The sequence below is a fragment of the Methanoplanus endosymbiosus genome (assembly GCF_024662215.1).
GTDB classification, from domain to species: Archaea; Halobacteriota; Methanomicrobia; order Methanomicrobiales; family Methanomicrobiaceae; genus Methanoplanus; species Methanoplanus endosymbiosus.
Genome location: NZ_CP096115.1, coordinates 2,876,012 through 2,933,682 on the forward strand (window position 1 = coordinate 2,876,012; position 57,671 = coordinate 2,933,682).

49 protein-coding genes and 1 tRNA gene (2 of these 50 running past the window's edge) are annotated in these 57,671 nt (G+C 42.2%); 22 read left to right on the plus strand and 28 right to left on the minus strand.

The features are described 5' to 3' along the window. The 5 genes from L6E24_RS13475 to L6E24_RS13495 form a co-directional block, all read left to right on the plus strand. Positions 1–736, plus strand: the 3' portion of a protein-coding gene (locus L6E24_RS13475; RefSeq protein ID WP_257742468.1) for a hypothetical protein. 65 nt of this gene lie to the left of the window's left edge; 736 of the gene's 801 nt are visible here — the last part of the coding sequence; the start codon falls outside the window, past its left edge; the stop codon is at positions 734–736. A 370-nt stretch (positions 737–1,106) separates the two neighbouring features. Continuing rightward, positions 1,107–6,980 (plus strand): CARDB domain-containing protein, encoded by a 5,874-nt coding sequence (locus L6E24_RS13480; RefSeq protein ID WP_257742469.1) that lies wholly within the window; start codon positions 1,107–1,109, stop codon positions 6,978–6,980. A 3-nt stretch (positions 6,981–6,983) separates the two neighbouring features. Beyond that, a complete protein-coding gene (locus L6E24_RS13485) occupies positions 6,984–7,787 on the plus strand; it encodes a hypothetical protein (protein ID WP_257742470.1) in 804 nt (267 codons plus the stop codon). Between the two features lie 144 nt (positions 7,788–7,931). Continuing rightward, the gene (locus tag L6E24_RS13490; protein ID WP_257742471.1) at positions 7,932–12,080 is read left to right on the plus strand and encodes a PKD domain-containing protein; all 4,149 of its coding nucleotides are present in this window, start codon (positions 7,932–7,934) and stop codon (positions 12,078–12,080) included. 166 nt (positions 12,081–12,246) lie between these two features. Next, positions 12,247–13,512 carry a hypothetical protein gene (locus tag L6E24_RS13495; RefSeq protein WP_257742472.1) on the plus strand — a complete coding sequence of 422 codons (1,266 nt, stop codon included), beginning with the start codon at positions 12,247–12,249 and terminating at the stop codon, positions 13,510–13,512. Positions 13,513–13,931: 419 nt separating this feature from the next. Here the strand turns inward: L6E24_RS13495 and L6E24_RS13500 are convergent, their stop codons facing one another. Both L6E24_RS13500 and ftsA read right to left on the minus strand, forming a co-directional pair. Next, positions 13,932–15,578: a hypothetical protein gene (locus tag L6E24_RS13500; protein ID WP_257742473.1), complete on the minus strand. Its 1,647-nt coding sequence runs from the start codon at positions 15,576–15,578 to the stop codon at positions 13,932–13,934. Positions 15,579–16,028: 450 nt separating this feature from the next. Continuing rightward, complete coding sequence (gene ftsA / locus L6E24_RS13505) at positions 16,029–17,375, minus strand: coenzyme F390 synthetase (protein ID WP_257742474.1); 1,347 nt, start codon at positions 17,373–17,375, stop codon at positions 16,029–16,031. 191 nt (positions 17,376–17,566) lie between these two features. Between ftsA and L6E24_RS13510 the strand changes: the two genes are divergently transcribed. The 4 genes from L6E24_RS13510 (at position 17,567) to L6E24_RS13525 (ending at position 20,540) form a co-directional block, all read left to right on the plus strand. Further along, positions 17,567–17,848: a glutaredoxin family protein gene (locus tag L6E24_RS13510; protein ID WP_257742475.1), complete on the plus strand. Its 282-nt coding sequence runs from the start codon at positions 17,567–17,569 to the stop codon at positions 17,846–17,848. Continuing rightward, positions 17,845–18,378, plus strand: coding sequence for a ferredoxin-thioredoxin reductase catalytic domain-containing protein (locus L6E24_RS13515; protein ID WP_257742476.1), 534 nt, complete (start codon positions 17,845–17,847; stop codon positions 18,376–18,378). Before L6E24_RS13510 ends, L6E24_RS13515 begins: the two co-directional genes overlap by 4 nt. 125 nt (positions 18,379–18,503) lie before the next feature. Beyond that, the gene (locus L6E24_RS13520; protein WP_257742477.1) at positions 18,504–19,124 is read left to right on the plus strand and encodes a 2'-5' RNA ligase family protein; all 621 of its coding nucleotides are present in this window, start codon (positions 18,504–18,506) and stop codon (positions 19,122–19,124) included. Between the two features lie 93 nt (positions 19,125–19,217). Beyond that, positions 19,218–20,540, plus strand: coding sequence for an NCS2 family permease (locus L6E24_RS13525; RefSeq protein ID WP_257742478.1), 1,323 nt, complete (start codon positions 19,218–19,220; stop codon positions 20,538–20,540). A 57-nt stretch (positions 20,541–20,597) separates the two neighbouring features. Here the strand turns inward: L6E24_RS13525 and L6E24_RS13530 are convergent, their stop codons facing one another. Next, a complete protein-coding gene (locus L6E24_RS13530; RefSeq protein ID WP_257742479.1) occupies positions 20,598–21,059 on the minus strand; it encodes a HEPN domain-containing protein in 462 nt (153 codons plus the stop codon). Position 21,060: 1 nt separating this feature from the next. After that, positions 21,061–21,642 carry a nucleotidyltransferase domain-containing protein gene (locus L6E24_RS13535; RefSeq protein WP_257742480.1) on the minus strand — a complete coding sequence of 194 codons (582 nt, stop codon included), beginning with the start codon at positions 21,640–21,642 and terminating at the stop codon, positions 21,061–21,063. A 285-nt stretch (positions 21,643–21,927) separates the two neighbouring features. On the opposite strand from L6E24_RS13535, the gene L6E24_RS13540 reads away from it, so the two are divergent. Next, the gene (locus L6E24_RS13540) at positions 21,928–23,118 is read left to right on the plus strand and encodes an argininosuccinate synthase (protein ID WP_257742481.1); all 1,191 of its coding nucleotides are present in this window, start codon (positions 21,928–21,930) and stop codon (positions 23,116–23,118) included. A gap of 270 nt (positions 23,119–23,388) precedes the next feature. Here the strand turns inward: L6E24_RS13540 and L6E24_RS13545 are convergent, their stop codons facing one another. Continuing rightward, a complete protein-coding gene (locus L6E24_RS13545) occupies positions 23,389–23,805 on the minus strand; it encodes a pyridoxamine 5'-phosphate oxidase family protein (protein ID WP_257742482.1) in 417 nt (138 codons plus the stop codon). 319 nt (positions 23,806–24,124) lie between these two features. Between L6E24_RS13545 and L6E24_RS13550 the strand changes: the two genes are divergently transcribed. From L6E24_RS13550 to L6E24_RS13560, 3 genes are all read left to right on the plus strand, one after another. Beyond that, positions 24,125–25,618, plus strand: coding sequence for a methanogenesis marker 14 protein (locus L6E24_RS13550; protein WP_257742483.1), 1,494 nt, complete (start codon positions 24,125–24,127; stop codon positions 25,616–25,618). A 9-nt stretch (positions 25,619–25,627) separates the two neighbouring features. Then, positions 25,628–25,867 (plus strand): hypothetical protein, encoded by a 240-nt coding sequence (locus tag L6E24_RS13555; RefSeq protein ID WP_257742484.1) that lies wholly within the window; start codon positions 25,628–25,630, stop codon positions 25,865–25,867. A 125-nt stretch (positions 25,868–25,992) separates the two neighbouring features. After that, positions 25,993–26,271 (plus strand): hypothetical protein, encoded by a 279-nt coding sequence (locus tag L6E24_RS13560; RefSeq protein ID WP_257742485.1) that lies wholly within the window; start codon positions 25,993–25,995, stop codon positions 26,269–26,271. A 102-nt stretch (positions 26,272–26,373) separates the two neighbouring features. On the opposite strand, the gene purD is transcribed toward L6E24_RS13560, so the two are convergent. The 3 genes from purD to L6E24_RS13575 are packed head-to-tail and all read right to left on the minus strand — an operon-like array spanning position 26,374 to position 28,699. Continuing rightward, complete coding sequence (gene purD / locus L6E24_RS13565; protein ID WP_257742486.1) at positions 26,374–27,669, minus strand: phosphoribosylamine--glycine ligase; 1,296 nt, start codon at positions 27,667–27,669, stop codon at positions 26,374–26,376. A gap of 32 nt (positions 27,670–27,701) precedes the next feature. Beyond that, positions 27,702–28,214, minus strand: coding sequence for an orotate phosphoribosyltransferase (gene pyrE / locus L6E24_RS13570; RefSeq protein WP_257742487.1), 513 nt, complete (start codon positions 28,212–28,214; stop codon positions 27,702–27,704). Beyond that, on the minus strand, positions 28,208–28,699 hold the full coding sequence (locus L6E24_RS13575) for a CDP-2,3-bis-(O-geranylgeranyl)-sn-glycerol synthase (protein WP_257742488.1): 492 nt from the start codon (positions 28,697–28,699) through the stop codon (positions 28,208–28,210). Before L6E24_RS13575 ends, pyrE begins: the two co-directional genes overlap by 7 nt. A gap of 254 nt (positions 28,700–28,953) precedes the next feature. Between L6E24_RS13575 and tes the strand changes: the two genes are divergently transcribed. Both tes and L6E24_RS13585 read left to right on the plus strand, forming a co-directional pair. Continuing rightward, on the plus strand, positions 28,954–30,444 hold the full coding sequence (gene tes / locus L6E24_RS13580) for a tetraether lipid synthase Tes (protein ID WP_257742489.1): 1,491 nt from the start codon (positions 28,954–28,956) through the stop codon (positions 30,442–30,444). Positions 30,445–30,461: 17 nt separating this feature from the next. Further along, positions 30,462–31,259: an ATP-grasp domain-containing protein gene (locus L6E24_RS13585; protein WP_257742490.1), complete on the plus strand. Its 798-nt coding sequence runs from the start codon at positions 30,462–30,464 to the stop codon at positions 31,257–31,259. A 222-nt stretch (positions 31,260–31,481) separates the two neighbouring features. On the opposite strand, the gene L6E24_RS13590 is transcribed toward L6E24_RS13585, so the two are convergent. The 11 genes from L6E24_RS13590 to L6E24_RS13640 form a co-directional block, all read right to left on the minus strand. After that, on the minus strand, positions 31,482–31,934 hold the full coding sequence (locus tag L6E24_RS13590) for a chemotaxis protein CheW (protein WP_257742491.1): 453 nt from the start codon (positions 31,932–31,934) through the stop codon (positions 31,482–31,484). 21 nt (positions 31,935–31,955) lie between these two features. Then, on the minus strand, positions 31,956–34,973 hold the full coding sequence (locus tag L6E24_RS13595; RefSeq protein WP_257742492.1) for a methyl-accepting chemotaxis protein: 3,018 nt from the start codon (positions 34,971–34,973) through the stop codon (positions 31,956–31,958). Between the two features lie 737 nt (positions 34,974–35,710). After that, a complete protein-coding gene (locus L6E24_RS13600; protein WP_257742493.1) occupies positions 35,711–36,016 on the minus strand; it encodes a UPF0058 family protein in 306 nt (101 codons plus the stop codon). 243 nt (positions 36,017–36,259) lie between these two features. Next, a complete protein-coding gene (dnaG, locus tag L6E24_RS13605; RefSeq protein WP_257742494.1) occupies positions 36,260–37,468 on the minus strand; it encodes a DNA primase DnaG in 1,209 nt (402 codons plus the stop codon). Between the two features lie 258 nt (positions 37,469–37,726). Beyond that, the gene (locus L6E24_RS13610) at positions 37,727–38,044 is read right to left on the minus strand and encodes a DUF167 domain-containing protein (RefSeq protein WP_257742495.1); all 318 of its coding nucleotides are present in this window, start codon (positions 38,042–38,044) and stop codon (positions 37,727–37,729) included. Between the two features lie 409 nt (positions 38,045–38,453). Next, entirely contained in the window at positions 38,454–39,797 is a 1,344-nt protein-coding gene (gene pyrC, locus L6E24_RS13615; protein ID WP_257742496.1) for a dihydroorotase, read from the minus strand. Between the two features lie 91 nt (positions 39,798–39,888). Beyond that, positions 39,889–40,887, minus strand: coding sequence for a hydrogenase expression/formation protein HypE (hypE, locus tag L6E24_RS13620; protein ID WP_257742497.1), 999 nt, complete (start codon positions 40,885–40,887; stop codon positions 39,889–39,891). Next, entirely contained in the window at positions 40,884–41,225 is a 342-nt protein-coding gene (locus L6E24_RS13625) for a hydrogenase maturation nickel metallochaperone HypA/HybF (protein ID WP_257742498.1), read from the minus strand. Before L6E24_RS13625 ends, hypE begins: the two co-directional genes overlap by 4 nt. Further along, the gene (locus L6E24_RS13630; RefSeq protein WP_257742499.1) at positions 41,225–41,449 is read right to left on the minus strand and encodes a HypC/HybG/HupF family hydrogenase formation chaperone; all 225 of its coding nucleotides are present in this window, start codon (positions 41,447–41,449) and stop codon (positions 41,225–41,227) included. Before L6E24_RS13630 ends, L6E24_RS13625 begins: the two co-directional genes overlap by 1 nt. A gap of 173 nt (positions 41,450–41,622) precedes the next feature. Further along, a tRNA-Ser gene (locus tag L6E24_RS13635) sits at positions 41,623–41,706 on the minus strand. 45 nt (positions 41,707–41,751) lie between these two features. Then, the gene (locus L6E24_RS13640) at positions 41,752–42,858 is read right to left on the minus strand and encodes a hypothetical protein (RefSeq protein ID WP_257742500.1); all 1,107 of its coding nucleotides are present in this window, start codon (positions 42,856–42,858) and stop codon (positions 41,752–41,754) included. Positions 42,859–42,887: 29 nt separating this feature from the next. Here L6E24_RS13640 and L6E24_RS13645 point away from each other — a divergent pair, with 29 nt between their 5' ends. Next, the gene (locus L6E24_RS13645) at positions 42,888–43,874 is read left to right on the plus strand and encodes an archaeosine biosynthesis radical SAM protein RaSEA (protein WP_257742501.1); all 987 of its coding nucleotides are present in this window, start codon (positions 42,888–42,890) and stop codon (positions 43,872–43,874) included. 264 nt (positions 43,875–44,138) lie between these two features. Here L6E24_RS13645 and L6E24_RS13650 read toward each other — a convergent pair whose 3' ends face one another. From L6E24_RS13650 to L6E24_RS13660, 3 genes are all read right to left on the minus strand, one after another. After that, complete coding sequence (locus L6E24_RS13650; protein ID WP_257742502.1) at positions 44,139–45,368, minus strand: ornithine cyclodeaminase, nickel-pincer nucleotide-dependent; 1,230 nt, start codon at positions 45,366–45,368, stop codon at positions 44,139–44,141. A 96-nt stretch (positions 45,369–45,464) separates the two neighbouring features. Beyond that, a complete protein-coding gene (locus tag L6E24_RS13655; protein ID WP_257742503.1) occupies positions 45,465–46,076 on the minus strand; it encodes an NTP transferase domain-containing protein in 612 nt (203 codons plus the stop codon). Then, positions 46,064–47,065, minus strand: a complete 1,002-nt coding sequence (locus L6E24_RS13660) for a pyridoxal phosphate-dependent aminotransferase (protein ID WP_257742504.1) — start codon at positions 47,063–47,065, stop codon at positions 46,064–46,066. Before L6E24_RS13660 ends, L6E24_RS13655 begins: the two co-directional genes overlap by 13 nt. 205 nt (positions 47,066–47,270) lie before the next feature. Between L6E24_RS13660 and L6E24_RS13665 the strand changes: the two genes are divergently transcribed. From L6E24_RS13665 to L6E24_RS13680, 4 genes are all read left to right on the plus strand, one after another. Next, positions 47,271–47,450: a ribbon-helix-helix domain-containing protein gene (locus tag L6E24_RS13665; RefSeq protein WP_257744043.1), complete on the plus strand. Its 180-nt coding sequence runs from the start codon at positions 47,271–47,273 to the stop codon at positions 47,448–47,450. A gap of 102 nt (positions 47,451–47,552) precedes the next feature. Beyond that, positions 47,553–48,749: a cell division protein FtsZ gene (gene ftsZ, locus L6E24_RS13670; protein WP_257742505.1), complete on the plus strand. Its 1,197-nt coding sequence runs from the start codon at positions 47,553–47,555 to the stop codon at positions 48,747–48,749. Positions 48,750–49,362: 613 nt separating this feature from the next. Continuing rightward, positions 49,363–50,226, plus strand: a complete 864-nt coding sequence (locus tag L6E24_RS13675) for a coiled-coil protein (RefSeq protein WP_257742506.1) — start codon at positions 49,363–49,365, stop codon at positions 50,224–50,226. A gap of 219 nt (positions 50,227–50,445) precedes the next feature. Continuing rightward, positions 50,446–51,300 carry an RNA-guided endonuclease TnpB family protein gene (locus tag L6E24_RS13680; protein WP_257742507.1) on the plus strand — a complete coding sequence of 285 codons (855 nt, stop codon included), beginning with the start codon at positions 50,446–50,448 and terminating at the stop codon, positions 51,298–51,300. On the opposite strand, the gene L6E24_RS13685 is transcribed toward L6E24_RS13680, so the two are convergent. Then, entirely contained in the window at positions 51,295–52,905 is a 1,611-nt protein-coding gene (locus tag L6E24_RS13685; protein ID WP_257741957.1) for an IS1634 family transposase, read from the minus strand. The genes L6E24_RS13680 and L6E24_RS13685 overlap by 6 nt on opposite strands. A gap of 134 nt (positions 52,906–53,039) precedes the next feature. Here L6E24_RS13685 and L6E24_RS13690 point away from each other — a divergent pair, with 134 nt between their 5' ends. Both L6E24_RS13690 and L6E24_RS13695 read left to right on the plus strand, forming a co-directional pair. Next, positions 53,040–53,333: an RNA-guided endonuclease TnpB family protein gene (locus tag L6E24_RS13690; RefSeq protein WP_257742508.1), complete on the plus strand. Its 294-nt coding sequence runs from the start codon at positions 53,040–53,042 to the stop codon at positions 53,331–53,333. 368 nt (positions 53,334–53,701) lie between these two features. Continuing rightward, positions 53,702–54,820 carry a DUF373 family protein gene (locus tag L6E24_RS13695; RefSeq protein ID WP_257744044.1) on the plus strand — a complete coding sequence of 373 codons (1,119 nt, stop codon included), beginning with the start codon at positions 53,702–53,704 and terminating at the stop codon, positions 54,818–54,820. Between the two features lie 292 nt (positions 54,821–55,112). Here L6E24_RS13695 and L6E24_RS13700 read toward each other — a convergent pair whose 3' ends face one another. The 5 genes from L6E24_RS13700 to dapB all read right to left on the minus strand — a co-directional run. Then, positions 55,113–55,577, minus strand: coding sequence for a hypothetical protein (locus L6E24_RS13700; protein ID WP_257742509.1), 465 nt, complete (start codon positions 55,575–55,577; stop codon positions 55,113–55,115). A gap of 60 nt (positions 55,578–55,637) precedes the next feature. Continuing rightward, positions 55,638–55,910, minus strand: coding sequence for a DNA-binding protein Alba (gene albA / locus L6E24_RS13705; RefSeq protein ID WP_257742510.1), 273 nt, complete (start codon positions 55,908–55,910; stop codon positions 55,638–55,640). A 22-nt stretch (positions 55,911–55,932) separates the two neighbouring features. Beyond that, positions 55,933–56,949, minus strand: coding sequence for an aspartate-semialdehyde dehydrogenase (asd, locus tag L6E24_RS13710; protein WP_257742511.1), 1,017 nt, complete (start codon positions 56,947–56,949; stop codon positions 55,933–55,935). A gap of 49 nt (positions 56,950–56,998) precedes the next feature. Further along, a complete protein-coding gene (locus L6E24_RS13715; RefSeq protein WP_257742512.1) occupies positions 56,999–57,172 on the minus strand; it encodes a ferredoxin family protein in 174 nt (57 codons plus the stop codon). Between the two features lie 380 nt (positions 57,173–57,552). Further along, a protein-coding gene (gene dapB / locus L6E24_RS13720; RefSeq protein ID WP_257742513.1) for a 4-hydroxy-tetrahydrodipicolinate reductase crosses the window boundary here: on the minus strand, positions 57,553–57,671 show its end. It continues 649 nt past the right edge of the window; only the last 119 of its 768 coding nucleotides appear in the window; the start codon falls outside the window, past its right edge; the stop codon is at positions 57,553–57,555.

The following is a 57,671-nucleotide window of genomic DNA, read 5'->3' on the forward strand; positions in this document are numbered from 1 at the left end:
TGCCGGAAGTGTGATCTCGGTTCCGGCTGAAGGTCCGGATGAGGATGGCGCATTATTAGTGACAGTTTCGGGCGTTTCGGGTGTGTCCGGAGTCTCGTTTCTGCTTGAATACAATGCAGATAATCTTGCTGTTGAGAGTGCATCTATAGGCGGTGGATTTGCCGGGGCCAGTCTCACCAAAAATATTGATAATTCTGCCGGAAAAACAAAATTTGTGATTATAACAACGAGTGCTATAAATGCTGAGGAAGCTTCTGAGCTTGTAAATGTCAAATTCAGTGTCATTGATCCGGCTGACACCGCAGTTATTATCACTGATCCGGAATGGTCTGACAGTGTCGATTTCCTGCCGCATGACTTTGATTCTGTGATAGATGGTTCACCGGAACCTGCTGCAACGGCAACAGCTGCGCCGACTTCTTCCTCTTCGTCCTCTTCAGGTGGGTATATCAGTTATACTGCTGCTGCGACAACGGCAGCTACAGATGCTCCTACAGCTGTAAAAACTTCAGCGCCCGAATCTACTGTGGCTGTTTCTGAAGAGCCTACAGTTGCTGCGCCCGATGTAACTTCTGATGAGCCGGCAGAAGAGGCTGTTACTCCGGATGTAACCGAAACTGATAATGCAGGTACTGAAGCGGAATCCACAGGGCCTGCCTCAACGCCTGGTTTTGGCGTTATTGCAGCTCTTCTGTCAGTTGTTTTTGTTGCTGTGGTAATTTCCAAAAGGAAATAATTAAAATACTACCCTTTTTTTGAATTGTTGTTCTCCGGATCTCCGGGCATTTTAATATTATTATCTATGCTGTTTTTTATCTGAAAGAATTAATTATTTATAACATTAATATGAATTATTCACGTATAACTAATTTACAGAAAAGCTGTAAATTCCTGGGTTGGGGAGTTTACTTTTGCTGCGCAGATCTGCCCGGCAAACGCTGTAAATCCAAGTGGAGGTCTGGCGGCTTAAGCATAATGCGGTATGCTGTGTTATGTCTGAATTAGGTTTCCTTAAACGGTTAATTAAGTCCCGGTGGGCATAACCGGAGGATTTGACTGGTTAGAAGAAAATGAGTGTTATGTTTTAAAAATGAGGTGAAAAGTTTATGAAAAAAATTACGGTATCGCTATTGCTGCTGGTATGTTTATTCATGCTTGTGGCAGGAGTAAGCGCCTATTCAGAAATAGGTGTTAATAGTGCTGTTATTCCGTCTGGAAGTACAGAGGTTGTCTCTGTCTATGTTTCCGGGCTGAATGAAGCCGAAGGTCTGAATTTCAACCTGACGTTTGACAAAGCACTGTTTAGAGTTGACAATGTTTCGGCCAATAGTGCCATTCCGGGTTCAGAAGTGTATGCAAACATTAACAATGAATCCGGGTTTGTAAATGTTGCTGTTACTAATGGTGATGGCATTACGGTTGAAGATTATATCCATACCTCTGTAGTTGACATTTATTTCACTGCAATAGGTGACAGTGGAGAGACTACTGAAGTTAAGTTTGATAATTCATCAATTGAATATAGTAAGGAATTTGATCCTGTAAGCTTTGATCAGGTTACTGATGGTCGGGTTGATATCAGGGACAAAAGAACTATTATTGCGCCTTCAGGAACTCTGGGTTCTGGTTTAACTGGCTCTTTCCCACTCTCGGTTGCTAATATCACAGGTGCAAATTATATTTATGTATCTTTGGTTTATGATGGCAGGTATGTTTCAATTACAGATTTCATCCCGGCTCAGTCTGGTATTATTATTGAAGATGCTCGTGCTGGAAATGGAGTATATTCTTTTGAAGAACTGAATGGAAATGAATTAAATAATATTCCTGAGGAATTTTTAGAGATTGAACAGCATGATTTCTATGAAAACTGGGCTAGATTCAGTGTGAGAATTCCAGGTGGTTTAGGAGATGCTGTTTCGGAGGACATTGTAAATATAGAGTTTACACCTACTGAAATGGCAGGGGCTGCTAATATTAGTTATCATTATGGAACATATTATGAAGATGCAGGGGGTTACAAAGAATTTGATGTTTATGTGCCTGGACAGATAACAACAGCAGGTGGTGGTAAATCACTTGGTGGTGATGCAAAAGCACCTTCCGGAAATCTGGAGGTTGGCTCTGTAAAAGTATTCCCGCTTCAGATTAGAGATTTCGGTAGTAATTCCGGTTGCTACGTAACTACGGAATGGAATTCTTCCGTGTTAAGTGCAGAGTCCGTTGTCCTGAACGCTACTGCATCGGATGCAGGAGTTACAATTGATTATTATTCTTTAAGTGCAGGAAGATATTATGCAGATGTTGGTAATCTCTCTGGTCTGGATACCAGTTCCTGGACTTCGCTTTTGGATTATAGGCTAAAATCAACAGCAAGCTCAGGAGAAACTCCGTTTAATATAACATATGGAGATAGCTGGTTTGAACCAAGAGATAATGTAACAATAAGTGGTTATTTCAGTTCTGTTGAAAATGGTGTTATTACGCTCAAACCGTCTGAAAAACCGGATCTTGTAGGTCATTTAATTGATCCTCCAAAGTATATTAAGAAGTTTGCAAATGATTCTGTAAGAGTTGTCCAGACTATGGTCATTGAGAACATTGGAAATAGTCCTGTTACAACTGATTTTCAGATTAATGCGACACTTAAAGACAGAACAGAGGTACTGGATATTACTATGGATATAGATCCGGGTAAGAACGTTACTATATATGCAGATGCAATTACTGATCCAAATTATCTTGGAAAAACAGAAGCTAAAAAGGTAGTCGGAAAAGATTATATCCAGCTGACGATTAAATCTAATGCCACTCTTTCGCTTAGCGATTATACTATTGGTCTTGGAGTAGATATCAATAATGATATAGGAGAGGTTAATGAGGATAATAATTACAATAAAACTGTTGCCTACATAACCCGTCCTGATCTTGTCCCTATTGCAGAGATGGAGTTTGTAAAAGGAATCAGTGACAGTAATACAACAATCATTGATGAAGTATCTGTGTTGCCCGGTACCTATAAGCTGACATATGGAGTGAACAACACTGGTAATGTCTATGCAATTCCGACAAAACTGAATTTCACATTTAACGGTGTTTCAAGTATCATTGATATTCCACGTCTTGAACCGGGTGAAAACTGGACTACTGTCAAAAACAATATTGATATTGGTCGTGCTAAAACCAGTTATCGTGTGGAGGTCAATTCTGACAGAGAAGAAGCTGAAACAGATTATGAAAATAATGTGAAATCGGATACATATGGTTCATACTCTCCGGTAACTGTTGTACTGCCTCAGATTACAGATGGTGATACTGAGTCTTCAAGGGATGTCTCTGTTTCGTTTACCAATCTGACAGATGGTGTTCCAATTACATCATTTGAAGTAATACTGACGTATGATTCACCAGTTTGTATTAATTCATCACCGGCAATACCAATGTCCGGTGTGACAGTTATATCACAATATGGCAGGTTCATCATCACAGGAAGCGGAGTGAATATTGTTGATGATACTCCGGTTGCGACAATTCCGATGATTGCAAGGTCAGATGCCGGAGGAATTTCTGTTCTTGGCTCTATGAAATCATCATATGTGATGACAACCGGAAGCAAGTATGTAGAACTTGAGATATATGAGGGTTTCTTTAAGCAGGTGAATGAGACGGATGCGTCAGTATCACTGTTTAGCTCTCCAAGAGGTCCTCTGGGACAGAATCAGACTGTATCTGTTACAGTTAAGAACCAGAGGTCAAACCCGGTTACACTGGATGCAAACCTGACGGCAAACGATGACAAGATCTGGGAGATGTCAGGAATAAGTCTTGACAGTCATGCAACCCGGACATTCAGGATTGATACCTGGAAGCCGGCAGCACAGGGTACATATGCATTAAATGCTACAATTTCCGGTGATGATAAAACAGATGCGAATGAGGCATCCCGTGACGTGTTTATTGATGGTTATAATCTTGAGATTACAGATCAGAACAGGAAAAACTGGGACTGGTATTACAAGTACAATCAATCTGTTCTTATAAATGAAATGTTCAGAGTTGGTACATATTTCACTGCTAATCAGGCAGCAGTAGTTAATGGTACGCTAAGTATATTCTACTCTGACGGTACTCCGGTTGACCTGAGTGATAATTCGGTATTTGAGCTGCATAGATACTATCCTCAGAATATCCAGAAATATGGATATAATGGTGGCTGGAACTATATCCAGTGGTATTATATTACACCAAAGGAACTTGGTAATTTCAATTACACTATCTCTCTTGAAGCAAGGGGTAAGGAAACGTTCGTAAACGGAAGTATAGAAGTGAGAGAGCCGAATCTTGATATCAAAGTTCTGAATACGACTGTTGTAACAGATACAACGACTGATCAGTATCTTGATTTTGAGATATTTAAGAGGGAGAGATCAGATAATCAGGATGTCACTATCTATCTTGGTGCCGGTGCTGAAGGAAGGACACTGCAGGGACTGGATTCAATAATCGGTTATCCGCATGGATGTCCTGAGCAGGTCATGAGTCCTGCATTTATTGCCCTTCGTGTGAAACAGTACTATGATTCCAAAGGAGCTTTAACGGATGATATAAACGAAACTGTTCAGATTACAATGCGGAGGGCTCTTGACATGATGAATCCTCCGGATGGATATAATGCACAGCAGATCGGTGATATCGGAGATGGTTCCGGTGGATGGGCCTGGGGTAATGGACGTTGGTCAACACCGTCTATGTTCTATACACTCTATCCGAATTATGTCATTACGGAATTGCTGGAAGACGATGATCCTGATTTCTGGAATGTTAAGGATAACATGGATCAGATTGATCTTAATCAGAGTGCAAACTGGCTTATAGAGAAACAGAATAGTGAGGGTTACTGGACAGGTTATGGATATATATGTGATAAGCTTGAGTGGACTGGTGACATCTCTGAAAATCTGGCAAAAGAGTATAAGTATCTCGATGACGGTATGAAGATCAAAGTCAGGAGTTCACTTGACAAAGCTCAGATATGGATGCTTAATTACACATATACTTCAGATGAAGATACTAAGCCGCTTTCATGTATAATTATGGGTCTTACGTCAATCCGTGACCTTGGCATTGGTAATTCAACTGACATAAACAGTACTGTTGATGAGATTGTGACTATTATAAAAGATCAGAGACAGCGAGATTCTAATGGAGATTCCTATTGGGGCCGTAGCTGGGGATGGTATTCATATGAACCAACAGCAAATGCCATACTTGCTCTATACGAAGCAGGCGAGGACGTAAACGGTGAATATATAGCCGGAGGAGTAAGACATCTTGTCGGAAACCGTGCCGGAAGGTCGTACTGTGGTGGCTGGGGAAGTACACGCTCCAGTGCTGCGGTTGTAAACACCCTGACTCAGGTTGTTCCTGATGCTGCGATTGACTTTACAGTTGATGTTGAACTTTTCAATCCTGACGAAGATTCAGTATGGAAAGGAGAGGATCTTAAGTTTGATAATAGTCAATACAGTATAACTCATCTACTTACTTCATCAGAAATAGATACTCTGTATGCATTTAGTGACGGTGATTCAGATGGTACAGGAAGAATTATAATATCCAATAAGGTTGATTCAGATCCTGACAATCAGGCGAAACTGAGTGTTTCCATTGACAGTTTCGAGCAGGTTCCTGAGAGTGTTACATATGATACCGGAATTCCGGAGGAGTTCATAGACCCAATTGCAACAGACTTTGCTCTTAATGTGAGCGCTCAGAATGAGGGTTACACTCTTGTAGAGGGAGATTCAAGGGACGTTAAATTTACTATTGAAAATGATAGGGTTGGTTCTGTCAATCAGACAACAATGATAATTGAGATTTCAATTAACAATGATGTCAACTTCACCGGAAGTGCGATGGGTCAGGATGCAGCGTATTATGTGAATGGTAGCAGCAGAGTAAACATAACCCACATGTTCAACGAAACCACGAAGAAACTGTATATCTATCCAGGTTCTGATGACGAGGCAGTACCGAGTGTCCTTGCAGGAAAATCAAAGTCTTACTATGTGCCTCTTAAGTTTGGAACATCAGGTAATGTCTCTGTAGAATCACGTGCTTATCCGATGTACAACGATACCTGGATGGCTCTTGGTTCCGGAAATACCTATGTGAAAGGATATGGTAACATTACTCTTGCAGCGGTAGATAGTGACAACATTCCTGTTCCTGCAAATTACTACATAGATGATGTGGCAAGTGGAAGCGGAACTTCGATTGACAAAGAAATGGTTGAGGGGTTATATTCAGTTGGAATTAATAATGGCTCAACATGGGTGAACACTACTATTAATGTGAAACCATCTGAATCAGTGACATATACAGCTCACTTTGCAAGTGATACTACAGTTCCGTTTATTGCGCAGGCAGAAGGAGCAGTAGATGAGATGCAGATGATGCCTCCGGAGGTTGATGATACAACGTCCAATACGAGTGTAAATCACTGGAATGCCGGAAGAGCGGCAATGAAGAGCTTCAACTCGACTATTGCCAGCAGTGGAGGTACAGCTACAATTTCAGTTGAAATGCCAACTTTGACACGTGCTATTGGAACTGTTAATCTGAATGACAGCGTCAATGTAATGGTTTACAATGGCACAGACTGGAATGGACCATATAGTGGAAATGAAATCGGAGGAATGTATAGCCTTGATGGTGTGGATACATCTAAGATAGATCAGATATTGTTTACCTTCAATGGAAGAAAACTTGGAGATGTAGATAATAGTGGTGGGGTCAGTATTTCTGATGCTCAGAGAATAGCTCAATATATGGTTGATGTTATCAAAATTTTGCCGGAGGATGATAAATTCTATGGTGATGTTGATAACAGTGGTGGAATAAGTATTTCTGATGCTCAAAATATTGCTCAATACATGGTTGATCTGCGGAATGAGGATTATTTATTAAAGCAGGAATAAGATATGGATAAAAAATATATATATTTATTATTTCTTATTGCCTTTTTTGTAGGTCCGGTAGCCGGGAGTTCTGTTGAAATTAGCAGTGATAATGGTAATTATTATCTGAGTTTTCAGTCTGAGGGAAATAATAATGTTGCAGCTTATACTATTCAGCTGAACTTTACGGAGGATACTAAAATTGTCAGTCTTGAACCACTATCACCATATGCTGGTGCTATAAATATCCAGAATGATGATGGATATGCAATAATTGCAGCGTATTCCATTGGTACTCCAGCATCTAATAATCTGGCATCTTTGGAATATGTGGGTTCAGATAATATTGAAATAATTATTCGAGAATTATTTGACAATAATGGGAAGAGTATTGAGGTTACAAACCCTTCGGTTGAAATTAAGTATACTGTAACACCAACGCCAGTTCCTTATCCTTCTTCATCAGGATATGTTGCTCCGGGGAGTAAGGAAATAGTAGCATCAAATCCTTCAACAAATCAGGAGTATTATGATGATTATAATCAGGAAAGTCAATTTGCTGATGAAAAGGCATTAACATCTGTTCCAACGGAAACTCCGATGGATGAAGAAATAAGGGATGATAATCAGAATGAAAATGTTGATGTCAGCAACTCTGAATTAATTGATTTGGAAGTTATCACTGGGGATGGTGTTCCGGATAATGGTTCTGAGATTTCAGTAAATCAGGAACAAAGTGAAGGAAAAGCGAAAAATGAAAGTCCAATTGATATTATCTTAATGTTGGTTGGCTTAATAATATCACTTATCATTATAAAGGAAAACTGAGATAATTATTAGTGATAGTATTTAATAATAGGTAAAGATACATATTGGTATAAAATTATGGTGATTTAAATGATGTATAATCGACGATTGAAATTTGTTATAACTCTACTATTCGTCTTTTCTGCCATATTGGGAAGTAATGCAATGGCAGGTAAGGAATTGCAGGTTTCTTCGGCTACAGGAGATGCTGGTGCTGAGATTTATCTCTCTTTCAATAATTCAGAGTTATTGAGCTCATATGTGGTTAAGATTATCTGGGATAAATCGGTTATGAATGTGACCAATTTGGATTTTGAGAGTACTGGATGGGGAAATGATTACAATCAGCAAAATCCTTTATTAAATGCACCTGCGGAGAATGGTTATTATATTGTTTCCAACTATGGACTCAAGTCAGATTATTATCTAAGTGGGAATAATTCTGTCATGAAGTTTACATGTAACGCAAAAGTTCATGATGGATCGTCAACAGCTATTTCAGTTGACCCTTCCTATGGTGATAGGTTTGTTATTGAGGAAAATGGTGTACCCACCAATGTTAAAGGCCAATATACTCTTGTAGATGGAACCTTTACGACCAATGATGTCATTCCTCCGGAAGTAAACATTACTTCTCCATTAAATAGTGCTGTGGTTGGTCAGGATATAACTGTCACTGCAAACATTACTGATGTTGGTGGTGTTGATGAGTCCACGATTGTAGTTACCGTGGGAGGTAATGCAACAGCACCACCGATTACTACGCCCATTGACAATGGGTTTATGGTGACTGCAACAATATCCAATGTCCCTCTTGGCCAAGATGTTCCGGTCTTTGTAAGTGCAGAGGATAACTCCGGAAACGAAGGTAACAGCACACATTATGTCAATGTAGCGCAGGCCGGTATTACTATCTCGCCGGAAACTCCTGCGGATGGTTCTTACTCAAATGCTACAAATCCGGTTCTTGCAGCAGGATTTGTAAAGGTTACAAAGACAACTGTTAGGATGTTCATCGATGGTGTAAATGTCACTGCTTCATGTGATTTCGATCCAACAAGTACTGCAACAGATGGTGGAATCACACTTAATTATACTAAATACGGTGTACTTGCTGACGGTTTACATGAGATCGTTGTAAACGGAACAAGTTCACTTGATCCATTTCCTGAAAAATCAGCAACAGTCACTTTTACAAAGGATACTACTCCTCCAATTGTGACAGTTACTAAAATACAGGACTCAGACGGGGATGGATTCCCGGAGGCAAATGAGGATCTGACATTTTATTATACTGCAGAGGATGCGAATCTTGATAAAGTCTGGATAGATACGGTTTACAACACTTCTAAGAGTTCGGTTGGAATTATTCCAATTGAGATGACATATGGTAACAAAAACGATATGGCATACGCAAATGACCTTGCCGGAAATGTAAATACAAGTGCTTCTTTCCATATTTACAACGATTATCTTGCGTATTTCAATGATTCAAGTCTTGGAAAGTTTGCAGGAATTGATCTCTCAACTCTCTCGATGTATGATGTGTTTACCAATGCAAATGTTTTCGCATTGAGCGGACCAAATGATCAGATTACCGCTCCGACTCTTGGTGAATTTGATAAGACAGTTACAGGCGGAAGTAATGTAACACTTGATGATCGTAAGGATGATCCAATCATTGCCGGTTCACTTCCGGAGAAAGTTGATATTTATCAGGGGCCTACAGGAACATTTAACTTCAATGTTCAGATGCCTTATATTCAGAAAGCTGTTATATTGGTTGCAAAGACCAACAGTTCTCTTGTTAAAAGCATTCTAAATGATCCTTCCGGTGCGAAATCAATGACTAGTTCTCAGTTGATGCAGGCACTTGATAAGAATGTAATTGGATTATATGGAGGAAGTAAAAATGCAGTTTCTGGTGAATGGGAGTATGGCTATGAGGTCTTTGCAGTTGATGATAATGGTACGTTAGTGAAGTCACATACTGCTTATGGTACTATCAATGTGATAAGTGGAGATATGGCCGAAACAATCGTGGCAAATTCCTTTGATCTCTCATCCGGATTTAATACAGCCACAGCTACATCAATTAAAGATAAACCCCTTACAGTGAACTATCTTGGAGAAGGAGAGTTCATGATGCTTGCTATATGTATGGACAATAACCGGTTCTCTGTTCTTTCAGGAACTCCGTTTGTCATTGAACAGCAGGCAGGAGTTTTAACTTCATCCAGTGGTCCGCATTATCTTGGAGAAGACATAACTGTCAGTTCCACAATTACAGGTGATGCAATGACAGCAGCGCTTGTTAAAATTGATCCGACTACCTACACAGGTAATATGACAGTCAATTTAACGACACTGAGTACTTCATCACTTGAATCGGCATATCTTGTTGCTGATAACAACCAGACATTCATTAAGCCAAGTGAAAGAGCCAATTTCTGGGTCTCAAAAGGCTACTTTAACTATGCAGGCAAAAACAGTGCAACAAATATACTGAATGTCCCGACATCAGGACTGCTGGCCGGAAATTACCGTCTATACATGATGGTTGAGAATGACGGCAATGTAACATCATTTAACGAAACAACAGTGACACTATCAGTGGCACCTCCGGTTGCAAACTTCACAGCAACACCTCTGAATGGATATGTTAATCAGGAAATAGTATTTACAGATGCGTCAACTCATGCCAGTGAATGGAACTGGAACTTTGGTGACGGTAATACTTCTACACTTCCGAATCCGACACACAAATACGTAAAGATTGGAACTTACTCTGTAACTCTGACTGTCAAAAACGGAGCTTTAAGTGATACATTAACACGTACTAACTATATCACCGTACTTGATTTACCTCCGGTAAAGCCGGATAAGGAAGAGAATGTAACTTTAAGGGACCCAGGTACATCAGTTAAAGAAGTTAGCGGGAAACAGCAGCTTACATTTAATCAGACTGCTTCAAACGGTACAAAAGTCGGTAACACTATTATTCTGAATAACGCTGGCATAAATGTGACAATCACGATAGATTTGCTTACCTGGGACCCCTCCAGCGGAAACTGGATTGGTAACGTAACGGGTGTCAGCTTTGAAGGTGCTCCGGTTACAACTATAATTGGCGGAACTGTTGGTAATGCAACATTTACATTCAACGGTACAATGCCCGGTTATAATCCAAATGCAGTGTTTGACATTTCAGTTTACAACAGAACCAGTGATGCTGCAAAAACTAAATTCAGTGTAGTAGCAACGAATGCGGGATACAACATAAATTCAATCGCGTATTCAGTATATATTGTAAAGAAAAACCTGACAGCAACTGATAAGATATCAGATTCCTATCTGACCTTTACCGCAAGTCCGGCATGGGTCAATGCGAATGGCGGAACAAGTGCTATAACCATCATGAGGGAGGCTGACAACGGAACCTGCCAGTTCCTTGCGACGACCTACCTCGGTCTGACTCCATCCGGTGATATGAAATTCAGAGCATATTCACCTGACGGCTTCTCAGCATTTGCAATGGTTGCAGTATCTGCAATTCCATCACCAACACCGGCTCCGGTGCCTCCAAGCCCATCCGGCGGCGGCACATCCGGCGGTGGCTACTCCGGCGGATTTGGCCCGACAGTCCCGTCCTATGAATCTGTTGGTTCAGCAGAACTGATCACAGATTCACTTGGTCAGGTCGAAGGTAATTTCGAAGTTATTTCAGCTGACGGCGGAGCACAGCTTCTCCTCTCAAACGGTGTTCAGGCACTTGATTCAAACGGAAGAGCGCTCTCTGAAGTTTCAATAACACAGTCTTCAGCCGGAGCAACTCCGGGAACCAGCGGTGCACTCTACAAGTTCGGCGACTTCGTCTATGATTGTCTGCCGGCAGGAGCAACATTTGCACCTTCAATCGACATCAAGTTTGAACTTACAGAAGCACAGTTCAATGCCCTCAATCCGGGCCAGGTCTTCTCTGTAAGATATTATGATGAAGGTTCTAAGAGTTGGGTTGAAGTTCCGACATACATAAATCCAAACACCCGTGAGGTTATAGGAGAAGTAGAGCACTTCACCTACTATGCACTCATGGCAGTCGGAGGAACGTCTGCACCGGTAGTTCCGGGAGCAGAGGTTGTACCGACAGAACAGCCTACAGGAGCCGTCACACCAGCCGGTGAGGAAACACCAGCTGCTGGTGAAGGAATGCCCGGATGGATATGGGTATTACTTATTGTAGTAATCATAGCTGTCGCAGGTGCTGTCTTCTACCTCTACAGGGAAGGTAAGATCGGCGGTTCTAACAGCTGATTTAAAACAAAATTAAACTCAACTTTTTTTCTTTTTTAGTTTTATTTTATTGATCTGTATTCCGGAAATTTAATCCGTAGTTCAGACAGCTCCAACTGATACAGCGATATGTTTAGATAAAAGTTTAAAGATATTATAATTAATTACCTAATTGAGAGAAATGACTATGAATAAATTTAAAAAATCCATATTCTGCGGAATAATTCTGCTCCTTGTTATGATTACAGGAATTGCGTCCGCTGTGTCAGTTTCAGTCAGCCCTGATTATATTGATGAAGGGGATACGGTCACAATAAGTTTTCAGGACCTAAATGATAACAGCACTTTTGCTCTTAGAATGCAGTCTGTAATTGGTATAGGAAATGAGACCTCATTTCAGTTTGAAGCTACCAATGTAAATGTTCCTTTCTCAATGTCAGACCCGGAAGTATATGTCCAGGCAGAACCGGTGAACAGTGCCGGACTGAAGGCTACCTCCGGAGGTTCAATTAAAAGTATTGAGTATATTGCAGGTGACGATAAAATTGTGGACTTCTCACAGGGTCTTGACAATTTAGGTGCAGGAAGCATCGAAGCACTGAGAGTTTTCGGTGAAACAGATGAAGATAATCAGAACATTGACATCTCCCTGCAGCTTGAAGGAATAAAAACAGGTCCAACCAGCGGCTCTATAAGTTTTGGTCTTTCCGGAATTGAGAGCGGAAGTGCCTGGATATACATATTCGTTGACGGTTCGGAGGTTACAGGAAAAGAGATAATTATTGGAGAGCCTCCTGTGACAGCAACACCGACAGCAGTTCCTTCCTCAGGTGGATCTTCTGATTCATCACGTGATTCATCAGATGATGAACCGACATCAGAAGCAACCTCATCTGCAACAGCAGAACCAACTGAAACAACAGTTAATACAGACGAGGCATCATCCATGGATGGCATTGCAACGGTATTCTTCAGGGAGGATGCAATCTCCGGCGCTGTGCCTGAGCAGGTGTTTATCACAAAAGTAACTCCAAAAGAGATTCCGTCTGACTGGCAGGCAGTCTCTGAAGGATACATAATTTCACCTTCATCTGCAAAGTTCAGCCCGGATGCTACACTGACAATCAGGATGAATGAGAGCATATCCTCACAGGCATCAGTTCTTCGTCCGTTTTTAGTAAAATATACCGGAAATGACTGGACAATAATGCCTTCAGTGATCAGCGGAAATGCAGTCAAAACTGATATTGACACAACGGGACAGTATGCTCTTGTCATAATCGGTGATGGCGGCCAGACATCTTCCGGTGGCACTACGGGGCAGTCAGGAAGTTCAGATTATTCCGGTCAGCAGGAATCGCCCACTCAGGCATCAGGCATGTCAGCTGCACTGATACCTGCATTTATAGGTATTCTTGCCGGAATTCTTCTCCTGACCGGAAGAAGGGATTAATTCAATAGATAATTTTCACTATTTTTTAGACGTTATATCACTAAACAGCAGCTACCGATTCCGGTGATTTCACTGGATCACTTTTAATGATTTTTTACACATATCTGCTGTCAGTGTAAATGGTCAGTGCGTATTATTTATTGCAGCGATCTCCTCCGGATATTTATCCGCTCCTGTCACCGCCGGTTTAAAAATGCCCAAAAAGCAAACCGGGGTTGACGCATTGTTTTACCCTGTTGGATTGAGGTGTTCAGGATCAAACGGAATTAATGTTCAATTCAGCCGGAATATACAATAAAAGCTCATCATACTCAATGGTCAAAGAGTGACAATGAATGTAAAGTTATTGCATGCCTGTCAGATTTCCGGGGAAAAAGAATATTTGCTAAAATAATATTATGATGTGGAAGTGTTTATCCTCAACTTCCAAGCATCTCAAAGTCCCATGTCGGTTTGCCCCATGTACCGCCAAGGTTGACCTCAATATAGGCTCTCTCTTCATAGAACTCTTCCGGCACTTCAAAGAGGAGAACAGATTCAAAATGCTCCCTTCTGCCAAGTGATTTCGTACTGTAGGGAATGCCCATATTTACAATATAATCAGAAGGCGTTGAATCTGTATATATCTGGTTGTTCCAGTTCAGCTTAAATACAGATTTGGAAGGTGTCCTGACATTGTCAGTGCCTCCACCACGATATCCCATATGGGTTATGTCCACAGTAACTACGAAGAATTTCTTCCCATAATCTGCCTTAACAAGCGGACCGTCTTCCGTTATGGATTTTGTATAGTATGAAAATACCGTCTTGAAATCTTCAATTTTTATTGATATATCATTTGTACCGGAACTGTCCCTGTACACGTAGCTTTCAGTCAGTTTATATGATTTTGGAAGCATCTCCGGAACCGGAATTGAGAAGAGACGCTCCTCATCGACAATATCTTCTATTTCAAGTTCCTCATTGACAGCATTCATAGCTGCAACAGCATCCTGAAATGCCATCACCCCTTCAATAATCCTCGTTGAATCATAATAATATGAGCCATACCAGAAGTTCATAGCCGCTGTTTTGTATATTTCATATGCATCTGTTGCATTTTCTATTGTTGAATAAAGAGATTCATCATCCATTATCCCTTCATTTAATTTAGTCTTATGTTCAGAAATGCTATCAGTCATGGCCTCTGAATATTTGCCTACATTCTGCCAGTCCTTATCATTTGCATAATCCATAATCTTAAATGCCATATCACTGAGGCTCTTGGAAGTTTCGGCAATATAACTTTTTACTTCCTCTTTGGTATAGATATTATTCAGAACCTCTACTTTATCTGAGTAATCCCTTTTATTAGTAAATTCAAATTTAGTTGCAGGGTCTTCATAATTTTTTATCCCTGTATCTGCGCTGATGTTAAAGTCAGTCCATTCTTCAGCTTCTACGTAATATCCGGGTTTGGGGTATTCGGAGAACTCCATTGCATCTTCTGCTACCATCTTAAAGACAACATCTCCTTCTCTTCCACTGGTGTCAGTAAATGAAATGAAGAGGAATGCGACATCATTACTGTAATCACTTTCAAATATATCGGTGAATATTTGAGTTGCGTCTACCTCGTATGTCCAGATGGTGTTTTGAAGGGTGTTTAAGTCTCCGCTGTTGTAATTGACATCTATAATTATTCCCTTTTCGTGCCCGAGATATTCTGTATTGATTATCTCGGTATCGGGGATTAGGTCAATCACTTTTATGCTGAAATTTTCTGCATATTTGCCGGGGCCAAGATAACTGTCCCTTTCATAGGTCAGAGATGATGCTACTGTAGCTGCAAAGGTATTATTGTACACTATGGCATCTGTTTCAACCGAATTTTTTATGCTCTCTTCCGGTCTTTCATAAATCAGATTGAATCTGTCTGCTACTCCTTTAGCAGATGAAATCCTGGTTATTGTGGAGTTGTCTGCTGCCTCTGCTATTGGACTGTTGTCCTGCGGAAGTACGTCTGTTGCCTCTGGCTCATCAGAATTGTCTCCAAATATCGTTCCTGATGCGGATATGGCAAGCATAATCAGCAGAAGCGCACCAAAAAGTATTATTCTGTAGTCAATACCGTGTATCTTTATAGCCGGAACTGATACTATTGCTTTTGGGACTTCTGTTACCTTCTCTACAGCCGGGGCTGCTGTTACTTCAGGTACTTCTGCTACTTTTTCTACAGCCTGAGCTACTGCTGTTACTTCAGGTACTTCTGTTACCTTCTCTACAGCCGGGGCTGCTGCTGTTACTTCAGCGGCCTCTTTTTCCGTATTTATAACTGTTGTATATCCCTTGATGCCTGAAAAAAAGCCTGCATCTCCTGATTTTCGGAATTCTTTCTTCAGACAGATCCCTCATTTATGCTATTTATGGATTTTCCAGAAATTCTCTTAAATTAGATTCTGGACTATCAGATCATCTTTAATGTGTATGTTATGTTACTTAATAACTGGCATTGTTCTAATAATTGTGCGGGTCTTTTATCTTCTGTCAACAATTCTCTTTGGCCGGGCCTTAAGCCGGTATAACTCAAGACCGCCTTTTTCAGTAAACCTGAATGCGATCTTTAAGAGACCTTCTTCATACTGTAGTTTTAAATCCGGAACTTCCTTCAGGAATTTTTCAGTGAAATTATCTTTAATCAGCCTACGGTCACATCTGCCCACATCCTCACATTCCATAGATACACGCAGTATTGTCTCATCCGGATCTTCACCGCTGTAGATGAAGGCTTCATACTCCCCTGTCAGATCCTGCATATTTTCCGGATAAAAAACAGCAGCTTCAATATTAATCCTGTTGACCGGAACACTGTATATGTAATAATTTTCTGCATCCCTCTTTGGGTTATTTATCCTCATATGGGTTCTTCCGCATGAACAGAGATCTCTTGATGTAACAGCTGTAATGTCATCAGTATTGTAATTTATGAGCACTGTTCCGGCTTTTTCACCCTGCGGCACAAGAGTTGTGATGACAATCTTTCCCTCTTTTCCGTCCGGGACAAAACTGTTCAGAGTCTGGTCATAGAGATCAAGGTGAATGAGATCTTCAGCAACATGCAGCCCGCTTCTTTCAGTGCACTCCCCGCACATTGTCCCTTCAGTGCTTCCATATGAATTGCAGGTGTCAAAGCCCCACAGACTGTCAAGGTATGCCCTTGATTCCGGTGCAAAACTCTCCCCTCCGACAATCAGTTTTCTTATGCCGGAATTTTTCGGGTCAAGCCCTGCTGCCTCCATTCTCTTTGCAAGCCGGATCAGCTTAAAGACACTGCCGACAATGGCTGTAGGTTTATAGCTCTCAATGACCCTTATCGGGAATGTGCATTTTCCTTCCGGAATTATAGTCAGGCCGATCTTTTTTGCGGCCACCGTCATCGCACTGGCACCGATATTCATGCCGTAGGATGCGCATATTGCAACTCTGTCTCCCCTTTCAAGGCCATATGATACAAAAATCCGGGCATATTTCTCAGAATATCTCTTCCAGTCATCCCATGTTAAAAAAAAGGACTTAGGGATTCCGCTTGTCCCGCTGGTCTCATTAATGGTATATACATCCCGGCAGCTTACACTTTTAAAATTAAAGTGGGGAGTTACGGGCGGCTGATTTTGTCTGATTATATCTCCGGTGATGATTGGAAGTTCTCTTAAATCTTCATGCTCCTTTATTGAAAGTGGATCAATATTATGTTCAGAAAACCATTTTTTGTAGAATAATGAATTTTCAGCAGCATATCTCACAGTATTTCTTACCCTCTCATCAATGAGAATGTCCAGGTCTGCCCTCGGCATTGTCTCAATATCTTCATTAAAAAAAGCCATAATCCATCATTGAGGGATTGATTTTAATCCATAAATAATTATGGCTGTGTTTTTGAATTCCACAGATGAGAAATGGTGTACAGATTATTGTGGCAGTTATTTTCCGGAAAAATACCTCAATGGTAATAATCGAAGGTGATCAGTTTATTTATTTTTAAGATATAATTCTGGCATTGATGAGGTGAAGAAAAATGGAATGGATTCATGTTGACGGGAAGGATGCAGGAGATGTAAAACTATATGCCTTAAGCACCTGTATTCACTGCAAAAAGACAAAGGAATTTTTGAAAAGTTCAGGCATTGCATTTGATTATATCTTTGTTGATCTTCTTGAGGAGAAGAAGATCTATGAGATTTATGAGGAAGTTAAGAGGTTCAATCCGGCTGGTTCTTTTCCGACAATAATAATTAACGGTGAGAAGGTCATAGTCGGATCAAGGCTGGATGAAATATCAGAGGCGCTTTGTTTATGAATGGTAATTCTGATGAAAATTCCGGCAGCAGTCCTGATCTTATCCGGAAATTTAATGAAGTGAGATCAAAGGCAGAAAAGGTCGGATACAGCCTTAATCCTGACAGAGAGTTTACTATGGAACTGATAAACAGTCTGCTGATTAATAAGGAACGATATGGATATGAAGCATGCCCCTGCCGCCTTGTAACAGGACCTAAAGAAGATAATCTGGATATTATCTGTCCATGCGATTATCGCGATGGGGATGTCGGCGAGTATGGATGCTGCTATTGTGGTCTTTATGTCTCAGAGGATGTAGCTGCCGGAAAAATGGGTGTCAGTATAATTCCTGACAGAAGATTACAGGAAATAGAGGCAGAAGGTGAGATTAAACCCGGAGATATCCGGGCATTCCCGGCAGAGCTGAAGTTAAAATGTCCGGTATTCAGATGCAGAGTCTGCGGCTATCTCGCTGCAAGGAATTCTCCGCCGGAAAAATGCCCTATATGCGGAGCAACGGAAGAGAGGTTTGAGAAATTCATAGGCTGAGTGCAGGGCAGTTCATCCCGAAGTTATCCGGTATTTCCCTGCACTTTTCCGGATAACTGCCGGGGGCAGGGCTATTTATAAATAATGCCGGATGTCATTCTGTACTGATTCTTGGTGTAAATATTATGACAGAAAACATTGCAATTGATATAGTTCTCCTGCCTCCGGATGAGATTTCAGAGAGAATTATTCATTATAATCAGAGACTGACTGAAAATTCCGGCGACAGGTCCATTCAGTTAAATCCGGATGACTGCCTGCCGCATATCTCACTGCTTATGGGTGGCATCAGTTATGATGATATTGAGCCGTTAAAAGAGGCAATTTCAGTATTTTCAGGCCGGTTTCTTCCATACAGTGCATCATTTTCAGGCTTTGCAGTTATAGAGACCGACTCCGGCACAGCAGTCTCAGGTGCAGATATTACAAGGGACAGTAATATCCTTAATCTTCAGAATGAAATTGCAGCTTCTGCCGGAAAATATCTTAAAGGTGTCAGCCGTGATATGGTTTATAATAACAGATCTGAGGAGATTACTGAATTTACTACCGGTTACTCCGGTTCATACCTGAATAATTCTACCAAAGATAACTTCTCGCCGCATATCACCATAGGCCACGGTGATATCAGCAGGCTGAAAGATCTCCCTGAAATGCCGGAAGAGTTCATATGCAGAAGGATTGCCATATGCCACCTTGGCAACCACTGCACATGCAGGAAAATTCTTGCTGAAATTATTTCCTGAATCCAGTCGTGAGGCAGGCGGAATTTCCCTGCCGGAATTCCGGATCATATTTAAACAATTTCTTTTACTTTAACTCCGTAAATAATATCCCGAATGTTTTCCGGTTTACAAAATCACATCATAAAGTTTTTCAGACTTAATGAATCAGGAACAACCATCAGAAGAGAGTTCTTTGCAGGTATTGCCACTTTTATGACGATGGCGTACATTATCGTTGTAAATCCTGCAATACTCATGGCCGCCGGAATTCCGTTCGGCCCTTCAATGGTTGCGACCATAATTACGGCAGTTGCAGGCACCCTGATAATGGGTGTTTATGCAAACCGCCCGTTCGCCATTGCACCATACATGGGTGAGAATGCCTTTGTGGCATACACTGTCTGTGGTATTCTTGGCTATCCCTGGCAGACAGCAATCGGTGCTGTATTTGTAAGCGGAATAATGCTTACGGCACTGACTCTGGTGGGCGGCAGAAAACTCATGTGTGAGGCTGTGCCTGAGAGTCTCAAGTACAGTTTTGCAGCCGGAATCGGGCTTTTTATCACCTTTGTCGGGCTTGTTAATTCCGGAATTGTGGAACCCGGCACTGAGAGCGCCCCTGTTCATGTCGGCAATCTGGGCGATCCGGTTGTCATGCTGGCAATATTTGGTTTCATCTTAATTGCCGTACTTTACGTTCGCAATGTCAGCGGTGCCATTCTTATCGGGATTCTTGTCACTTCATTCATTGGTTTTTCTGCCGGTATCTTTACTCCGCCGGAGGCTGTATTCAGCATGCCCCCGGATATATCTCCGATTTTTCTTCAGCTTGATATTATTGGTGTTTTTACCTGGGGATTTTTTGCCGTTGTTCTGACCATGTTTACCATGGACTTTCTTGACACCATGGGCGGTATCATCGGAGTCTCCGAGCAGGCTGGTTTTCTTGACGATGAAGGAAATCTCCCTGAGATTGAAAAACCCTTTCTTGCGGACGGCATCGCAAGTGTCATAGCCGGAATATCAGGTACAACAACAAGCGGTGTCTTTATGGAATCTGCTGCCGGGATTGCTGCCGGAGGAAGAACCGGCCTTGTGGCAGTTGTTGTCGCAGGCCTTTTTGGAATCGGACTCTTCCTCTCACCTCTCTTCTCTGCCATACCTGCCGCAGCAACCGGCCCTGCAATGGTTATGGTCGGCCTGATGATGTTATCGCCCATAAAAAAGATCAATTTCAGCGATTATACCGAGATGATACCTGCCCTCTCTGTGATTGTCCTCTTAAGCTTCACATATAATATTGGGGTTGGCCTTTGCAGCGGATTTGTATTGTATCCATTATTTAAGGTTGCATCCGGAAGATATGCAGAGATCCCAAAACTGACCTGGATATTTTTTGTATTCTGTCTGTTATTTTTTATATTCTACCCATACTAAAAATAAGAGGTGCTATGTGCGGCATATTATATCTGATATGTTCCGGAAACCGGAAAGTCATGCAATTGTCTTTCTGATCCTCTCAATATCACTGTTTTTTATCATCCGGCTGATTCTTTCGCATTTCAGGACAAATTCAGGTGCGGCACGTATAATCCATGCGATATCTTTGCCACGTGCTCTCTCCGGGACATAATACTGGGCATCAATTCTAAGTTCCTTGGCTCTCTCCATCGCTTCAGTATCATGCTCTGAAAAATAATCTGAGAAGAAAGCCCTCATACACTCAATGGTGCAGGTATGAATCTCACTCTCAATTCCGGCTTTGACAAGTATTGCATAAAGGGCATAGTACATGGCATAATATCCGGTGGAGAACTTCCAGTCCGCAGATGTGACCGATTCCATTGCAGAGAGGGCATCCTCAGCCTTAAGGAAATATGCTTCTGAGAGATTGCTGTTTGGACTGATTATTTTAAGGCCGTTTTTATTCTTTTTGCACCAGAGTATTGTATCCATCTTAAAAAGCCTCCCTTATAAAGAAATCCTGGCATTTTATCAGGATATGTGATTTATATACCTCTTTAATTAAAGGGTCATCCCTTTTAATTTCAGTGAAGAGATCGACCGGATATGCCTTCACCTCAATTCTTATGCCAAAGATTCGTGAAATTTTCATTATCTCCCGTCTGTCATAATCTCCTGCGACAAAGATGTCAATGTCAGAACTTTCGTCAGGACTTCTCTTTGCATAACTCCCGAAGAGTGCTGACGGGCCGAAGAGGTATGGATTAATTCTGCATATTATCCCGTCTGCCTCCGGAAATTCTTCTGAGAATATAACCCTTTTATAACTCTCGGCAAGGGCACAGTAGTGCTGCGCCTGATTATTTCTTTTGAGGGTGAAAATCCTTATCTTTCCCCTCATAACCGACTCCAGAATCCCTCTCTTCTCCAGAAGTGTCAGAATATTATATGCAGTGCCGTGTGTGATGGGCAGAAGTCCGCATACCTCCCGTATGTACAGCTGTCTGTCATAACCTTCAGTAAAGAGTGCCATCACCTTCAGAATATTTCCGGTTATGTTTAATGAATCAGACATATGTATAATTAAATAGACGATATTCGCATAAATATCCGGCGGTCCGGGCGCATATCTCCGGTGTGAACTGCTGCCTGTCTATTCCGGAGTTTTTCCGGACGGGAAGAGATAATACTTAAGAATAGAATTTAATCTTTTGAAATACAATAATTATCTGGATTTTTACCGGACAGAAAATAGATCCTTTATGCCCCTTAACTGTCATAATTCCGGCATTATCTGCCGGAGATTATTATTCTGTTAAATGTCCGGAAGCGGGGCATAAAAGAGTCAGGAGACATTATAATGGGTAAAGGAAAAGTTGTTCTTGCATTCTCAGGCGGTCTTGACACATCAATATGCGTACCTCTTTTAAAAGAGCAATATGGGTACGACGAGGTTGTCACAGTAGCTGTCGATGTCGGCCAGCCGGCTGAGGATATAATCAGTGCCACAAAAAAAGGCGAACTGATCGCTGATAAGCACTATACAATAGACATTAAGGAAAAATTTGTGGAGACACAGCTCTTTCCGACAATTAAAGCAAACGGTTCATACGAAGGCTACCCAATGGGCACTGCCCTCGCAAGGCCGCTCATTGCCGAAGAGATTGTTAAAATCGCAAAGTCAGAAGGTGCACTCACGGTTGCCCACGGCTGCACAGGCAAGGGCAATGACCAGTTAAGGTTTGATTTCATCTTCAGAATGTCCGGCCTTGAGGTCATTGCACCTATGCGTGAGATGAATCTCACTCGTGAATGGGAGATGGAGTACGCCGATAAGCACAATATACCTGTTCCGGTAGTGAAGGAGAAGCCATATTCAATTGATGAGAACTGCTGGAGCAGAAGCATTGAAGGCGGAAAACTTGAAGATCCATCCTTCCATCCTCCAAATGACATCTATGGCTGGACAGTCTCCGCAGAGGAAGCACCTGACACTCCGGAAGAGATCTCAATTGAGTTTGAGAAGGGAATTCCGGTATCAATTAACGGCAGAAGGATGAAAGGCATTGAGCTTATTGAGGAACTCAACCGGATTGCCGGCAGAAACGGTGTTGGCAGGAATGATATGGTTGAGGACCGGATTCTTGGGCTTAAAGCACGCGAGGTCTATGAACACCCTGCGGCAACTGTCCTTTTAAAGGCGCACAGTGATCTTGAGCGCCTCGTTCTCAGCCGCCAGGAATTGTCATTTAAAGCAGCAGTGGACGAAAAATGGTCAGAACTTGGATATATGGGTTTGATTCATGAACCACTCTTTGAAGCGCTGACAGCATTTGTTGACAAAACACAGGAGAGGGTCAATGGAAAAGTTGACCTCATCTTATACAAGAGTTCAGTCACAGTTGCAGGCAGAAGTTCACCTGATGCGTTATATTCTGATGATCTTGTCTCATTTGACAGCACAACACTGGATCAGAAGGATTCAGAAGGATTCTCTGCATTCTATGGGTTCCAGGCAAGACTGAGCAAAAATCTCAGAAAAAACAATTAATCTTTTTTAAGCATAACATCGGCAGTTCGGCCGTTTTATTCAAACCCGGAGATTTCCGGAGAGAAATCATGAGAAAATTTCGGGGATTACAGCCGGAATAAGTGGTATTTTCCGGACGATGAAATTTTTCTCTCTGTTCAGATAATGCTGCTTCTCCGATCTCTCAGATTAATTCATATTATCAGCCATCCGGAAATTATCCGGTGTTAAGAGAGTGAAAAAAAAGGTTAATGTTCTGAATTTCCGGATATATTTTCCGGCCCTCTGGTTTCAGAGCAGTTTCTGCCCGGCAACTTTTCCGGGGGTGCACTCAAAGACTTCTGTAATCTTAATGACAATCAGTGATTTTGCCGGCATCTGTGGTTTTGCATCCTTGATTCTCTTTCTTGCGGCTTCATAATCCGGGCCTTCTGTTTTAATCTCAGCATCGCCCTTAACCTGAAGGCATCTCTTGTTTTCAGGGTTCCAGAAGTACAATGCCACTTTTGGATTTGCCTTAAGGTTATTGAGAGTCTTTACCATGAAATTGTCCCCAATCCAGAAGGTCTCATCATCCTCAAGCCAGACAGATGCCATAGGCGCAACATTGGGCACACCTTCTGCTGATGTGGTTGCCATGGGAACGGCAAAGAGCTTCTCCATATTCTTCCTGTACACCTCTTTCATATCTTCGCTAAGTTTTACCAAATTCAGTTCCTCCTTAATACTTCCAGATATTATTTTTTATATGATTAATAAATGTGGCGCTGAGAGCGTGGCTGATGACTGACAGCAGCTTTTAGAATCAGTGCTCTGTTTCATCCATCATCTGCGGGCCAACCGGCTCATGAGTGACTTCTGTCTCTTTCTTTCAGTTATGCCTCTGTAAACCGGACATTTATTTTTCCGGAAATAAATCCTGCCTGTTTCCTGAACAATTATCATATCCTGCAAAAATTCTGCGTATTTTTTCCGGGGGAGTCATAGAAAAAAGTTTAATTCATCTAAAAGGCAATCGATTATTATTATGTGTGCTTTTTCATTTTTTAAAAAGAAGAAATCCCCCCATATAGTGGAAAGCCCAAAACCTCCTACCATGGGACAGGGTGCTGGAATGAACTTTCCGGAATACAAAAGCAAGCCATATTACATCGTTGCCTCTGTTGAAATGGGCAATACCACAACAAAATGCATACTGATCGGAACAAACCTTGAGACCGGACGTTCATATATCATCAATAAAACGGTCAGCATGTCCCGTGATGTAAGGCCGCCAAAACCCGGAGAGGAGATCTTTGGTGAGACACTTGTCGGAACACCCATTACAAGGGAGTCAGTCACTGACCTTGTTAAAGATACATTGATCCGCTGCCATAAGGAGGCCGGCCTCTCAATCAAAGAGGATCTTGATTTTGTTGTCAGAAGCACAGGTGTGGTTGCGGCAATGGACTCACCCGATCAGGTCGGTGATTTTGTCATTGCTCTGGCCAACGGCTGCCTTGAAGCAGGAGTGCCTCCAAAGAAGATGACTCCGCCAATGGGCATTGATAATCTCCCGCCAAGGCTCAGGAAGTTCAGTTTTGCTGACAAGCTGACATTCTGCGGTACAGTTGCAGGAGTGTCCCCGCCTATTGGTTCTTCCGGTGTTGAAATGGTTGCAAATGAGATGGAAGGGGAACTTGCAATGGCCGGCATTAAGGAGGGTGCAAAGTGGACTGAGGTTGATTTCAGAAATCCCTGTATATCAATAGACTTTGGGACAACACTTGACGGCAGGATAACCAGTGATGTTGCTGCCAATGCCGAATATCCTTTTGCCATGACTATCGGGAATTTCTGCGGGCTTGCAGGTGCGATTCCGGATGCGATTGTCAGAGGCACAGGTAAGGTGAATGACCATACCGGAACAGCACTCGATCTCTTTGGCGATAAGAGCATAAAGTGTGCGCTCTCCAAAAAGAAGAATACCATTGTGTCAGATTATGAAGAGATGATCCATGACATAATTGACATCAGAATTGTCCCTCCGGAGAGGGAGAGATTTGGCAAAGTTCCGGTGAGAGCCGATATTGCAATGGAGTCTAAAATTGCAATGATTGGGTGCGATGCCGGAGAAAACTTCAGTATGGCTGACAGACTAAAGGAGATCGGCAGTGAGATCTACACAAAACATAACTCCTGCATTCTGACTGAGGTTGTTGATCATGTCTGCGCTAATATGGCGCTCAGGCTCATTGATGTTGCGGCAGAGAATAAACTTGTCCCTGAAAACTCTTCAATCGGCTTTACCGGAAGGGCGGCTATATCCGGTAAGAAACCACAAATTATTATGGACGGGATCGAAGAGAGGGGAATTTACAGTGACCCTTATGATCACGTCTTATTTGTTGATGACGGCCTTGCAAGAGGCGCAGCACTTATGGGCAGATGTATGTCCTCAATCGGGAAACCTAATAATCCGATGGGTGGTGTCAGAGGCGGGCCGTGCATCATGAAGAGGCGTATGAAGATAGGAAAGTAGGTATATAATATGGTAGAAGAAAAAACAGAGTATTTTGATGTTTTAATCCCACCGGGAGTACCAAGATCAGTTATTTACGATATCACCGACAGATTTGAGGTTGAGATTGTAAACAGGAAACGTATGATGAAATTTGCAAATATGGACGGAGATATAAGGGAGCTTTTAGCATTCCGGTGCACAAGGGATACAGCAGAGCAGGTCCAGGCTTATATGCTCTCTGAACTTGAAAAGTTTATAGCTGAATAACATTGCCCGGGTCTCAATGGCCTGTAATAATTTTTAATTAATTTTAAATGTTTTTTTTACCGGTTTTCCGGATAACCAAAGCCAAACCAAAAGAGACTTAAATAATTCACAGGTATTTTCTAATAATGGTCTGGCTTAAAACACTCGAAAATTCATACGTCAATTCTGAAAATATCCTGTCCATAACTTTTGACAGCAGATGCAACTCTTTTGTTGCAGTTGTCGGATATAAGGATATAAGACTTCAGCATAAGATATTTCAGGACCGGATGCTTGATGATATACTTGCCGGAGCTCAGCCCAGAAATGAGTGTGAGATCATCGAAGAGATGATAGAACATATTGAATCCGCTAAAAAAGATGATGTGAATATTCTGGATTTCAGTTCAATACTTGGTTATTAATTCTGAAATTACTTTTAAACCGGTTCTGAGCTGATCCTGAAGGGGATGCACATCTATAATTTTATGCCGGAAAAATATAGAATGATTATTTCCGGATGGATTCTATTGTCTGATCTCTTTCATATGGGCAATTCTTTTATCGAGGACTTCCTGTGTGCCGATATCCGTTCTGTATCTGATATTTCCCTCTACCGATGCTGCCGCCTCTTCTGCAATCTTCTCTGCCTCTGTTAAGGTATCTGCCATACCGACAAATGCAAGTGTCCTTGAGGTCTGCGTATAGAGATTATTATCCTCTTCAGTAACATTGGCATAATATGAAAATGCCTCTCCGGCATCCTTTATTGTGATTAAATCTCCGGGATTTGGTGAATCCGGATAGCCTTCCGGCACAAGATATTTGCATACTGTTGCTTTATTTTCAAACATTACATCTGACTGTGAGAGTCTGCCTTCCGCAATTTTTCTGACAATATCACATAAGTCCGATGAAAGCAGGGTTAACAGATTCATTGCCTCAGGATCGCCAAACCGTGCATTAAATTCAATGACTTTCGGCCCTTCTGATGTATTCATAAACTGGCCGTACAGCATACCACGGTAGATCACATCTTCACTTCTGAGGGATGCCACAACATCCTCCATTATGGCAAGTGCTTTATCATAATCCTCTTCTGTGACAAAGGGCATCATATGATCCGGCATTGTATATGATCCCATACCTCCCGTATTCGGGCCGACATCACCAGCAAATGCCCTCTTATGATCCTGCACCAGAGGCATAGGCACTATGTGGGTACCGTCCACAAAGGCCATAAGTGTGAACTCCTCTCCGATTAGGCGCTCTTCAAGGACAACATCTCCGCCGATCTCTGTTATATATTCTATCGCGCCTTCTGCATCGAAATGCTCACCCATTATTTTTACGCCCTTTCCGCCGGTAAGTCCAATAGGTTTTACAGCAAGATCGCCGTCATAACTCCGGATAAAAAGAGCAGCCTCTTCTGCGTCATGAAATACCCTGTACAGAGGACACCCGGCAACGCCGTGCTTCTCCATCATATTCCGGCAGAAAGCCTTGTCTGTCTCAAGCCTTGCTGCCATCCTTGACGGGCCGATACAGGCTATCCCTTTCTCCTCAAGCAGGTCTGAAATTCCAGCTTCAAGGGGTGCTTCCGGGCCGATTACTGCATACTCAATACTATTATTATATGCAAATTCAGCTGCGGCATTGATATCTGTCTCACTGTTTATCAGATATTTTTTGCAGAGCTTTGCAATGCCTGGGTTTTTCTTCCCCATAACAGCATATAATTCGCAGTTACCATTTCGCGAGAGTGCCTCTGCAATTGCATGCTCTCTTCCGCCTCCGCCAACAACAAGAATCTTCATAGCCATATTATTTCCATCCTGCTAAACAAAAATATGTCTTATTTACTTAAAAGTTCGGAGACAGAGGCAAGTGGTTTTAATGTTACACCTTCCACTGCAAGTCTCTTCTCAGCTCCCTGTTCACGGTCCACCACACATACCACGGTATCAATATTGGCACCTGCATCTTTGAGTGAATTTATGCCGTAAATTACACTCCCGCCTGATGTTGTTACGTCCTCGACTAAAAGGACATTCTTACCTCTGACATCTCCGATGATATTTCCGGAAAGCCCGTATTCTTTCTCTTCTTTTCTGATTATGCAAAACGGCCTGCCTGATGAGAGTGATGCCGCAACTGCGATTGGCACAGCGCCTACTGCGACACCTGCAACGACATCGAATTCAAATTTTTCTGAGATTGCCTCTCCTATCTGAGAGAGCAGTGCCGGTTTTGTGCACGCTGTTTTTATATCAATGTAATATGAACTCTTTGCGCCTGAGGCCAGGGTGAATTCTCCGAATTCAATCGCGCCGTGTTCAATCAGAATTTCTGCAATTTTGTTTACCATGGAACATCCTTTACTCCTATCATATATCCTGCAATATTTGTAATTCTATGCAGCAGAGGTGTGGCTATTAATATCCAGATGAAGACAACCGGAGTAATATTTGCTAATATCCACTGAAGATCAAAGATTAACAGAAGCACCATGGCTCCTGCAACAAGGTCATACTGATCTGCAATAAGCCACTCTTCCCCGCTTTTTTTGTTCAGCCTTCTCTTAAAAAAACTTTTAACAAGGTCACCAAGCAGTGCGCCCGCTGAGAGGAGCACTACAGAGAGAACAGTATGTATCTGAAAATCAAAGACTCCCTGAAGGTATATCTGAATCAGCCCGATGACTATCCCGCAGAATACACCACCAATAAGGCCACGCCACGTTTTTCCGTCTCCAAAAAGCCTTCTTCCGTCAGAAAAGTTCTTCCCCGAATCTATGGGTCTTCCGCCCCCGAATACTGCCGCGGCTGAATTCGGGATATATGCAGGAAGCATAATCCACATAGCAATGAAAAGTGCTGTTAAAATATCCTGATAAATGAAATCAATTAATGACAATATGCTAATATAAAGCTTTATTAAAATAAATAATATAACGATTTAATAAGAATAGCCAATTTTGAAATTAAATTCAATATGAATTTAGTTAAGGTATCATTGCCATAAATATAAGGTATAGAAAAATTAATGAAAAAAAGGATATAAGTGGGAATAATCCTTATAAATATGATAATACTTGTGAGATCAACATGGTGCTGAAAGTTACAAAAGGACTCTGTCCGGAATGCGGTGCAATTCTTCCGGCTGAAATTATTGAAGATGACGGTAAGGTATGGATCGTCCGTACATGTCCTGAACATGGCAGATTTAAAAATTTATACTGGTCAGATGCGGAGATGTATAAAAGATATGACCAGTTTGAGTATATTGGCAGAGGTGTTGACAACCCACAGAGAATAGCGGCTCCTGAGGAGTGCAATACGGCCTGCGGGCTTTGTAATAATCATAAATCATCCACACTGCTCGCAAACATTGACCTGACAAACAGGTGCAACTTAAACTGTGAATTCTGCTTTGCCAATGCAAGGGCGTGTGGGTATGTTTATGAACCCACATTTGAACAGATTGTTGATATGCTTACAATGCTCAGGGCGCAGAAACCTCTTCCTGCACCGGCTGTGCAGTTTGCAGGCGGAGAGCCGACAATGCGTGATGATCTTGTTGAGATTGTTAAAAAAGCACGCGACTTAGGTTTTAAGCAGATACAGCTTGCAACAAATGGTGTAATTCTTTCACGCAACAAAGAGCTGTTAAAAGAGTTAAAGCTTGCCGGATTGTCCACAATATATCTTCATTTTGATGGTGTTACAAAGGATACCAACCCTATGATCAATATCAGCAGAAAGGTTGTTGACAACTGTTCTGAGATTGGTCAGGGTATTGTTCTTGTGCCGACTGTCATCAATGGCATGAATGACCATCAGGTAGGAGATATAATAAAATTTGCGGCTGAGCATATTGATGTTATAAGAGGCGTAAATTTCCAGCCTGTGGCATTTACAGGCGCTGCTTCAGAAGATGATGTTGTAAAGGAGAGGGTTACTATTCCCGATCTTCTTGACAGAATAGAGGTTCAGACTGAAGGAAAGCTCAAAAAGGATTATTTCTATCCGGTTCCATGCGTGGTTCCTATTTCAGAGCTTATTGAATCATACTCCGGAAAGCCGCAGTTCACCTTCACAGCTCATCAGCACTGCGGTGCAGCCACATATGCCTTTGTAACCGAAGACGGACTTTCTCCGGTGAACAGGATGATAAATGTCGATGAATTCTTCAGAGTCATGACTGAGATGGCAGAAAAACTTGGTGATAAAAGGACAATAAATAAATACAAAACTCTTGCAGAGGGAATTAAAGGCCTTCATCACTCTGTAAAATCAAGTGAATCCGGAAAGACCGGTGAGTTCTGGAAGATGCTGTATCAGGCACTTATTAAGCATGATTTTGATGCACTAAAGGACTTCCACTGGAACGCCCTCTTTATCGGGACCATGCACTTCATGGACAATTATAATTACGACCTTGCCCGTGTACAGAGGTGCTGTATCCATTATGCAACCCCTGATGGCCGCCTGATACCGTTCTGCACCTATAATTCAGGCCCTGTATTTCGGGAGCAGGTATGGAAGAAGTTTTCAAAGCCTATTGAAAACCCTGATCAAATTGAGTCATTAGACTGAATTAACACTTTTTTCACATGATACGCATTGTTAAAAAACCCACTGATACGCCGGATGACAATTCTACCGGCATGGTAGCAGATGCCCTTAAAAAGCGGGGTGTGGATTTTTCATACCTTGATCTTGACAGCATTGACTTATTTTCCGGTGAGATAGAGAATGATCTCATCTGGGTATGCGGGATTAAGCAGACCGGAATTCATTTTGATGCGATTTCTGCACTGAGTCTTAGAAACAGGGTTGTCAATTCTCCGGAGGCAATTGCCATATGCGCCAATAAGGCACAGACTACTGCAAGGCTTCTGCGTGATAATGTGCCAACTCCTGAGACGATATTTACCGATTCGGTGGAGAAGGTGGAGGAATTCCTGAGGGAGCAGAAGAAGGTTGTATATAAGCCGGTTTATGGCTATGACGGCAATGGAATTTATCCGATGGATGACATTTCCATGCTGGGAGAATCACCGTATTATATCCAGGAGTTTATCGAAAATATCTGTGATTACCGGGTTTTTGTAATTAATGGCAGGGCTGTTGGTGCTATTAAAAGGGAGTCTGACACCTTTGCGCATAATATTCATCAGGGCGGGTCAGGCGTACCTGTCGTTGATATCCCAGAGGATATGGCTGATATTGCTTCACAGGCTGCCCTGTCGGTTGGCATTGACTACTGCGGTGTTGATCTTTTAGATTATGGTAATTCTTATACTGTTCTTGAGGTGAACGGCACGCCAAACTGGCACTGCATGGGCGCGCCTATCTGGGATTATCTCGCAGAATATCTGACTGAACAGGAGAACGAATTAAAATCTTAATTTTCATGATGAAGCATTTTGTGTTTCATCTGCCATCTGTGAGCAGCTGCTCATGGGTGACTCTTTTTGCTCACCAGTGATAAATCTGAGAATTTGTCTGCACAGTCAGATTTTTCAGACAGTGTCAGTTTATCTGTTATCCTTTCTCTGGCAGTTGCTGAAAAAAAAATATTATTTGGTTGTATTCCGGAATTTTATGGTTTTTTTGGAGTTTTTTAATTATTACTGTACTAATGTGTCTGAAAGAATCTTTGCGATATCAATCCAGATTACCAGATCTTTTGTTCCGTTCTCTTCCTTACCTATTTTAATAATGCCCTTTACATAAGCCTCTCTTGACATTGTTTCGTCCATCTGGTCAACATCATCTTCGGATATCTGAAGGACGCTCTGTACGTCATCAACTATCAGTCCTACATTTGAGCCGTTTGCCGCATCAGCAACAAGAACAATAATTTTCTGGTTTTCTGCTTTATCTCCAACAGGCAGGCCCATAAGCTGATTAAGATTGAGAATATTGGTAATCTCCCCCCTGAGATTGATGATGCCGGCAATATGCGCCGGTGCTCTCGGAACCGGAGTTATTGGCATCATCTCTACTATCTCCCTTGCAATGTGGATATCAAGGGCGTAGTGAACGCCTGATATCTCAAACTGTACAACATCAATCATCATATTATCTCTTCTCCTTTCCTCTCAGCATTTGAACTTTGAGTTTGCAGCTTCAAGTTTGTTTGCAAGTTCACTGACTTCATGGATTGCACTGCCAATCTCCTCTACTGATGCGCTGGCCTCTTCTGCAAGTGCAGCGAGTTCTTCTGCCTCTTTCTGAACTTCTTTTGTCTGTTCTGTTCCCATATCTGCTGAACGGACAACATTATTGGAGATGTTTGCCTGGTCCTCAATGGCCCTTGTAATCTCACCGATATCAGTTGATACCTGTCCGGCGTTACTGATGATAGTATTCAGTGCCCCTATTGTCTTTGTAACACTTTCCACACCATCAACGATCTCATTGTTTGCTGAGGTTATCGCCTTTGCTGTCTTCTCACTGCTCGTCTGAACCATAGACACAACGCTTCCGATTGAATCTGCTGCTGCCCTTGCCTCTCCTGCCAGGTTTTTGACTTCACCTGCCACGACTGCGAATCCTCTTCCATGTTCCCCGGCACGTGCGGCCTCTATTGCTGCATTGAGTGCAAGGAGATTGATCTGTCCGGTTATATCATTGATCAGTTTTACGACATTACTTACTTCCTTAATCTTCTCAGTCAGTTCGTTTATGTCAGTAACACTCTCATTTGCAATCTTCTCTACATTGCCCATCTTCCGGTTCGCATCATTGCCAAGGTTCTGAGCTTCCCTGCCGATATCAACAACATGGTTTGCTGCATTGAATACTTCCTGTGATGTGCTGGCAATCTCCTCGTTTGATGCTGAAAGGTCGGCAATCTGACGGTTTATATCTTCTATGTTCTCCAGAAGTTTTCTGGTAAGATCTGCGGCTTTCTGGCTTGTATGTGCAACCTCTTCAGCTGCCTTGCCAACTTCATCCGTTCCCCTGCTGATCTCTCCTGAATTGATTACAATCTGTTTTGTGACATCATTTGCAACCCCAAGGCTTTCGGAGATGTTCTCACCTACATTGTTAAGTTCGTGTTTAAATCTCTCAAAATCACCTCTGACAGTTATATCGTCTGAAAACCTTGCTGTGAAGTCTCCTTTGGCATAATGTCCTGACAGTGCCATTGCTTCATGTATGGGTGTTGCGATACCCTGCATGAGACTATTGAGATTTTCAACAAGTCCTGAGTAGATACCCTCGTATTTTGTGCTGTCAGATCTTTCATTAAGGTTTCCGTCCTGGCCGGCTACTGCAAGTGTATCAATATCATTTATCAGATCAGTAAGGGTGTCATAGACCACTTTGATTGAAGAAGAAATTTCAACAAACTGTTCCCTGATCTCTTTTGTGTATCTGTCTGCTTCACCCACATTAAGTTTTATATCTTCAGGTTTTCCTGCTGCTATTGCCTCAAGGTCTGCTGCAATATTTGCCACTTCCTGATCCATGTAAATGCTCTGTGACACCTCGGCAGTTCTGTCCTGGTAGATGTAGTAGTTTACATCGATTTCTCCTTCATCATCAAGAATTGGTGTCTGAAAGAGCCTTAAGTATGATTTGGTGTTGTCCGGCCATCTGATCTCAAGATCGGATACTGCCCTTTTTTTTGTCTCATAAGAGGCATAGAAGTCATCACCGGTTACTTCAATGTCAAAGTCATAGAGTTTCTTTGCCATCAGTTCGTTATAGCTTCCGTGCCATGCTCTCTCATATTCTTTATTGAGATCAAGCCTGTGCTTGTCAGGTGCAAGCATTGTTATTGCCTGTGGGTTGTCTTTAAGGAATGTCTCTGCCCGTTTCTGGAGCTTCTGGATCTCTTTTAGCTCTTTGGTCTGCTCTGTCAGGTCCTGGTAGATGTAGTAGTTGACATCAATATCTCCTTTATCATCAAGGATGGGTGTCTGAAAGAGCCTCAGGTAACTGATGTCACCATCAGACCATTTAATCTCCAGATCAGAGACCGCTTTTCTTTTGGTATTGTATGATGCGTAGAAGTCATCCCCGCCCGTGACAGTTATATCAAAGTCGTATAGCTTCTTTGCCATCAGTTCTTCATAACTTCCGCGCCATGCTTTTTCATATTCCTTATTGAGATCAAGCCTGTGCTTGTCAGATGCAAGCACGGTAATTGCCTGTGGGTTATCCTTTAAAAATGCCTCAGCACGCTTCTGAAGTTTTTTGGAGTTGTCAATCTCTTCTCTGAGTAATGTGATGTCGTTGTAAACCGTCAGGACAGAGTCAACAATGCCGTTTTCATCAAGAAGCGGAATGTTGTACCTTTCGACAACTTTTGTTCCGGCAGGGAATTCTATTATGGCCTCCCCATGGCTTGCTTTTTTTGTCTCTATTGTCTGTGCAATTGATTTTCCTTCCTGTTTTATATATCTGAAATCTCCAATTGTCAGGTTTTCTGCTTCCTGTTCTGAAAATCCTGTCAGTTCTATGAATGCACGGTTTGATTTTCGGACTGACATATCTTTATTCCAGAGAAGAATCGGCATCGGGTTTTCCTGGACAATTGCATTGGACTGCTCCTCCAGTTTCCTGATGTCATTCATCTTTTCCGTCTGTTCAGTTAAGTCCTGGTATATGTAGTAGTTGACATCAATCTCCCCGTCATCATCAAGAATTGGTGTCTGGAAGAGCCTGAGGTAGCTGATTTCACCGTCCGGCCATTTGATCTCAAGGTCTGAGACTGCATTTCTTTTTGTTTCATATGAAGCATAGAAGTCATCTCCGCCTGTGATTGTTATGTTAAAGTCATAGAGCTTCTTCGCCATCAGTTCATCGTAACTGCCGCGCCATATTTTCTGATATTCCTTGTTGAGATCAAGCCTGTGTTTATCGGCTGCAAGCACTGTTATTCCCTGCGGGTTGTATTTTAGGAATGCATCAGCACGTTTCTGGAGTTTTTCTGCCTCTTTTGATTCTTTTTCCCTGAGAGATTCAATATTTTTAATTTCTTCCATCAGGCTGTTTAAAAGTTCTGCATATTCTTTATCCCGGCCCTCAAAATCACCAGAATTGATTAATACACTCTCTTTATCATTTAGAAATTTTTCAACACTTTCTCTTATCTTCTCTATCATAACATATACCACATATAGAAATTTCAAAAAACAATACTGATAATCAATAGTCTGATGTCAGTGTTTTTCAGTTTATTCTCATATCAAAAATCTTCAGGATTTTATATCTGATGAATAACTGTAAGTAATTTCAGCATATATAATTTATTTATCTAACATTTTGTGTGGAATTATTATTCTGTATATTAATTTTTGCAGAATTGATCGTTATTTTGTCAGACAATTTATATTTGTGTGTTCTATGGATGTGTGGGATTAATATGGCCGGATTTGTTTATGATTTGTGCTGCCCGTTTTGATCATATCATGTAATGCCCTTAAATACAGTCATTCACTTATGTTTTGTTAAGTTATCCTTTCAGGAATAAATAACAGCACTTCAGAATTTTTACAAATTTTAAAGTCAGCTTAAGAAGAACAGGCCTGATTGCTGAAAGTTACGTAATACATAGTTGCTGGAAGTTACGTAATATATAGTTGCTGGAAGTTACGTAATACATAGTTGCTGGAAGTTACGTAATATATAGTTGCTGAAAGTTACGTAATACATAGTTGCTGGAAGTTACGTAATACATAGTTGCTGGAAGTTACGTAATACATAGTTGCTGAAAGTTACATAATATGCAGTAATTGCCTATAATCAGAGAAATGCTCTGATTACAGGTAATTCCGGGCCACTGCAAATTCCGGAATAATTTCTCTGAAAAAAAGTTTAAACCGGGTTGTCTGAAAATATTTCAGTATTTTCTGTGGCCCCTTTCGGAATCTTCATCTATCTCTTTCTCTGTTTTTAATGCCAGTTCATGCATCCTTGCTGAAATTCTTTTTGCCGCTGAAGGTTCAATCTCTTTCATAGCATCGGCAATCTCCTCACCAAGAATAAATATTGCATGTTTATGCTCCATTTTGCTTTTATGTGTCTGGGTTGGAAGTACTTTTAATCCCTCGTATTCGGAAAATGAAGCGTTTGCATTAGCTTTCTGCAGGTTTTCCTTAATGGTAAACATGAACTGGTGTAGCGCTATTAGTTCGTCTTTGTGCACTGATTTCACATCCAAAAATATCCCTTATATGTCATTATATTGCCTTTTGGCGAAAATAATGGCTTAATTTAAGGGAAGGCAATTCTTCCCCTGAAGGATTGATATTACAATTTGTGTTTCAAACCATTTAACTTGAAGGGGTGGTCTGGCTCTGCCTATGATCAGATGTTAACTTCCGCAGTATTATGCACTGTTTTCTTATAAAAAACAGACACAGGCCTGTGAGTTTACCTGTGTCAGTAATCAGAGCTGATTTATCTTCATTAATTTTACAGATACAGGTTTTTTGACTATATCCCTGAAATCAGGCGCAGCTATCAGGGATATTTTACGCATAGCAATCAGGTCAAGAAGATTCTGGTCAACTGTCCGTCCGGTAACAATGCCGGAGATATTATCGTCCGTCTTTTTTAAGGCAGCTTCAATCTCATCAGATGGAAATTCACTTATTGTCTCATTTGTGACTGAAAGGAATTTTACAATGTTCTGTTCCCGGACTTCCTTCATCATACCACGGAGTATCTTCTCAGATTGCGGCAGATCGGGTTCGTTATTTACTTTTTTTTCCTCCTCTCTCTCTTTCTTCATCTTTTCGGAATGCAGGGAAAGCATGTTTGTATCCAGCCGTCCTTCTGTTGTCAGCGCAAGTTCAGCCGGAATTTTATTCCTTAGGGGTTTTATGATCTCTTTTCTGGTCATCTCCTCTACATTTTTTCCTCTTGGACTTACCGCAATAAAGTCAATATCTGCAACCTGGAGAAGTTCGCTTATAATTAAATCTCCACCCCTATCCCCATCCATAAATGCGGTGGCAGTCTTTTTTTCACAGAGTTCAATGATTGATGCCGGAACATTTGTGCCTTCCACGGCAATTGCATTTTTAATCCCGTATCTTAACAGGTTAATAACGTCTGCACGCCCCTCCACAACAATGATTGCATCCGAATCCACGACATTCGGGCCTGACGGGAGTTTTTCAGGGCCATATTCGATGACCTTCTCAATTCTTGAATGTTCCCTTATTTCGTCCAGTATTTCATTTGTGTCAAAATCACACTCTTCAAAGCTTCCGGTTAACAGCTCCTTGGCCCTTGATATAATCAGTTTTCTCTTGGATATACGGATGTCCTCAATATTTCTGATGGCAAATCTTGAAGCACACGGGCCGACCCTTTCGATGGTCTCAAGCGATGCTGCAAGTAATGCAGTTTCGACTTTGTCTATTGATGAATAGATCGTAATCTCGCCCTTTGTCTGGCCTTTGCGGCTTTCAGTCCTGACATCAATCCTTCCGAGCCGCCCGGATCTCTGAAGATCCCGGAGGTCAAGATCATCACCCAGAATACCTTCTGTCTGGCCAAAGATTGCTCCAATCACATCCGATTTTTCAACAATTCCCTCCGCTTCAAAATTTGCATGAATCTGGTATTTTGTTGTTTCTGATAAGTACAATAATAATTCCTCCTGTAATGCTGTGATCTCTTATGAAATGATATAATTCCTGATAGGTCAGGCATATGACAGTGATTAGTGGTAATTAAAATTATATAAACCGTTGTGGTGGTTTACTTTTGCCAGGTATTTTGAATACCTGTATTTTCTGACCGGATAATTGCCCTGGTAAAATATCTGGCAAATTAGAATTACTGTATAAAATAGCGTTTAATGTTCCGGCATTTTTTCGGTGCGGAAGTAATATTTATTGAGTATTTATTTATTCATTGAGGATTTTAACAGTTCCAGTGCTCTGTCAGGTTCTATTCCCTCAATCAGAACCCGTTTTAATGATGAGGTCTGGCCTGAAATGATGGAGACATCTCTTTTGGGTAGTGAAAAAAAGTCTGAAACTGCCCTTTCGATCTCTTTATTTGCTTTTCCGTCAACAGGCGGGGCAGAAATTCTGCACAATATTGCCTTTCTCCACTCATTATAGCCGGAAGGAAATACGGTTTTTTTGCTTCCGGGACTTACATCAAGAGTGATGGTAATCCCGTTTTTGGATATGAAAACTGCATCCTCTAAATTCATCTTAATCGTGACTTAAAAGTAAATGTCGCCCGGTATTAACAGACATGGATCATAAGTGGCTCTGCGTCCGTAACTTCACCTGTCAAACCCAACCGGGCGTTGTGAACTACCTCTGGGCTAAAGACCCAGATGCTTCCTGCTTCATTGCCCCTGCCAATGCAGACGACTCCACAGGCCCACCCCCGCGTTCCACGGGTGTATAGTATATCAAGTACTTGGTTATCGTAATGATATACACAAATGTTATCACAATTATTATTTATATGTATCGCTTACATCCCCTTGGCTAAAGACCAAGGGGATTTACGCTAAAATTTTAAAAACCTGTCGCGTATCCGGGTTGTCCCGCACATCATATCAGGATTCTTCCTGTGATCAGGCGGGGACCTAAAAGAAACGCATTTATCGGCTATACTAATCTGTTCTCCCTGCCTATATAACCATCCCCGCAGATCCATTCTGAAGATCTCCCGATAAAACTGTTATCCCTGTAAACCTGCACTCCGTTAATGACGACAGTATCAGGAAAGAGACCTGTCATGCCTTCATAGGGAGTCCATCCGGCTTTTGAAAATAATCTTTCGGCAGTGATTGTCTCTGTTTGATTGCTGTAAACCGCAAAATCGGCCTTTTGCCCTTTCAGAAATCCCGGTGGCTCAATTCCAAGAATTTCGGCGGGCTTTGTAACCGTTTTTCTGATGACCGATTCCAGCGTAATGTCAGCTTTTTCAGTGCACCTCGCAAGCAGAAGAGGCATCATTGTACCTGTGCCGGGAATTCCGGAGGGGACATCAGAAAATCCGGCTGACTTCTCTTCTCCTGTATGCGGTGCGTGGTCTGATGCAATGACATCGATCTCATCCCATCTGTTCCATATGGCATCAACAATTTTTCTGTCCCTCAGTGGCGGGTTTACCTTGCCGTATCCGGGTTTTTCTGTATCTTCAAACATTTCCCGTGTCAGGAAGAGGTGATGCGGCATAACTTCAAGTGTATATCCGGCCGGCACTGCATCTATTGAAAAAGGTGATGACAGGTGGCAGAAGTGAAGTTTCATCTTTGGATCTGCAAGTTTACAGATATATTCCACGGCATTGGCCTCAAGGTCGCCCGGCCTTAAATTATCGTGGTCAGTGAGTGAGATGTCATCACCTTTGAGCACAATTTCGGTGTGGACCGTTGCAGTGGCATTCATATGTGAGATCTGATCCAGTGAATCTTTCAGTTGTGATTCTTCCAGTGCATCGCCATAGCTTGACGGTGCTGCAAAGATCTCACCAAAGGCCAGTGCCCCTGCTTCATACAGGCCTTTTAGGTCTGAATCCGGATAAACACCTCCGTTTATCCCAAAGTTGCAGTATGACTGCTTCTCTGCTTCTCTGAGGCGTTTTTCATATATGGCGGCATCTGTAATGGGCGGGATTGTATTTGGCTGATCAACCACTGTTGTAACCCCGCCTGATACGGCACTCTTTGTGCCTGATTCCCAGGTCTCCTTATAGGACTGTTTCTCTCCGCCGCGAATATGGACGTGCATATCTATAGCTCCGGGCAGGCACAGGCGGTTTTTGCAGTCAATGATATATTCCGCATGGCCAAAAGATTCCCCGCAGTGAAGAACTCTGCCCTCTGAAACTGATATATCTTTAATCAGTCCGTCAGGAAGCCTTGCATTTTTTAGAAGCAGTTCAATATCTAATCCCATCTGTTTATCCCCTTCATTATCCGCAGTTTTTTTAATCTCTCCGGACAATTGTGAATTTCCGGATGACTATAATATTGTGATCTTTCTGATGTTGTATCCTGAAGTTTATAAAAAAAGCTGATTTTGATTTTGGTAACCTTCAGCAGACCCTTGGAACCGGATCTCCTACCGGAGGTTCAATAAATCTCTCACCACCAATTCCGGTTTCCATAATCACTGATTTTCCTTCCACTACCCTGCCGACAATTGTTGCATCCTTTCCGTATTTCTCTTTTCTGATTGCTGCAAGGATGGCTTCCGCGTCCTCCGGTGCGACACCCATCACAACTTTGCCTTCATTTGCAACGTCAAGCGGGTTTATACCGAGAAGTTCTGAGGCACTTCTCACACTTTTTCTTATTGGAAGTTTCTCTTCGGAAATTCTCACCTGGACTCCGGACTTTTCTGCCATTTCATTGATTGCGTTTGAAAAACCGCCTCTTGTCGGGTCCTTCATTGCGTGTACCTCTCCGGCCTGCATGGCGGCGTTTACGAGGTTCCACACCGGAGCAACATCAGATCTTATCTGCTCACCAAAGTCAAACCCTTCCCTGTTTGTCATGATGGCAAGCCCGTGATCGCCAAGAGTGCCGCTTACGATTATAATATCTCCGGGTTTTAGTGAACTGTCGCGGACCGGTTTTTCTGCTATTCCTATCCCGGCCGTATTTATGGCAATGCCGTCAATTTCACCTTTTGCAAGGACTTTTGTATCCCCGGTAACGATTGCAGCGCCTGCCTCTTCAAGGGCATTGTCCATGGACTGAACTATTTTTTCAAGGATTTCAATGTCAAAACCCTCTTCAATGATCATTGAGCATGTGAGTGCAAGTGGTTTTCCGCCCATCATTGCCAGATCGTTTGCAGTTCCGCATACTGCAATCCGTCCTATGTCACCTCCGGGGAAGAAGAGCGGTCTTACAACATGCGAGTCAGTTGTCAGGACAATATTTTTTCCGGCAATGGGAATTACTGCGCCGTCATCAAGTGATTCCAGCCCTATCCCTCCGGCATTGTTATTCTTATATTTTGTCAGTGTCTCTCCGAGAAGTTCTCCAAAAACAGCCCCTCCCGCACCATGCATCATATTGATCTTCATTCTTCGTCAACCTCTATTTCGATATTTGTGACTCTGATTTCCCTGCCGTCCACGATTTCAGGCATGCTCCCGCAGTTTGGGCATACATATTTTTCACTGCCCTCATATCCGCATTTGCAGACCGATTTTACGGGTGCGTCAGTATATTCGAGGATACAGTCCTTAAAGAGCGGATCTTCATCCCGCATGGTGTTGAATAAAAATACCACCTGCTCAGGATTGACCATCGTCATCTCTCCGACAGACATGTGGACTTTATTTATCTTGGTGGCGGAGTTGTCAAGGGCTGTCCTTTTTGCGGTTGCAAAAATATCGTATGCTATTGAATATTCGTGCATTATTCCTCCATAGCCGCATAGACCTCCTTAAAGATCTGAAGGGTCTGAAGGGCATCCTCACGGCTCAGCTTCTGGATAGCAAAACCTACGTGGACCAGTACAAATTCGCCTACTTTTACATCAATGAGATCTATTCTGACTTCCTGCTGAAGTTCGCCGTAATCTACAACAGCTATATTTCCATCCTTTATCTCCAGCACTTCTGCCGGAACTGCAATACACATGTAACAATCGCCTCATGAAAGAGTTAGAACTTAATCTCTTTAAAATTAACGAAAAAAGCATAGATCTGTGATACAGGTCATTGTATTCGTATTTTTACAGTTAATTTAAATTACGGACCGGAAGTGAAAAAGATTGACTCCTGTCAGTAATGGAATTATATTTCAAAAAGGAGCGCCGAGAAGGAGATTTGAACTCCTGAGGTGGAATCACCAGTGGCTTTCAAGGCCACCGCCTTACCGGACTAGACTATCTCGGCCCGCTCTACTAATGTTGAAGCTTATACTTAAAAAATGATGTGGTTTTATCTTCTTCTCAGGGATACTGCAATAATGGAGAGAACAACTGCAATGAGTGTGCCTATTATTGTTTCAGGGCCTGACTGTGTGGCTTCAGTCTCTGAAGGTTCTTTAAAATACCCTGATGCGTCTGCGCTTACAGTCAGTGATGAAGCGCCCTCCGCATTTATCATAACATAGCCGCTCTCAGATTCACTGGCAGGAGAGACCCTTATGTACACAGTCTGGCTGCTCACCGGAATTGTGAACTCCTCGGCATCTGTGCTCTGGTGGCTGTTGATGGTAACAGAAGCAGTTTTGCCGTCAGTATAGCTGAGTGTCCAGTCCTTCCCTTCCGAAGTATATACATGAAGCTCTCCGGTTGCAGTCTCTGCCTTAAAGTATGCGGGCGATGAAACGGATGCGAAAGCCTCTGCTGCCAGAGGCTTTATGGTCACAGACGGCTTTTCAGTGCTGCCCGGAACTGTCGGCGCTGCTGTTGGTGAAGATGGTATCAGGTAATATTCGGTGTGACTGATTACTCCTTTTGGATCGTAGAAATATACCTGATAAGTGCCTTCTTTGTACACCGGAATGTCAAGCGAAAAACTTCCGGCACTGTCTGTGCTCACCCATTCTCTGGGAAAGACGGTGCCGTAATCATTCTTTGCCATTATCTCAATTCCACTGTCACCCCTTGTTGTGCTTCTTCCTTCAATCTCAAGGATGCCGTTGAACTTCTGTTCTGTAGGGGATGTCAGGAATATCTCATCCGAACGGTCAACAATGGTGAATATTTTGGTTATATCTGAACTGCCGCCGAGGTCTTCTTTGTAACCCTTTGGCACTTCAAGTTTGTACTGTCCCGTTTTAAGTCCGGTTGTATCAAAAGAGACTGACCAGTCTCCGCCCTCCTGAATTACAAACGACTGTCTGTCAACTTCAATTATTGAATTGCTATTGGAGTACAGGACAAGTTCCATCGTTATTCCGGCCGGAAGGGTGCTTGTCCCTTCAGCAATTATCATGTCCCCCTCATACACGGTTGCCGGCATATCATAGTTCATGACATATGCTGATCCTGTGCATATGGCAGCTGCTGCTATCAGCAGTATCCAGCAGATCTTTTTCATATCTACACGATCATAACTACTAACACTAAATGATATCCATTACAACTGAGAAACCTCTGGCGTGCTGGCCTGGCACGGATAACTACAGCGGGGCGGAAGTAAAATGCCTCACAGTGATTTTTAAGACATCGGGATGCAGGTGGAATAAATGCCTGATGTGCGGGTACCGTTTTGAGAGATACCATGATATCTGCGATGAAGAGCTTGGAAAGAGGCTTATCGCGCAGGTGAACTGGGTAAAGGAGAATTTTAACCTCTCCGGTTTTGATATGATCAAGATCTTCACATCCGGAAGTTTCTTTGATCCTGAAGAGGTTCCGCCTGAGGTGCTGGAATATGCGGGCGGTGTATTTAGGGGAAAGATTGTCATTGCCGAGACGAGGGCTGAGTATGTGGAGAGGGACTCTGTAAGGGGTTTTCTGGATGCAGTCAATGATGGCACACATGAAATGCCGCTTTACATTGCAATGGGCCTTGAGACCACTGACGATTTCATCAGGGAGAAATGTATTGACAAGGGTCTGACCTTTGATGAATACAAAGGTGCGGCAGGCGAGGTCAGGGCTGCCGGCGCAGGTGTTAAGACCTATCTTATGATGAAGCCGCTCTTCCTCACGGAGAAAGAGGCAATTGATGATATGAAAAAATCCCTTCGCGAATGTTCGGAATATTCCGATATGATCTCAATGAATCTCTGTACAATACAGGGCCGGACTGAAGTTGAGCATTACTGGAAGAGAAGGGAGTACCGTACGCCATATCTGTGGAGTGTCCTTGATGTCCTGATCGATGCTGACAGGCACATCTTATGCGATCCTGTCGGCGGAGGAAAAGTGCGCGGGCCGCATAACTGTGGTGAATGTGATCATGACATCGTTGATGGCATAAGGACGTATTCACTCAACTACGACCGTGAACTGTTAAGGGCGCTCTTTGAGAGGGGCTGCCGCTGCAAAGAGGAATGGGAGTTTGTGCTGGATGAGGAGAAGCCTTACTGCATGCCTCTGACGAGATGAATCAGAAGATAGAGACTTAGGTGATAGTAAAACATCAGGCTCTGCTTCAGCAGAGATGCTGATCTGCTATGGTGGGATGTCAAGTCCTGACTTAACTGATAATGTTCAGATCAGCCGGTAGATGGCGGTAAAATAAGATCTGAATTATTTTTATTTTTTTGTGGCCGCACCGTATTGGTTCGGGGTGGTCTGTTACAACCGTAAAAAACAGGCGGAAAAAATTATTTTGGCCGGGGTTTTAATCCGGAATTTCTTTTAAATTATTTATTCCTGGCTCTTTTTGCTGAGTGATTTTGCAAGGAGTGGCAGAAATGCACCTGCATCGCTTACAACACCGATAGCCTGACTTGTTCCCCTGTCCATCAGTTTTGTCACTGATGCCGGGTTAATATCAACGCAGATGGTCTTTACAAATGACGGCAGGCAGTTTCCTATCGCAACCGAATGCAGCAGTGTTCCAATCATAATTACCATGTCAAGGCCGTGCAGATGCTCTCTCATTATCTCCTGTGCTTCTATAACATCGGTGATAACATCCGGGAGCGGGCCGTCATCACGTATTGACCCTGCAAGTATGAATGGGATTTCATTTTTTATGCATTCATACATTATGCCCTTCTTTATTATTCCCTGATCTACGGCATTCCTGATCGATCCTGCTCTTATTACCTCACTGATTGCATAGATGTGGTTTTTATGCCCGCCGGGAGTCAGTTTTCCGGAGTCAAGATCCATGCCGAGAGATGTGCCGAAGAGATTGTACTCTATATCGTGGGTTGCCAGTGCATTACCTCCAAAGAGGACATCGACATAGCCTTCCCTGATAATCTCAGCAAGCGCCGGGGCTGCCCGTGTATGAATTATTGCAGGGCCGCCAACAATTCCGATCTTCCCGCCGTTTTTCCTGATCTCAAGCATCTCATCCGCAATTTTGGCAATAATCGTCTCACTGGGCCTCTCGGATGAGACAGTATTCTGCATAAATTCAAAGGAGTTTACCTTTCTTGATCTCTCCGGCGGAACAATTCTGACACCTTTCTCCCCGATTACGACAAGATCTCCTTTTTTGAGCCTTGACAGCGGTGTGCATACGGCCCTGTCTTCATCAGGTTTTATAATTATCAGGCAGTCCATCTCAATATATTCAACATCAATCCATCTGTCGTTATATTTAAGAAATGTCGGATGGTTTGTTGTTGAATAAAAGCCCTTTGGGACCACTTTGTCTGCCTCTGCTGCTTTCAGTGTGACATCCTCCACTTCCGGCATTTTGGCTCCGAGGCGGTGAAGTTCGCTTAATATTTCCTCTAAGAGTTCTTCGGATTCTGCTGTTACTATAAGACGTGCATAACTTGTATCCTGCTTTTTTTTGCCCACATCAAATGTAATTAGTTCAAAATTGCCTCCCATATCAATTATTTTATCATATACGCGGGTTATTATGCCTGAATCAATAATGTGCCCTTCAAGTTCGATCTCTCTGGAAGAATCCATGGGAATAAAGTCGTTTTATAATGTTAATATTTTTTTGCTGATAGCATACCTGTGTAAGAAGTCCGGTGAAATTTCATATCAAAATCCGGGAAATTATCAATCACTATCTGTTTTTCTGCCTGAGATCATAAATTTTTCAAATAGTGACAGTTCTTCCGGTGTGTTGATATTATAACCAAGCGAGATGTCATCCGAGATTACTTTCAGTTCATCCTGCTCTTCTTTCATTCTGCTTCCTTTTACAATATTCAGTCCGGTGGGGCAGGCATTAACTCCCTCAATCTTCTCCCGGTAATTGCAGCTGAAGCTGATCTCCCTGACAAGATCTTCCGGAATCCATACAGAACATGAATCTTTTCCGGACTCTGAGTACTTTCTGCATATCTCATCTATTGTCCGGCTGGTAATTCCGGGTATGTCTGAAGCGCATGTAAGAAATGCTGATCTCTCATCTGTCTCTATTGTAAATTCTATCAGATCTTCCACATATCCAAGTCCGCCGGCGCAGTAATATTCAACCCCGTTTACTCTGCACCAGTTCTTTGTCATAGGCACATTGTCTGAGAGTGCAATTATGGCTTCATGGCCTGCCTCCTCAAAAGCTGTTACAATGTAATCTATCATCGGCCTGTCCAGAATTCTGACAAGCGGCTTCTCGCCCATTCCAAGCCTTGTACCTTTTCCTCCGGCCATTATCAGGGCAAGCATTCTCTTAGTGCCTCCAGCAGTCTCTCGTTATCTTCTCTTTTCCTGACTGCAATTCTGATGGAATGTGGAAGGCCGAATGAGGTGCAGTTCCGTACATAAAATCCTTTTTCAAGAAGCTTTTGGGTAAGTTCTGAGGATAAAATTCCGGTGCTGAAAAGAATGTAATTTGCAGACGGAGGATGATATTCAAGGCCCAGTTTTTCCAGCCCATTGCAGAGATAATCCCTTTCTGTGCGGATTTTTATTCTGGACTCCTCCAGTCTGTCGTAATTTCTGATTGCCGATACCGCAAAACTTTCTGCAAGGAAATTCACAGTCCACGGCAGGCGTGCAGCCTCAATCTTTTTTGTCACTGAAGGACTGCCTATGCCATAGCCGATGCGGAGTCCGGGTATTGCGAAGGATTTTGTGAGCGATCTGCTGACAATTACATTTTCATATCCGCAGTCTGCCACACTTTCATCTCTGTCTGCAAGATCCATAAATGCCTCATCAATATACAGCATAATTCCTTTCTCCGAGCAGTCATCTGCAATGGCAAGTATTTCTGATGCAGATAATATTTTCCCTGATGGATTATTGGGGTTGCATATCACTCTTAATCTGTGAGGGGTGGCTGGATCATGGCTGCATGATGCACCTGCAAGTTCCGCAGAAAAACGGTATTCTCCAAAGGTATGCCTCTCTGTGAGGACGTTTTCACCCGGATTTAATACTGCCTTAAAGAGTGATCTTATGATCTCTACAGAACCGTTTCCAACCGAAATATTTTCGGTTTTAACCCCATGATGCGTGGAAATCTCTTCTTTTAGTTCAGTGTATGTATCATCCGGATAGTCTTTTATTCTTTTAAAATCAGGTTTCCATCCTGTTTCCGGCGGCCAGGGATTTATACTCGCGCTGTAATCGGCTGTATATTTGCCGTTATTATTCTGTCCCAGCTGAAGAAGGCCTCCGTGAACTACCTTGTTTGGGAAATGTTTTTTCAAAAGAATATCTCCTGTGGGGCTAATATATGATAAAATAACTAAATATCCTTTTGAAATTCCTGTGAGTTCAACTCAGAATGTTTAAATATAATACGGTTGCAATGATTTCATTGTCTGAAATATAAATTTAAATCTGACATAAGTAAGCCTTTTGTCAGACTTATGGCTGACTCATGTCTGCTAAATGTCAGATGCTGTGGTTTCAATGATGGAGCGAGTTACAATCAGGCTGCCTTCACAACAGGTTGCAATGCTTCATAAACTTGTGGAGGCGGGTGAATTCCCTACGGTTTCTGAGGCAGTCAGGTATTCTGTTCGTGAACTGATAGAGAAACATGCAAACCGGGTAATCATGGACAGCGAACAGATCTCATTTGAAATCTAAGGAAATAAAGTAATAGTAATCATGGGCCTGTGTTTTTCCGGAAATATCAGGATTTCTGTCTGTGCGTTAAATTAAAATTGAGGTATTTAGGAGGTTTATTGTATGCAGAGCATAATTAACGAGGCATTAAGGCATGCCGAAACTGATCAGAATAACAGAAGAGGTGCAGTAATTGGAGATGACGATTTTATTGGTCAGCCAAGAATTGTAATTGTTGGTTGTGGAGGTGCAGGCAACAATACAATCAACAGGCTCTACCACATGAAAGTGCGTGGTGCCGAAACAATTGCAGTCAATACTGATAAACAGCACCTTGAGATGATCCAGGCTGATAAGAGAGTTTTAGTAGGCAAATCACTTACGAAAGGTCTTGGAGCCGGTGGTTTTCCGGATGTAGGAAAGCGTGCGGCAGAGATGGCAAGGACCACTCTTGAAGGGCTTTTGCAGGATGCTGATCTTGTATTTGTTACAGCCGGAATGGGAGGCGGTACAGGTACAGGTGTTGCGCCGGTGGTTGCTCAGATCGCAAAGGACCAGGGTGCAATTGTTGTTGGTATGGTCAGTTACCCGTTCCAGGTCGAAAAAGCCAGGCTCATCAGGGCTGAGGAAGGTCTTGAGGCACTATCAAATGCGGCTGATTCTGTCATTGTTCTTGATAACAACCGCCTTATGACATTTGTCCCGAATCTTCCGCTTGGGCAGGCATTTTCAGTTATGGATCAGCTCATTGCTGAAACTGTTAAGGGAATATCAGAGACTATCACCGAACCGTCTCTGATCAATATAGATTATGCTGATGTAAGGGCGATTATGAGCAAGGGCGGCGTTGCAGTGATGCTTGTCGGAGAGAGCAAACAGCAGAACAAATCTGAGAGCGTTGTTCATGAATGTCTCAACCATCCGCTTCTTGACATAGATTATCGCGGTGCAACCGGTGGTCTGATTCATATCACAGGTGGCAGTGATCTTACACTTTCAGATGCAGAGGATATTGCCAGCACACTTACGTATGAGCTGGATCCGCATGCCGATGTCATCTGGGGTGCACGCATCAACAATGATTATGAAGGCAAGGTCAGGGTTATGGCCATTATGACCGGAGTCAAGAGTGCACAGATTCTGGGCAGAAGCGGAGTTCTGTCATCAGGTTCTTCCGGGTCATCAAGACCGGGTGCCTCACAGATTGCAGAAGGTCCTTTTGAGAGGAACAACAGGCGTGCCGGAAGGCCTGCTTCAGGCTCCGGAGCAAGGGCAGCCCATGAGCAGACAAGTGGCGGACTCATTGATTTCATCCGCTAAATTCTGCTGAAAGGAGAATAATCAGCAAATTTCCGGTCGGTATTTAAATACCCAACCCATAAAGCTGTCCGGAAATTCAGCAAATATTTTTTTCATCCGGAGGTTCGTTCCGGAACTGGTTAAATCTATATTTTTTTGTCCTGTATGATTTTGCACTTTCGGGTTTTTTTGTAACTGTAATTTCCGGCTGTGTCGTGAACTTCTTCTGTAGATTTTATGTGAATTTTCTGCAGAATTTTTTGGGCTGAACTCTGGATTTGTAAACTGTTCTGAAATTTATGTCCATATTCTGTCCATAGGAGATTTTATCTGCTCTTGATTCTCCGGTGGTCTCAGTTGTGATCATTTGCGATAGACTTATATTCTGTGACCGCTCAATAACTAGAAATCACTGTGATGTCCGTAATGGGTTAACAGTTTGGCAGGGGTAAGATAAGTCCCCTGGTGGAATAGGGATTAGAACAGGACGAACAGCTTGATGAACACGGATCCGAAATCGGCCCGGAAAAAGTCTTTTGTTTCGTTAATTTTCATTACCCAGTCGATCCATCCTGTCAGCTGTGTGCATACTCCAATGGAGTCCACAGAATGATGAACTTAGTAAGAGTTGAGCATGTTGAACGAGCTTATTGATAAAAGAAAAGTAGTACTCCAGCAGTCTGAAGAGCATAAAGATAAGAGAAATGAACTGAATGCACTTGCAAGCACATTTGCACGTGAGCGCAATCAGTTAAATGCCCAGACCAGAGAGTGTGTAGATGAAGCGCAGAAGAACAAAGAACTTCGTGATGAAGCAAACAATTCTGTACACACTCTGAAAGCAGAGAGAAATGTTCTTAATGACCAGGCAAATGTTCTTTTTGAGGATATTGATGCATTCAAGAAGGAACATGGCGGAATCACCAACAACCGCGGCGTAAAAGAACTTCACAAGCAGATTGAACGCCTTGAAATGGAGCAGCAGACAAAAGTCTTCAGCCCCGAAAAAGAGCGTGAGTTAATTGAGAAGATTAAGCAGCTCAGAGTTGGAATAAAAGATCAGGAAGATGAGATCGAGCAGAACAAGGAGATCCATACAAAACTCCAGGAAGCCCGCGATCTCAGAAAAGAGGCATCTGATCTTCACGCCAGAGTGACAGAGAGTGCTGAACTTGCACAGAAACACCATGATCTTATGGTTGAGTGCTACAGAAAGGCAGACAAGTCCAGAGAGGCTGCGGATGAGTCACACAAGAAATTTGTGGAGGCACAGGAGGCTGCTGATGAAGAGCACAATAAGTTCATAGCATGCCAGAAGGAGATTCGTGACTACGATAAGGTAATCGGCGGACTCCGCAAGAAGACAAGAAAGACAAAAGTCACAAAAGAACAGAAGGCTGTCAGAAAGGAAGCAGAACAGGTCTTCCAGCAGTTCAGAGCCGGTGAAAAACTCACCACTGATGATATCCTGCTTCTTCAGCGTTCAAAATTATTATAATCCAAATAATTTTTTCCGGGAGTCATATGCTGTATGATTTTTCCGGCTGATTATTGAAATTTCACTTATTTTGTCAAATCTGTAAATTCAGATTTATTCTCAGGAATTGATTTATAAGATTAGCGTAAAACCCCTTGGTCTTTAGCCAAGGGGATGTAAGCGACAATATAATGGAACTAACTTAAAGTATTTAATATGTTAGGTTTAACTATTATATGCATGTTAATTGCTTACAAATTTAGAATGTATCCAAAAAAATATCAAATTGAAAAATTTGAACAACATTTTGGTGCTTGTAGATTTGTATATAATTTTGCACTTGAAATAAAGATAAAATCTTATGAAACTGATGGAAAATCAGTATCGAGATTTGTTTTAAACAAGATGCTTCCGGAACTAAAACAAGAAAATGAATGGTTAAAGGAAGTTAATTCACAATCTCTTCAGGGAGCTACATTACATCTTGATAATGCTTTTACTAAATTTTTTAGAGAGAAAAAAGGATTTCCTAAATTCAAATCACGAAAAAATCCAGTTCAGTCATTTTCTGTTCCTCAAGGGTATTTTGTTAATTTTGATCGGAATTTTGTTAAGTTACCTAAAATCGGGGTTGTTAAAACAATATTTCATAGACAGTTTAATGGAGATCTAAAGACTGCAACTGTTTCCCGGAATAACGCAGGAAAATATTTCATAAGTATTCTTGTTGATGACGGTATAGAGTATCCAGCACCTGAAACCTTTAATGCCAGTAATACAATTGGTATTGATGTAGGTATAAAGGACTTTGTCGTTACATCAGAAGGCAGGAAATACGACAATCCAAAGTTCTTGAAAAATTCAGAAACACGGTTAAAAGTTCTTCAGAGAAGGCTTAGCCGGAAAAAGAAAGGTTCTTCAAATTTCAAGAAAGCAAAATTACAATTAGCCAAAAAACATGAAAAAGTAAGTAATCAACGCAATGATTTTCAGCATAAAATCTCTTTTCGATTTGTAAGCGAGAACCAAGCAATAGCAGTTGAAACATTGAAAGTTGAAAATTTACTTAAAACCTGGATTCCCGCCCACTCATAACGATGTGGGTGGTGTCACCCCCAGGTCCCGGTACAGCTGCTCCTGTTTATCGAGTATCTCACCCACTCTGAGAGATTTTCCTGGTTGTTCAAAACACTCGATGACATCCAGTTTGTCCAACATACCAGGCAATGTGTAATTCCTGAAAAGGTTATGATCCTGCATCTGCTTTTTGAGATAAGATAAGTAGATCAGTGCCACAAACTGCACAAACAGTTTCCCATCAAGGCTCTGTTCTGAAGAAACGAGTGTACGGCGCATATTCAGGCGTTCTTTGAGATTTCCAAAGGCCTTTTCAACCACATCTTTGTTGCGGTAGAGTTCAAGAGCAGTTACTGCATCCATCTTTTCATTAGTAATCAGAGCAAAAAACCCAAAATATCGCTTGGCTTTGATGACATTTTCATCAATAATCTGTGCCTTTGTTCCTCTCTTGGGTGTTGTTTTGGTAATGAAGTACTGCTTGTAAAGTTTAGCGTGTCCTGGAACACGCTCTCCTGACTCCAGTTCCTTTTTTAGTGCGATTAGCTTTCGGTCGAAGTTTTTCTCATCTTCGGCTGCCTGGTCAATATTGTAGAAATAGTGGATGTAAAGACGGCGTGATTCCTGAAGAGTATCTCCTTTGTAAGGACGCTCTTTTGTATAATTCCAGGTGGTCCGGACAGTCTGGTAATACAGTTCGTAATTCTCACTGTAACGTTCAAAGCTCCTAAAAGTGTCATAGACTGCATCAAGTTCTCCATAGACAAATTTCAGAGACATTCTGACACCTGCAAGGAACTTCACGTGATTCTTAAACAGGTTGTTGATATTGACCTCACTGTAAAAGCCCCGGTCAAGAACCAGTTTAACTCTTGAGTGATCAAGAATATCCAGCTCTTCAAGCAGGCGTGTAATGGTCTTTGAATCCGGGATATTACCTGCGAGTTTTCTGTAATAGAAAGGGAGATTGGACTCCTGTCCAAAGACCAGAGCAAGATTCAGCTGTGCCAGTTTGTCGTGCTCCTTGTTGCGACCATACTGTACCTGCCTGAGGGTTTCTGAATAGCTGGACAGAGATGTTGTATCATAAGCCCAGAATTCATTATCCATCCTTCTCTTTCCCTGAAGTCTGAAGAACTGTAGTTTATTTGCCTCGGTAATGCTGGAAAACAGTTCACTACTGCGTTGTGAGGTGATGTCTTTGCCATAAGGATGCTTATGCAGGAGTCCCCACTTCTCAAAACGGTATAGCGGAGTGCTGTCTTCAAGGATTAAATAGTACACAACGGATAAGATTTGCTCATATGTGTCGGGGAAACACTGTTTCAGATCCTGAATGAGACCTAATTTCTCACCAATAGCATCCAGTAGATATGTGGCTCCGTAGAATGAACGATGTGCTTCCTCAACCCTCTTTGTATTACGTTTCACAGGCGGATTACCTTCTTTTTTCTTCCTGTTGCGTCCATCGGTGGGGACTATTTTACCTGTCTCTTTGTCTACACGCCCAATAAGGGTACGTTTGGCACGTGACTGTTTCTTTTCCTTGTCCCAGTATGATACAGAGCGGTAAGCATAGGTTATCCCGGATCTTTTGTCTGTTTGGTGAACTATTGCGACCATGTAAACACCTAATCGTTATGTGTGTTATTTAACACATAACGATTATAAAACTATCGGTTTGATCTTGGGGAGTATTTTGGAATATTAAGAAAAATGTGGAGTTAGATTTCAGAGTGGGTTATGTGTTTCCGGGAATGCAGGTTAAAAATCATAAATTAGCAAAAAGTATCTCTGATGTCGGATGGTCTGCTTTTTTTGAAAAATTAAAATATAAAGCAGAAAGATATGGTAAGATCATACTACAGATAGGACAGTTTGAACCATCTACAAAGATTTGCAGCAATTGTGGGTATTACAACTCTGAAATGACTTTGTCAGTAAGGGACTGGGTTTGTCCTGACTGTGGAATGCATCACGACAGAGATATAAATGCTGCAATAAATATCAGGAAATTTGCTCTTGATAGACAGAATCTAATTGGAATATAATATCTTTACACCCTTGGAACGAGGGGAAGGGCCTGTGGACTTGTGGAGGTTGCTCCGAGGTATGAAGCAGGAAGCCTCTGGGTCTTTAGCCCAGAGGTAGTTCACTATAGCTGATGTTCTGATATTTATGCAGACAATTCCATTTTGATAATTTTGCTGGTTTACTCCGGTTTTGTCTTCTGAATTATTTTTCGTCTGCACTGAATTTCCCCGGATGGTAGTGATGTTAATTTCATCATTCTGAATTGATCTTCTCTGGCAGGTGGTCTGGATCATTTTTATGTGTGTGATTTATTTCATCTGTGGAATTTTCCTGTTTCTGTCATGAATCAGGCAATTATTTATAGATTCAAATTGATTTTTAAATGATGCCTGACGAGCGGACACTTATATTGTGTGTCGATCGTGATGATGACATCGGCTATAAGGCGGATGTTAATGAGCCTGCAGTGGGAAGGGAGAAATGTCTTGATGCAGCTAACCGCCTCGCACTTGCTGATCCTGAAGATTCAGATGTAAATGCGATTTTTCAGGCGATAAAAACCTATGATGAACTGTCTGCCAGAGGCGAAGATGTATTTGTGGCAGTGGTTGGTGGAAATCATACCAATATGATAGACGGGGACAGGAGGATCTCCCAAGATCTCGGAAAAATAGTCTGGGATAATGAAATAACCGAATGTATAATTGTTACGGACGGTGCAGAAGATGAATTTGTCCTGCCAATAATTCAGGCTTCAGTAGATGTCAAAAGTGTTCAGAGGGTGATTGTAAAACAGATGCCCAATCTTGAAGGGACGTATTACATAATCAGGAAGCTTCTGGATGACCCTAAGATTGCAAGGACATTTCTTGTGCCTGTGGGTCTGGCAATGCTTCTCTATGCGGTTGCAAACCTTCTTGGAAGTCCTGAGATTGCAATAGTGATAGTTGTTGGTGTGATTGGTGTATATCTCCTCTTTAAGGGTCTTGGAATTGATGAATACTTCGGTTATGCGGTAAATTCCCTTCACAAATCCTTTGTAGGCGGAAGAGTGACATTTGTTGCATATATATCGGCAATTCTTATCGGTTCAATAGGGATCATTATAGGACTTACAAGCCTTCTTGAATGGTACACTCCTGATCGGGGAATATTATTCTATCTGCTGTCATTTGTTTATGGTTCTATTGCTTATTTCACAATAGCAGCACTGACAGCTTCCATAGGCAAGATAATTGATGTCTATCTCAATGAGAAAAATGCTCTGGGGAGAGTTATCGCAGTTCCCTTCTTCATTGGCGCTGTGGGAATAATTGCATATGGCGCAAGTGTCTATGCCCTTTCTGTCGGCAGCAGTATGGACTTTCCGGTCCTTGGCGTTGATGGAGTAAGGCTGATAGTTTATACGACTGTTATAGGTCTCATATGTGCAGCATTCGGGGTGTATCTTCAGAAGTATGTATCCGGATGGCTTAAGCGTTCAGTTGAGAAGGATGAACTCTGATTTCCTGAATATTTTTTTTCTGTTCCAACTGTGGCGGTCCGGAAATACTTCAGGTGACACTTTTTTGCGACCATGATTGTTGGGTTATGTTTTTTTCCTTGCTGGCTGTTTATGAAATTAACAGGCAGAAGGGCCACAACTTTAGTTGTGGGAGGATTTCAGAGAAGAGGATAATCAGGACTTTCCTGAGATTTTTTCTGATCCGGATTTCCTGTCAGAATAATAATAGCTGGGTTTATCCGGAATCAGCAGTTTTTGGTCTTTTATTTTTAAAAAAATTCTGAAATATCTGTTATTTTATGGCTATCTCTATTGGTTTTGCAAAGTATCCTATTCCTGGTATTTCAGAACTGTTGTTGAAATTTCTGGTTGATCTCGGTGTCTTAATTTCTATCTCCGGAATTTCAGCTCCAATTTCTATTCTTGGAAACCAAAGTGATCCATCTCCGTTGTTAAGTGAGGGTGAGCTCACAACCAGTACTGCGTGGTCCATATCAACAGATTCAAATATACTGTTTTCAAAGGGAAAAACCTCATATAGTTTCTTTTTAAGGTCTGCTTTACCGAGGAGAAGTACTATAATCTGTATGGTATCTTCAACAGAATAGTTGATCTCAAGTGTTGCCCTCTCTTCTTCAATCTGTATATTTACAGATTCAAAAGTGATGTAGCTGTATCTGTTGTCTTTGGCATATGCCGGACTTATCAGTATTGATGTAAGAATAAGACAGAGTATAATCAATCCTGATTTTTTCATTCTAATAGATATTCTAAAACTAATGATATAGGCTTTCTGGTCGGATTAATAAAATAATTTTTATGGAATTTTGGAAAGGGTAATTTCAATGCTTGAAACATTGGTCTGACCACTTTCTGTATCCATCAGTTCTGTACCTGTTATGATCCCGGATTTCTGAACACCTTCCAAAAACCGGTTTGTTGCAATTTCGGCTGTATCAACTGCGCGTGATATTGCCTTACCCCTGGCCTTTACAGCCACATGATCTGCTCCCTGATTAAACTGGGTAACTACTGCAAGAACATAATTCATTACAGGCTTGTTACCGACGAACACTGTATTATCAGTCATTAAGATACACTCTCCCATCAATTTAGAGATATTTTTTGCCTGCTATCAATTCAGCATTCAATACTGAGGCTCCCGCAGCCCCGCGTATTGTATTGTGTCCTGTAGCAATGAACCGGAGACCCTCTCTGACCCTTCCGACAGATACTGACATCCCATTGCCTGAATTCCTGTCAAGTCTTGGCTGGGGCCTGTCTATGGCATCCAGATAAATTACGGATTTTTCCGGCTGTGTGGGCAGGTTGCTGAATGGTGCCCTGTAGTTTTTAAAATCATTTATGATCTCTTCGACAGGGTCATGTGTATCAGCCCATATTGCCATTGTATGTCCGTCAATAACAGGCACTCTGTGGCATGAGGCACTAATCTGTATCGGAGAATTTTCAATCTCTGAGCCGTTGAACCGGCCCATAATTTTCTGAGTCTCAGTCTCCATCTTTGTCTCCTCAGATCCAATGTAGGGGACTACGTTGTCGTAAATTGCCATTGCTGCAATTCCTTCAAATCCGGCCCCTGAAACGGCCTGCATTGTTGCAACCCGGATGTCTGAGATACTCCTGTTTCTGATTGGATTGAGGGCCATTGCCATTACAATTGTTGAGCAGTTCGGGTTTGTTACAATAAAACCGTCTCTGCCCCTGTCACGCTGGACATCTATGAGACCCAGGTGGTCGGAGTTCACTTCCGGAATTACGAGCGGAATGTCTGCATCCATTCTGTGGGATGCGGCATTGCTGCATACTGCAACTCCGGCATCTGCGATGTCAGTCTCAAGTCTGCCTGCAAGTTCGGCCGGAAGCGCCGAGAAGACTATGTCAAGATCTTTTACACTGTCAACCGAGGTTTTTGAGACAACAATATCGCCCATCTTTTCGGGCATGGCGAGATCAAGTCTCCAGTTAACTGCTTCCCTGTAACTCTTTCCTGCACTCCTTTCGGATGCGGTAAGCGTTTTCAGGTTAAACCACGGGTGTGCGGCAAGCAACTGTACAAATCTCTGCCCGACTGCACCTGTTGCACCAAGTACTCCTACATTGATCATAGATTAAAAGAGAATTGTCTGGTTTGTATAAAGGTTTTGTCTAAAAACCTTAAACCATCCTGATCGCTTCTGCCGGACATTCATCTACGCAGGCTTCGCAGTCCACACAGAGATCTTCATCAACAACAGCTATGTTATTCTTCATACTGATTGCCTCTGAGGGGCATACATCGACACAGGTTTCACACCCTGTGCATTTTTCAGCGTCAACTTTTGCTACCATAATATTTATCCTCGGTGTTATGTTTGTACAGGATAAATAAAAGAGATTCGATTGAATGTCATAAAATTATTGTCTGACTTCACATTTCCGGCATCGTGAAGTTCCGGTTATTTAAAGAAAAGCATCAGTCCGTGCTGTTTCTATCTCATTATTCTTCTATGCGCAGATCTGTGTTCCCCTGTTGAGCGGCACTTCCTGATTATCATAATTCTCTTCAGGTTCACTCTGAACTTGCCTGCTGATGAATCTGTCAATCCTGCGGTCATAAAAATCTCTCTGATGATCTGTTCTTAGTAATTAGGTTCCTGCTGTAAAAAAGATGTAATTTTGAATAAATCTGCATTTTCCGGGCAGATTTATTATTTTATAATGGGTAGGGCTTAGCCTGACAGGCCAAGCACATCATCCATCGTGTAAATGCCGGGTTTTTTCCCTGCAATCCACTTTGCAGATCTGATAACTCCGTGTGCAAAGACTGCGCGGTCATATGCCCGGTGTG

Bases quoted from the DNA above. Each gene is read 5' to 3' on its own strand.
- L6E24_RS13480 (WP_257742469.1), top strand. From the start codon at position 1,107: ATGAAAAAAATTACGGTATCGCTATTGCTGCTGGTATGTTTATTCATG.
- L6E24_RS13485 (WP_257742470.1), top strand. From the start codon at position 6,984: ATGGATAAAAAATATATATATTTATTATTTCTTATTGCCTTTTTTGTA.
- L6E24_RS13490 (WP_257742471.1), top strand. From the start codon at position 7,932: ATGGCAGGTAAGGAATTGCAGGTTTCTTCGGCTACAGGAGATGCTGGT.
- L6E24_RS13495 (WP_257742472.1), top strand. From the start codon at position 12,247: ATGAATAAATTTAAAAAATCCATATTCTGCGGAATAATTCTGCTCCTT.
- L6E24_RS13500 (WP_257742473.1), bottom strand. From the start codon at position 15,578: ATGCTTGCCATATCCGCATCAGGAACGATATTTGGAGACAATTCTGAT.
- ftsA (WP_257742474.1), bottom strand. From the start codon at position 17,375: ATGGCTTTTTTTAATGAAGATATTGAGACAATGCCGAGGGCAGACCTG.
- L6E24_RS13510 (WP_257742475.1), top strand. From the start codon at position 17,567: ATGGAATGGATTCATGTTGACGGGAAGGATGCAGGAGATGTAAAACTA.
- L6E24_RS13515 (WP_257742476.1), top strand. From the start codon at position 17,845: ATGAATGGTAATTCTGATGAAAATTCCGGCAGCAGTCCTGATCTTATC.
- L6E24_RS13520 (WP_257742477.1), top strand. From the start codon at position 18,504: ATGACAGAAAACATTGCAATTGATATAGTTCTCCTGCCTCCGGATGAG.
- L6E24_RS13525 (WP_257742478.1), top strand. From the start codon at position 19,218: ATGTTTTCCGGTTTACAAAATCACATCATAAAGTTTTTCAGACTTAAT.
- L6E24_RS13530 (WP_257742479.1), bottom strand. From the start codon at position 21,059: ATGGATACAATACTCTGGTGCAAAAAGAATAAAAACGGCCTTAAAATA.
- L6E24_RS13535 (WP_257742480.1), bottom strand. From the start codon at position 21,642: ATGTCTGATTCATTAAACATAACCGGAAATATTCTGAAGGTGATGGCA.
- L6E24_RS13540 (WP_257742481.1), top strand. From the start codon at position 21,928: ATGGGTAAAGGAAAAGTTGTTCTTGCATTCTCAGGCGGTCTTGACACA.
- L6E24_RS13550 (WP_257742483.1), top strand. From the start codon at position 24,125: ATGTGTGCTTTTTCATTTTTTAAAAAGAAGAAATCCCCCCATATAGTG.
- L6E24_RS13555 (WP_257742484.1), top strand. From the start codon at position 25,628: ATGGTAGAAGAAAAAACAGAGTATTTTGATGTTTTAATCCCACCGGGA.
- L6E24_RS13560 (WP_257742485.1), top strand. From the start codon at position 25,993: ATGGTCTGGCTTAAAACACTCGAAAATTCATACGTCAATTCTGAAAAT.
- purD (WP_257742486.1), bottom strand. From the start codon at position 27,669: ATGGCTATGAAGATTCTTGTTGTTGGCGGAGGCGGAAGAGAGCATGCA.
- pyrE (WP_257742487.1), bottom strand. From the start codon at position 28,214: ATGGTAAACAAAATTGCAGAAATTCTGATTGAACACGGCGCGATTGAA.
- L6E24_RS13575 (WP_257742488.1), bottom strand. From the start codon at position 28,699: ATGCTTCCTGCATATATCCCGAATTCAGCCGCGGCAGTATTCGGGGGC.
- tes (WP_257742489.1), top strand. From the start codon at position 28,954: ATGGTGCTGAAAGTTACAAAAGGACTCTGTCCGGAATGCGGTGCAATT.
- L6E24_RS13585 (WP_257742490.1), top strand. From the start codon at position 30,462: ATGATACGCATTGTTAAAAAACCCACTGATACGCCGGATGACAATTCT.
- L6E24_RS13590 (WP_257742491.1), bottom strand. From the start codon at position 31,934: ATGATGATTGATGTTGTACAGTTTGAGATATCAGGCGTTCACTACGCC.
- L6E24_RS13595 (WP_257742492.1), bottom strand. From the start codon at position 34,973: ATGATAGAGAAGATAAGAGAAAGTGTTGAAAAATTTCTAAATGATAAA.
- L6E24_RS13610 (WP_257742495.1), bottom strand. From the start codon at position 38,044: ATGAATTTAGAGGATGCAGTTTTCATATCCAAAAACGGGATTACCATC.
- hypE (WP_257742497.1), bottom strand. From the start codon at position 40,887: ATGAAGATCAATATGATGCATGGTGCGGGAGGGGCTGTTTTTGGAGAA.
- L6E24_RS13625 (WP_257742498.1), bottom strand. From the start codon at position 41,225: ATGCACGAATATTCAATAGCATACGATATTTTTGCAACCGCAAAAAGG.
- L6E24_RS13630 (WP_257742499.1), bottom strand. From the start codon at position 41,449: ATGTGTATTGCAGTTCCGGCAGAAGTGCTGGAGATAAAGGATGGAAAT.
- L6E24_RS13640 (WP_257742500.1), bottom strand. From the start codon at position 42,858: ATGAAAAAGATCTGCTGGATACTGCTGATAGCAGCAGCTGCCATATGC.
- L6E24_RS13645 (WP_257742501.1), top strand. From the start codon at position 42,888: ATGATATCCATTACAACTGAGAAACCTCTGGCGTGCTGGCCTGGCACG.
- L6E24_RS13650 (WP_257742502.1), bottom strand. From the start codon at position 45,368: ATGGATTCTTCCAGAGAGATCGAACTTGAAGGGCACATTATTGATTCA.
- L6E24_RS13655 (WP_257742503.1), bottom strand. From the start codon at position 46,076: ATGCTTGCCCTGATAATGGCCGGAGGAAAAGGTACAAGGCTTGGAATG.
- L6E24_RS13665 (WP_257744043.1), top strand. From the start codon at position 47,271: ATGATGGAGCGAGTTACAATCAGGCTGCCTTCACAACAGGTTGCAATG.
- ftsZ (WP_257742505.1), top strand. From the start codon at position 47,553: ATGCAGAGCATAATTAACGAGGCATTAAGGCATGCCGAAACTGATCAG.
- L6E24_RS13675 (WP_257742506.1), top strand. From the start codon at position 49,363: ATGTTGAACGAGCTTATTGATAAAAGAAAAGTAGTACTCCAGCAGTCT.
- L6E24_RS13680 (WP_257742507.1), top strand. From the start codon at position 50,446: ATGTTAATTGCTTACAAATTTAGAATGTATCCAAAAAAATATCAAATT.
- L6E24_RS13685 (WP_257741957.1), bottom strand. From the start codon at position 52,905: ATGGTCGCAATAGTTCACCAAACAGACAAAAGATCCGGGATAACCTAT.
- L6E24_RS13690 (WP_257742508.1), top strand. From the start codon at position 53,040: ATGCAGGTTAAAAATCATAAATTAGCAAAAAGTATCTCTGATGTCGGA.
- L6E24_RS13695 (WP_257744044.1), top strand. From the start codon at position 53,702: ATGCCTGACGAGCGGACACTTATATTGTGTGTCGATCGTGATGATGAC.
- L6E24_RS13700 (WP_257742509.1), bottom strand. From the start codon at position 55,577: ATGAAAAAATCAGGATTGATTATACTCTGTCTTATTCTTACATCAATA.
- albA (WP_257742510.1), bottom strand. From the start codon at position 55,910: ATGACTGATAATACAGTGTTCGTCGGTAACAAGCCTGTAATGAATTAT.
- asd (WP_257742511.1), bottom strand. From the start codon at position 56,949: ATGATCAATGTAGGAGTACTTGGTGCAACAGGTGCAGTCGGGCAGAGA.
- L6E24_RS13715 (WP_257742512.1), bottom strand. From the start codon at position 57,172: ATGGTAGCAAAAGTTGACGCTGAAAAATGCACAGGGTGTGAAACCTGT.